This window comes from Candidatus Krumholzibacteriia bacterium, from assembly GCA_035268685.1.
Lineage (GTDB): Bacteria > Krumholzibacteriota > Krumholzibacteriia > JAJRXK01 > JAJRXK01 > JAJRXK01.
On sequence record DATFKK010000173.1, the window covers coordinates 1 to 57,671 of the forward strand.

Annotated in this window: 47 protein-coding genes, 3 tRNA genes and 1 pseudogene (1 of these 51 running past the window's edge); 33 read left to right on the top strand and 18 right to left on the bottom strand. The window is 69.6% G+C overall.

Features of this window, described 5'->3' with window-relative positions; genetic code table 11:
* Nucleotides 1–1,392, bottom strand: a 1,392-nt coding sequence (locus VKA86_16535; GenBank protein ID HKK72815.1) for a PilT/PilU family type 4a pilus ATPase, incomplete at its 3' end; no start/stop codon positions are given.
* A 368-nt stretch (nt 1,393–1,760) separates the two neighbouring features.
* On the opposite strand from VKA86_16535, the gene VKA86_16540 reads away from it, so the two are divergent.
* A complete protein-coding gene (locus tag VKA86_16540) occupies nt 1,761–2,453 on the top strand; it encodes a uracil-DNA glycosylase (GenBank protein HKK72816.1) in 693 nt (230 codons plus the stop codon).
* Here VKA86_16540 and VKA86_16545 read toward each other — a convergent pair.
* Complete coding sequence (locus tag VKA86_16545) at nt 2,432–2,848, bottom strand: DUF423 domain-containing protein (GenBank protein ID HKK72817.1); 417 nt, start codon at nt 2,846–2,848, stop codon at nt 2,432–2,434. The genes VKA86_16540 and VKA86_16545 overlap by 22 nt on opposite strands.
* Before the next feature lie 4 nt (nt 2,849–2,852).
* Entirely contained in the window at nt 2,853–3,383 is a 531-nt protein-coding gene (locus VKA86_16550) for a cytochrome c-type biogenesis protein (protein HKK72818.1), read from the bottom strand.
* A gap of 157 nt (nt 3,384–3,540) precedes the next feature.
* On the opposite strand from VKA86_16550, the gene VKA86_16555 reads away from it, so the two are divergent.
* The gene (locus tag VKA86_16555) at nt 3,541–5,139 is read left to right on the top strand and encodes a SpoIIE family protein phosphatase (GenBank protein HKK72819.1); all 1,599 of its coding nucleotides are present in this window, start codon (nt 3,541–3,543) and stop codon (nt 5,137–5,139) included.
* A gap of 6 nt (nt 5,140–5,145) precedes the next feature.
* On the opposite strand, the gene VKA86_16560 is transcribed toward VKA86_16555, so the two are convergent.
* The gene (locus VKA86_16560) at nt 5,146–5,607 is read right to left on the bottom strand and encodes a hypothetical protein (protein HKK72820.1); all 462 of its coding nucleotides are present in this window, start codon (nt 5,605–5,607) and stop codon (nt 5,146–5,148) included.
* Entirely contained in the window at nt 5,604–6,110 is a 507-nt protein-coding gene (locus VKA86_16565) for a thioredoxin family protein (protein ID HKK72821.1), read from the bottom strand. The genes VKA86_16560 and VKA86_16565 overlap by 4 nt, the downstream gene beginning before the upstream one ends.
* A gap of 176 nt (nt 6,111–6,286) precedes the next feature.
* Here VKA86_16565 and VKA86_16570 point away from each other — a divergent pair, with 176 nt between their 5' ends.
* Nucleotides 6,287–6,523, top strand: a complete 237-nt coding sequence (locus tag VKA86_16570; protein ID HKK72822.1) for a ferredoxin — start codon at nt 6,287–6,289, stop codon at nt 6,521–6,523.
* Between the two features lie 30 nt (nt 6,524–6,553).
* Nucleotides 6,554–7,120, top strand: coding sequence for a peptide deformylase (gene def, locus VKA86_16575; protein ID HKK72823.1), 567 nt, complete (start codon nt 6,554–6,556; stop codon nt 7,118–7,120).
* A 62-nt stretch (nt 7,121–7,182) separates the two neighbouring features.
* On the opposite strand, the gene VKA86_16580 is transcribed toward def, so the two are convergent.
* Together VKA86_16580 and VKA86_16585 are read right to left on the bottom strand one after the other, a co-directional pair.
* Nucleotides 7,183–8,733, bottom strand: a complete 1,551-nt coding sequence (locus VKA86_16580) for a glycine betaine ABC transporter substrate-binding protein (GenBank protein ID HKK72824.1) — start codon at nt 8,731–8,733, stop codon at nt 7,183–7,185.
* Nucleotides 8,730–9,470: an ATP-binding cassette domain-containing protein gene (locus VKA86_16585; protein ID HKK72825.1), complete on the bottom strand. Its 741-nt coding sequence runs from the start codon at nt 9,468–9,470 to the stop codon at nt 8,730–8,732. Before VKA86_16585 ends, VKA86_16580 begins: the two co-directional genes overlap by 4 nt.
* Nucleotides 9,471–9,683: 213 nt before the next feature.
* Between VKA86_16585 and VKA86_16590 the strand changes: the two genes are divergently transcribed.
* From VKA86_16590 to VKA86_16620, 7 genes are read left to right on the top strand one after another with little or no spacing between them, the layout of a single operon-like run.
* Nucleotides 9,684–10,223: a MarR family transcriptional regulator gene (locus VKA86_16590; GenBank protein ID HKK72826.1), complete on the top strand. Its 540-nt coding sequence runs from the start codon at nt 9,684–9,686 to the stop codon at nt 10,221–10,223.
* Nucleotides 10,224–10,226: 3 nt separating this feature from the next.
* Nucleotides 10,227–10,736: a hypothetical protein gene (locus tag VKA86_16595; GenBank protein ID HKK72827.1), complete on the top strand. Its 510-nt coding sequence runs from the start codon at nt 10,227–10,229 to the stop codon at nt 10,734–10,736.
* Nucleotides 10,733–12,184, top strand: coding sequence for a sodium:solute symporter family protein (locus VKA86_16600; GenBank protein ID HKK72828.1), 1,452 nt, complete (start codon nt 10,733–10,735; stop codon nt 12,182–12,184). Before VKA86_16595 ends, VKA86_16600 begins: the two co-directional genes overlap by 4 nt.
* Nucleotides 12,181–12,303: a hypothetical protein gene (locus VKA86_16605; protein HKK72829.1), complete on the top strand. Its 123-nt coding sequence runs from the start codon at nt 12,181–12,183 to the stop codon at nt 12,301–12,303. Before VKA86_16600 ends, VKA86_16605 begins: the two co-directional genes overlap by 4 nt.
* Before the next feature lie 2 nt (nt 12,304–12,305).
* Nucleotides 12,306–13,391, top strand: coding sequence for an aspartate carbamoyltransferase (locus tag VKA86_16610; protein HKK72830.1), 1,086 nt, complete (start codon nt 12,306–12,308; stop codon nt 13,389–13,391).
* 18 nt (nt 13,392–13,409) lie between these two features.
* Entirely contained in the window at nt 13,410–15,365 is a 1,956-nt protein-coding gene (gene asnB, locus VKA86_16615; GenBank protein ID HKK72831.1) for an asparagine synthase (glutamine-hydrolyzing), read from the top strand.
* 25 nt (nt 15,366–15,390) lie between these two features.
* Entirely contained in the window at nt 15,391–16,650 is a 1,260-nt protein-coding gene (locus tag VKA86_16620) for a Zn-dependent hydrolase (GenBank protein ID HKK72832.1), read from the top strand.
* Between the two features lie 27 nt (nt 16,651–16,677).
* On the opposite strand, the gene VKA86_16625 is transcribed toward VKA86_16620, so the two are convergent.
* Nucleotides 16,678–17,973, bottom strand: a complete 1,296-nt coding sequence (locus VKA86_16625; GenBank protein ID HKK72833.1) for a S8 family serine peptidase — start codon at nt 17,971–17,973, stop codon at nt 16,678–16,680.
* A 307-nt stretch (nt 17,974–18,280) separates the two neighbouring features.
* Here VKA86_16625 and VKA86_16630 point away from each other — a divergent pair, with 307 nt between their 5' ends.
* The 8 genes from VKA86_16630 (at nt 18,281) to VKA86_16665 (ending at nt 28,812) form a co-directional block, all read left to right on the top strand.
* Nucleotides 18,281–18,853: a sigma-70 family RNA polymerase sigma factor gene (locus tag VKA86_16630; protein ID HKK72834.1), complete on the top strand. Its 573-nt coding sequence runs from the start codon at nt 18,281–18,283 to the stop codon at nt 18,851–18,853.
* Entirely contained in the window at nt 18,850–19,347 is a 498-nt protein-coding gene (locus VKA86_16635; GenBank protein ID HKK72835.1) for a hypothetical protein, read from the top strand. Before VKA86_16630 ends, VKA86_16635 begins: the two co-directional genes overlap by 4 nt.
* Nucleotides 19,348–19,351: 4 nt before the next feature.
* Nucleotides 19,352–22,135, top strand: coding sequence for a CHAT domain-containing protein (locus tag VKA86_16640; GenBank protein ID HKK72836.1), 2,784 nt, complete (start codon nt 19,352–19,354; stop codon nt 22,133–22,135).
* A 119-nt stretch (nt 22,136–22,254) separates the two neighbouring features.
* Nucleotides 22,255–23,427: an aminofutalosine synthase MqnE gene (gene mqnE / locus VKA86_16645; protein HKK72837.1), complete on the top strand. Its 1,173-nt coding sequence runs from the start codon at nt 22,255–22,257 to the stop codon at nt 23,425–23,427.
* Nucleotides 23,424–23,852 (top strand): VanZ family protein, encoded by a 429-nt coding sequence (locus VKA86_16650; protein ID HKK72838.1) that lies wholly within the window; start codon nt 23,424–23,426, stop codon nt 23,850–23,852. The genes mqnE and VKA86_16650 overlap by 4 nt, the downstream gene beginning before the upstream one ends.
* Before the next feature lie 256 nt (nt 23,853–24,108).
* Nucleotides 24,109–25,557 (top strand): M48 family metalloprotease, encoded by a 1,449-nt coding sequence (locus tag VKA86_16655; protein HKK72839.1) that lies wholly within the window; start codon nt 24,109–24,111, stop codon nt 25,555–25,557.
* A gap of 434 nt (nt 25,558–25,991) precedes the next feature.
* Nucleotides 25,992–28,088, top strand: a complete 2,097-nt coding sequence (fusA, locus tag VKA86_16660; GenBank protein ID HKK72840.1) for an elongation factor G — start codon at nt 25,992–25,994, stop codon at nt 28,086–28,088.
* A gap of 19 nt (nt 28,089–28,107) precedes the next feature.
* Nucleotides 28,108–28,812: a hypothetical protein gene (locus VKA86_16665; GenBank protein HKK72841.1), complete on the top strand. Its 705-nt coding sequence runs from the start codon at nt 28,108–28,110 to the stop codon at nt 28,810–28,812.
* Nucleotides 28,813–28,888: 76 nt separating this feature from the next.
* Here the strand turns inward: VKA86_16665 and VKA86_16670 are convergent, their stop codons facing one another.
* From VKA86_16670 to ilvC, 7 genes are all read right to left on the bottom strand, one after another.
* Nucleotides 28,889–30,526 carry a glycosyltransferase family 39 protein gene (locus VKA86_16670; protein HKK72842.1) on the bottom strand — a complete coding sequence of 546 codons (1,638 nt, stop codon included), beginning with the start codon at nt 30,524–30,526 and terminating at the stop codon, nt 28,889–28,891.
* A 163-nt stretch (nt 30,527–30,689) separates the two neighbouring features.
* A tRNA-Glu gene (locus VKA86_16675) sits at nt 30,690–30,765 on the bottom strand.
* A gap of 76 nt (nt 30,766–30,841) precedes the next feature.
* A complete protein-coding gene (locus tag VKA86_16680; GenBank protein HKK72843.1) occupies nt 30,842–32,377 on the bottom strand; it encodes a DUF4301 family protein in 1,536 nt (511 codons plus the stop codon).
* 127 nt (nt 32,378–32,504) lie between these two features.
* Nucleotides 32,505–32,578, bottom strand: a tRNA-Gln gene (locus VKA86_16685).
* A 75-nt stretch (nt 32,579–32,653) separates the two neighbouring features.
* The gene (gltX, locus tag VKA86_16690) at nt 32,654–34,096 is read right to left on the bottom strand and encodes a glutamate--tRNA ligase (GenBank protein HKK72844.1); all 1,443 of its coding nucleotides are present in this window, start codon (nt 34,094–34,096) and stop codon (nt 32,654–32,656) included.
* A 15-nt stretch (nt 34,097–34,111) separates the two neighbouring features.
* Complete coding sequence (locus VKA86_16695) at nt 34,112–35,092, bottom strand: hypothetical protein (GenBank protein ID HKK72845.1); 981 nt, start codon at nt 35,090–35,092, stop codon at nt 34,112–34,114.
* A gap of 29 nt (nt 35,093–35,121) precedes the next feature.
* The gene (gene ilvC, locus VKA86_16700) at nt 35,122–36,147 is read right to left on the bottom strand and encodes a ketol-acid reductoisomerase (GenBank protein HKK72846.1); all 1,026 of its coding nucleotides are present in this window, start codon (nt 36,145–36,147) and stop codon (nt 35,122–35,124) included.
* A gap of 195 nt (nt 36,148–36,342) precedes the next feature.
* Between ilvC and VKA86_16705 the strand changes: the two genes are divergently transcribed.
* From VKA86_16705 to ftsH, 3 genes are all read left to right on the top strand, one after another.
* Nucleotides 36,343–36,419: transfer RNA gene (locus tag VKA86_16705), tRNA-Met, on the top strand.
* A 56-nt stretch (nt 36,420–36,475) separates the two neighbouring features.
* A complete protein-coding gene (gene tilS, locus VKA86_16710; GenBank protein ID HKK72847.1) occupies nt 36,476–37,888 on the top strand; it encodes a tRNA lysidine(34) synthetase TilS in 1,413 nt (470 codons plus the stop codon).
* A gap of 141 nt (nt 37,889–38,029) precedes the next feature.
* Nucleotides 38,030–40,003 (top strand): ATP-dependent zinc metalloprotease FtsH, encoded by a 1,974-nt coding sequence (gene ftsH / locus VKA86_16715; GenBank protein HKK72848.1) that lies wholly within the window; start codon nt 38,030–38,032, stop codon nt 40,001–40,003.
* A 202-nt stretch (nt 40,004–40,205) separates the two neighbouring features.
* Here ftsH and VKA86_16720 read toward each other — a convergent pair.
* Nucleotides 40,206–40,283: pseudogene (locus VKA86_16720) on the bottom strand (hypothetical protein).
* Between the two features lie 275 nt (nt 40,284–40,558).
* Nucleotides 40,559–40,915 (bottom strand): alpha/beta fold hydrolase, encoded by a 357-nt coding sequence (locus tag VKA86_16725; protein HKK72849.1) that lies wholly within the window; start codon nt 40,913–40,915, stop codon nt 40,559–40,561.
* Nucleotides 40,916–41,115: 200 nt separating this feature from the next.
* Between VKA86_16725 and VKA86_16730 the strand changes: the two genes are divergently transcribed.
* The gene (locus VKA86_16730; GenBank protein HKK72850.1) at nt 41,116–42,372 is read left to right on the top strand and encodes an FIST N-terminal domain-containing protein; all 1,257 of its coding nucleotides are present in this window, start codon (nt 41,116–41,118) and stop codon (nt 42,370–42,372) included.
* 13 nt (nt 42,373–42,385) lie between these two features.
* A complete protein-coding gene (locus VKA86_16735) occupies nt 42,386–44,134 on the top strand; it encodes an ATP-binding protein (protein ID HKK72851.1) in 1,749 nt (582 codons plus the stop codon).
* Nucleotide 44,135: 1 nt separating this feature from the next.
* Here VKA86_16735 and VKA86_16740 read toward each other — a convergent pair whose 3' ends face one another.
* Nucleotides 44,136–45,857 carry a hypothetical protein gene (locus VKA86_16740; GenBank protein ID HKK72852.1) on the bottom strand — a complete coding sequence of 574 codons (1,722 nt, stop codon included), beginning with the start codon at nt 45,855–45,857 and terminating at the stop codon, nt 44,136–44,138.
* Between the two features lie 246 nt (nt 45,858–46,103).
* Here VKA86_16740 and VKA86_16745 point away from each other — a divergent pair, with 246 nt between their 5' ends.
* The 9 genes from VKA86_16745 to folP all read left to right on the top strand — a co-directional run.
* Nucleotides 46,104–47,462 (top strand): BamA/TamA family outer membrane protein, encoded by a 1,359-nt coding sequence (locus VKA86_16745; protein ID HKK72853.1) that lies wholly within the window; start codon nt 46,104–46,106, stop codon nt 47,460–47,462.
* A 2-nt stretch (nt 47,463–47,464) separates the two neighbouring features.
* Entirely contained in the window at nt 47,465–48,097 is a 633-nt protein-coding gene (locus VKA86_16750; protein HKK72854.1) for a hypothetical protein, read from the top strand.
* Nucleotides 48,094–49,677, top strand: a complete 1,584-nt coding sequence (locus VKA86_16755) for a HAMP domain-containing sensor histidine kinase (GenBank protein ID HKK72855.1) — start codon at nt 48,094–48,096, stop codon at nt 49,675–49,677. Before VKA86_16750 ends, VKA86_16755 begins: the two co-directional genes overlap by 4 nt.
* Nucleotides 49,674–51,029: a sigma-54 dependent transcriptional regulator gene (locus tag VKA86_16760; protein ID HKK72856.1), complete on the top strand. Its 1,356-nt coding sequence runs from the start codon at nt 49,674–49,676 to the stop codon at nt 51,027–51,029. Before VKA86_16755 ends, VKA86_16760 begins: the two co-directional genes overlap by 4 nt.
* Nucleotides 51,030–51,545: 516 nt before the next feature.
* Entirely contained in the window at nt 51,546–52,892 is a 1,347-nt protein-coding gene (locus VKA86_16765) for a helix-turn-helix transcriptional regulator (GenBank protein HKK72857.1), read from the top strand.
* A 1-nt stretch (nt 52,893) separates the two neighbouring features.
* Nucleotides 52,894–54,225: a helix-turn-helix transcriptional regulator gene (locus VKA86_16770; GenBank protein ID HKK72858.1), complete on the top strand. Its 1,332-nt coding sequence runs from the start codon at nt 52,894–52,896 to the stop codon at nt 54,223–54,225.
* Nucleotides 54,226–54,512: 287 nt separating this feature from the next.
* Complete coding sequence (locus VKA86_16775) at nt 54,513–56,147, top strand: hypothetical protein (protein ID HKK72859.1); 1,635 nt, start codon at nt 54,513–54,515, stop codon at nt 56,145–56,147.
* A 67-nt stretch (nt 56,148–56,214) separates the two neighbouring features.
* Nucleotides 56,215–56,877, top strand: coding sequence for an outer membrane beta-barrel protein (locus VKA86_16780; protein ID HKK72860.1), 663 nt, complete (start codon nt 56,215–56,217; stop codon nt 56,875–56,877).
* A 169-nt stretch (nt 56,878–57,046) separates the two neighbouring features.
* On the top strand, nt 57,047–57,671 hold the 5' portion of the coding sequence (folP, locus tag VKA86_16785) for a dihydropteroate synthase (GenBank protein HKK72861.1). 296 nt of this gene lie beyond the right edge of the window; 625 of the gene's 921 nt are visible here — the first part of the coding sequence; its start codon is at nt 57,047–57,049; the stop codon falls past the right edge of the window.

The window sequence follows — 57,671 nt, forward strand, 5'->3', positions numbered from 1 at the left end:
GCGGATCTGCGCCTGCCGATCGGCGGGGAACTGGTCGATGATCCGGTCGACGGTGCTGCAGGCCGTGGTGGTGTGCAGCGTACCGAAGACCAGGTGACCGGTCTCGGCCGTCTCGATGGCCATCTCCATGGTCTCGAGATCACGGAGCTCGCCCACCAGGATCACGTCGGGATCCTCGCGCAGAGCCGCCCGCAACGCGCTCTTGAAGCTGTCGGTGTGCACGCCGACCTGCCGCTGGTTCACCAGGCACTGCTTGTTCGGGTGCACGAACTCCACGGGATCCTCGATCGTGATGATGTGCTCGCGCCGTTGCTCGTTCACCAGGTCGATCAGCGAGGCGATGGTCGTGGACTTCCCGCTGCCGGTGGGTCCGGTGACCAGCACCAGGCCCTTGTTCAGCAGTGCGAGCTCACGCACTTCCTTCGACAACCCGAGCTCGTCGGCCGGGACGATGTCGTCGGGGATCGCCCGGAACACCGCCGCCGGACCGCGGCGATCGAAGTACAGGTTCGCGCGGAAACGGCTGACGCCCTCGATGGCGTAGGCGAAGTCGGTGTCGTGGTGCTTGAGGAACTGGTCGCGATTGCGCTGCGGCGTGATCGCGAAGAGCATCCGGAACAGTTCGTCGGCCTCGAGCGGCTCGCGCTCGCCGTCGAGCTCCACGTGGCCGTCCACGCGGTAGACCGGCGGCTGTTCGCAGCACAGGTGAAGGTCGCTGGCCTGTTTCTCGACCGTCGCCCGCAGCAGTTCGTCGATCAGAGCGCGGTAGTTCGGCGGCAGATCGTCGGGCACCAGCAGGTCGGTCTGGTGGTCGTCCAGCGACGGGAGCGAGCTCGGGTCGAACCTGGGGACGCCGTTGGTGGACGTCACGGCGTCGGCCACCGCCGTCGCCGCGTCGGCGTCCTCGGCGCTCATCTCGTGCCACGATCCCGATGGGGCCGACGGACCGGATCCACCGCCGTCCGGCTGATACTCGTCGGGAGGCACCGCGGCCACCGCGGCCGAGTCCGCCTCCGGCGGCGGGGTCTCGCGCGCGATCTCCTGGGCCACGTCGGCGAAGGACGCATCGGTGGCATCGCCGGAGCCGTTCTTCGCGGTCTCCCAGATGGTCGCGACCATGGTGCCCTGATCGTCTTCCAGTACACCGGTGTAGGTGAGGGCACCCACCGAGTACACGAAACTCGCCGTCCCGTCCTCGCGGTAGGTGTCGATCACGTTGGGGTCGGCGAGTTCGGTGACCAGGGCCAGGATCTTGTCCGCGTCGAGCATCGCCTTGCTCACGGTCTTGGTGCCCGACAGGAAACGGAAGGCGGGCGCGCGGTCCTGTTCGAGGATCAATGCCTCGGCCTGGTACTCGGAAAGAGCAGAGAGGAAGCGATCGAGTTGGGCCATGACCGCCTTCGGTGGTTCGAGCGTGCACGAGGAAGCAGAGCTGAGGTGTGCCGGGTGACGGCCATGGTGCTCGTCCTCGCTGGTTGCCTCAGTCGAGACCGCCACCCGGCACGGTCGGCCACAGCACAGGGTGTGCCCACGTCCGAGGTACGACATCCCGTGGCACGACCCGGCACACCGAGGTACGTTCCACCACCGGTACCCGCGCGCCGGCCGCGCCGGCCGCTCTCGCACCGGAGCAGGCTGCACGATCGCGTGTGGGTCTTCGCGAGGCGCCCGTCACCACCGGGCTTCGCCGATGTCCGAAGCGGGCCGACGGACGAGGGCGCGTGGTTCCGCGTGACGGCGGAGAGGAAGGGGAACGACCCATGTCGATCCGGAACTTCCGCGCGATCCAGCGTGCGATCGTCGACTGCGACCGCTGTCCGCGTCTGCGCGCGCACTGCGCGAAGGTCGCCGCCGAGCGCAGGAAACAGTTCGCCGATCAGCAGTACTGGGGACGTCCGGTCCCCTCGTTCGGCGATCCACGCGCGCGCATGATGATCGTCGGACTCGCTCCCGCCGCCCACGGCGCCAACCGCACCGGCCGCATGTTCACCGGCGACAGTTCGGGCGACTGGCTGTACGAAGCCCTGCACCGCTACGGTTTCGCCAGCCAGGCCAGGTCGGTCTCGGCCGACGACGGCCTGGAGCTCGACGACTGCCTGGTCTCGGCCGCCGTCCACTGCGCGCCCCCTCAGAACAAGCCCACCCGAGAGGAACAGGACACCTGCCGGCACTGGCTGCACCGCGAGATCGACGAACTCGATCCGGAACTGGTGATCGTGCTCGGCCGCATCGCATGGGACGCATGGCTCCGCCTGCTCGACGAACGCGGTGTCGACCTCCCCTCACCGCGTCCGGAGTTCGCGCACGACCGTTTCGTGGAAATCGACCGAAGCCCGCTCGTGTTGCAGAGCTACCATCCGAGCCGCCAGAACACGAACACGGGTCGCCTGACCCGACGCATGTGGCACGCGGTGTTCCGTCGGGCCCGGCGTCACCTCGACTCGCTGGACTGATCCTCGACGCGCCCGCGACCCACGGCCCAGACCAGCAGCAACCAGGCCGCGATCAGACACACCCCGCCGATCGGAGTGATCGCACCCAGCCACGGCATGTCGAGGAGGACCAGCGCGAACAGGCTGCCACTGAACACCACGGTCCCGGCCACGAAGAACGACCCGGCCCATCGCAGACGAGCCGGGTCGAAGCGATCGTGCAGCACGGACACCAGCAGCATGACGGGAACGTGCGCCATGAGCAGGCGCACGCCGGTGTCGAAGGTGTCCAGACGGCGTGGAGGCACGTGTTCGGCCAGACCATGCGCCCCGAAAGCGCCCGCGGCCACCCCGATCGCACCGAGCACGGCGGCCGTGCGCAACAGCGTGCGATCGGTCGATCGGGGAATGCTCACGATCTCAGCGCGAGCGGGCCGACAGCTCGCGCTCGAGTCGCCGCTCGAGGTCCGGGTCGGAGGTGTAGTCGCTCTCGACCTCACGCGTCGGCACCGAGTCGTGGAGCTTCATCGACTGCTGCCGCTGCAGGAACCACAGGATCACGCCCAGGCCGACGAGCACCGCCAATACGGGAAAGATCCACACGAGCATGTTGAATCCCTCGAACCGTGGCGCCGAGAGGATCGACTCGCCGTAGCGCGAAATCAGCTCGTCGGTGATCTGCTCCTCGGTCCATCCGGCGGCGACCCAGCCCTTGATCTCCTCGCGAAGCACCGCGGCCTTGCCCGAGGTGCAGTCGCGCAGGTTCGAGCCGGGGCAGTAGGGGCTCATGTACTTCATCTGCAGGGACAGCGACATGTCCGCGATCTCCTGCTCGCTGCGCTCGACGGTGCCCGACGGCACACCGGCATCCTGGGCGAAGCCGGGGGCCGCGAGGAACAGACCGAGCACGGCGATCAGGACGAGCGCCGGAAAGCGACCACGCATGGACATGGGATCCTCCGGAGAAGGGCATGGGGGCACCGAATACCGTACCAGATTCACAGCTCGGCGCATCGTCCAACGGTGTGATGCGAGCACGGCGATTGTGCAAGGGCTCGCCGCAGGCTACTCTTCCTGTCCAACGCCACGGTCCCGGAGACGTTCCCACGTGATCGAATTCGAACTCGTCGTCAACGGCCAGTTGACCCCCCTGCAGCTCGTGGACGGGCTGCACCGGGTCGGCCGCGCCCCCGACAACGACATCACCATCTCGGTTCCCAGTGTGAGCAAGCACCACGCGGTTCTGCGCGTGGAGGGCGGGGCCCTGTTCGTTCGCGACCTTGGCAGTACCAATGGTACTGATATAGACGGAAAGCCCATCGGCAACGAGGAGATCGAGGCCGGGAAACACGCGACGGTGCGTTTCGCCGGGGTCCCGCTCTGGCGGGCGGTCCGCCAGGACGACTCCACGGCAACGCTCTCGCGCGACGAGGAAGTCAGCCCCTCGACGATATATCGTCCCGATGAGGACTACAGCGAGTCCGCTCGGGCCCGAATCGTCGACATGTTGTCGAATCTGTTCGAGCTGGTGGCGTCGGAGGCCGACGCCCAGGAACTCGAGCGCCAGGCCTGCGGCTTCGTGTCGCGCTTCGTCGACACCGACCGGGTGATCCTGCTGCAGGACGAGGGCGAGGGCACCGAGCTGAGCGTGAAGGCCCAGTGGCTGTCCCAGGGCAAGGCGTCGACCCAGAGCCAGGAGCGCCTGCGCCTGAGCACGACCCTGGTCGGCCAGGTCCTGAGCGAGCGCTCGTCGGTGCTCGTGGCGAACACGCTGAACGACCCGCGCTTCGCCGATCAGGGCAGCATCCTGCACCTCGACCTGAAGTCGGCCATGGCGGCCCCGCTCTTCGACAACCAGCGCGTGCGCGGGATTCTGTACGTCGACTGCAGTCGACCCCAGGTGCAGTACGACACCGAGGACCTGCAGGTGCTCACCGCCACCGCCAACGCCGTGGCGGTGAAGCTGCGCACGCTGACGCTCGAGAAGGAGATCCGCACCGCGGCGCGGATCCAGATGGCCATGCTCCCCGAGGACCTCCCGGTTCCCGAGGGCTGGTCGCTGGACTGCCACCTGACCATGTGCCGCGAGGTCGGCGGCGACCTCTACCACTGTCTGCCCCGCCCCGACGGACGCACCCTCCTGGTGCTCGGCGACGTGGCCGGCAAGGGCGTGCCCGCGTCGCTGGCCATGGCAGCGACCATCGTGCTGATCCGTTCGCTGAACGACCTGGGCACCAGCCTCGAGGACATGGCTCCGCATCTGAACTCCCAGCTCGGCGAGAGCCTGGCCCCGGAGCAGTTCGTGACCCTGTTCGTGGCCGAGCTCGACCACGAGACGGGACGCCTACGCTACTTCAACGCGGGTCACGAGCCGCCGCGGATCCACCGCAAGGTCTCCGACGCGATCGAGGAGCTGCCGTCGACCGGCCGCCCCACGGCCATGCTCCCGTTCGGTGACTTCGGAGTGTCCGAGTGCACGCTCGAGATCGGCGACACCCTCGCGGTGTTCAGCGACGGAATCCCCGAGGCCACGCGCAGTGGCGACGAGTTCTTCGGTCTCGAGGGAGTCGACGCCGCTCTGCGCACGCACGCGACCGATCACGTGTCGGCGATCCGGCAGTCGATCCTGGCGGCGATCGAGGACTACCTGGAAGCGGAACGCGCGTCGGACGACATCACGCTCATGATCCTGCGACGCTCGGCCTGACCCGGGTCACCGGAACTGGGCCACGAACACCGCGCGGTCCGACCGGCCGGGTCCCGACGACGCCAGCAGCAGCAGCGAGACGGCGTAGAAGATCGCCGTGATGCCCAGATCGACACCCAGGACCGACAGCAGCAGCCCGTAGACCCCGATCCCCTCCATCAGGGCCCACCGCAACACGCAGTACACCACGTAGCTGGCGCGCGAGAGCGCGGCGATCATCTGCCGCAGCAGGAAGACCACGAGCACGTGCAGACCCGAACCCATGGCCAGGAAGATCAGCAGCCAGGTCTCGAGTTCCTGGTCGACGACCTGCGTGCGCGAGGGCACCACGGTTACGGTCAGCACCGCGTAGAGCACGATCGACACCATCATGGCGATCCAGATCCAGGGGAGCTTCGACTCGCCCGGCTGGACCTGCTGTGCGCGCTCGTAAGCGTCGTCGTGGGGCGACGCCGGAGGTCCGTTCACCGTCCGGACGTCTCCTCTTGGGGAAGCTCGCGCAGCCACGACACGATGGTCTCGTAGGCCGGCTGGCCCTCGTCCATGAGTTCGCCGTCGGCCCCGTAGATCTTGAAGTGCGGGATCGAGCGGATGCCGTACTGCTGCAGCACGGGCGAGGTCCAGTCGATGCCTTCCTTGCCCGGGCGGTTCACGTCGACCTTCACCACCTGGATGTCGTCACGCTCCTCGTGCAGACGATCGAGCCAGGGAGCGATCTGCACGCAGGGCGGACAGTAGTCGCTCATGAAGTCGAACACGGTGATCTGGCCCTCGGCCAGGTAGTCGGTGATCTCGGTCCGCTGGCCCTGGGCGATGCGGATGGGCTTGTCCGTGTCCGCCGTCTGCTCCTGCTGCGCCGCGGAGGCCTCCGGCCCCGCCTCGTCGGCATTGCTGCTGTTCGAGGTGCAGGCGATCAGCGTGAGGCTCAGGAAGAGCGCGGCCAAGGTGGTCGGGCGGAGCGGAAGTCGCATGTCGTGTCTCCGTACGGAATGCCCCGGGGGACCGGACTCCCCCGGATGGGTGTGGGGACAAGAATAGCCCCTCTGAGGGCCAACGCACTTGCGGGCCTGTGAAGTTCCCGCTAAACACACCGCGGAACGGCCCGTTCCGGCCTGTTTCCCCCGGTCCCCCGGCCCAGGACCCGGTCATGGCCGATCGCGACGACAAGCTCCCGGGCCAGGCTCCCGGCCCCTACTACGTCGACGGCCAGTGCATCGACTGCGACCTGTGCCGTCAGGCCGCCCCGGCCAACTTCGAGCGCAACGACGCCGAGGGCTTCTCGTACCTGGCCCGCCAGCCCGAGACCGACGAAGAGCACGCCGCGTGCCGCGAGGCCCTCGAAGAGTGCCCCGTCGAGGCGATCGGCGACGACGGCGAGGACTGAATCCCGTCCTGCCCACGAGAGGTGGAACCCGTGAAGCACGTCCTGAAGGTGGCCCGCATGGGCAATCCGGTGCTCCGCCGCAAGGCCGAGCCCGTGGATCCCGCCGCCATTCCCAGCCGCGAGTTCCAGGACTTCGTCGACTCCATGCTGCTGACCATGCACGAGTACTCGGGCATCGGCCTGGCCGCCCCGCAGGTGCACAAGAGCCTGCGCGTGGTGGTGTTCCACGAGGGCGCCGGACTCACCGACGGCGACGGGGAACCCCTGACCGCGCTGATCAACCCCGAGGTCACGCCGCTCACCGAGGACCTGCGCGCGATCTGGGAGGGCTGCCTGAGCGTGCCCGGCCTGCGCGGCCGCGTGTCGCGCCCCGAACGGATCCGCGTCACCGGCCTCGACCGCAAGGGACGCGCGGTCGACCTCGAACTCGAGGACTTCGACGCCGTGGTCACCCAGCACGAGTTCGACCACCTCGACGGCGTGCTCTACACCGACAAGGTCGACGATCCGACCCTGCTCGTGTTCGAGGACGAGTTCGAGCGCTTCTGGGCCGAGAAGGCCGAGGAGGACGGCGACTTCGTCGACGACGAGGGTTGATCTTGGCCGCGGGCCGCCCGCGGTGCCACTTCTTCACCGACTGCAGCGATCCCTGGTAGGACTCAGACCCGCGGCCGCAGCGACCACTCCACCAGCGCCAGCAGTCCGTCCACCAGCAGCGCCAGCACCGCCGCCGGCAGCGCGCCGCTCAGGATGATCGCCGCGTCGTCGAGCTGCAGGCCGGCCACGATCGGCTCGCCCAGTCCACCCGCGCCGATGAACGCGGCCAGCGTGGCCGTTCCCACACAGATCACCGCCGCCGTACGGATCCCGGCCAGGATCACCGGCACCGCCAGCGGCAGCTTCACGTGCACGAGTACCTGCCGCGGTGTCATGCCGAGCGCCGTGGCGCTCTGCGCGGCGGCCGGCCCCGCGTCGCGCACGCCGGTGAAGGTGTTCCGCACGATCGGGTAGAGCCCGTACAGGAACAGCGCCGCGATCGCCGGCGGCGCGCCGACGCCCAGCAGCGGGATCATGAAGGCGAGCAGGGCGATCGAGGGAATGGTCTGCAGGATCCCCACGCCGCGGATCACGGTCTCGGCGCGGCCGGCCTGGCGTTCGAGCACCAGGCCGAGCGGAACGGCCACGAGGATGCTCAGCGACAGCGCCCCGAACACCAGTCCCAGATGTTCCAGCGTGCGCTGCAGCAGCGCGCCTCGCTCGTCGACCAGGACGTCGAAGACGTTTCTCTCACGCCCACCATCGCCCGCGGCCGCCGACGCCGCCGCGGCCTCGGCGCCGGTGACCACGCCGAGCTGTTCGAGGAACTCCGCGGCCACGCGTTCGATCGGTTCGCCGTCGACCTCCACCCGACGGTTGAGGGCGCGCATCGAATCCTCGTCGAGCACGTCCGACAGACGCTGCAGCCGTATGCCCAGCCGCGGGTGGGCGTCGAGCGTGGGGCCGTGCACGAGCGGTGCGGCAGAGTAGGGCGGGAACACGGCGCGCGGATCGTCGAGCACGAGCAGGTCGTGGACGAGGATCAGTCCGTCGGTGGTGTAGACGTCGATGACGTCGACCTCGCCGTCGCCGGCCGCGGCGTACTTCAAGGTCTGTTGCATGCCGACCAGGCGCTGCGGATCGAGGCCGTAGACCGCGCGCAGCCCCACGAGCCCGTCGCGCCGCTGTTGGAACTCGTAGCCGAAGGCGTAGCGCAGGTCGTCGCCCCGCGCGGCGAGGTCGGCAATGGTGCGCAGGTCGCGTTCCTCGGCCACCGCCCGGCGCACGGCGACCTCGTAGGCGTTCTCGAAGCCGAGCGGTGCGAGCCAGCGCAGGTCCCAGCGATCGCGGAAGATCCGGCGCACCTTCGCCAGCACCTCGGACTCGGTCCCCGTGGCCGGTTCGCCGAGCAGAGTGACCAGGCCGGTGCCCGTGTACTCGGGGTAGACGTCGATCGAGCCGTTGCGCAGCGCGCGGAAGCACACCGACGTGCCGGCCAGGTTGAAGCGGCGGTCCACCCGGAACGCGCCGCCGGCCTCGAGCGTCTGCGCGAAGATCTCGGCCAGCAGGCGGCTCTCGGAGAAGTTCTTCGAGCCGACGACCACGGTGGGCGCGTCCTGCGCGGCGACCGGGGCCGCCAGCAGGAGCACCACGAGGACGATCCGGGTGCTCACGCCACGCTCCCCGAAGCCCGCAGCAGCGCGCGCACGTAACCGTTGGCGGGCGCGGCCCGGAGTTCGGCGGCGCTGGCCTGTTGCTGGACCGCGCCGTCGCGCAGGACGACCACGCGATCACCCAGGCGCAGGGCTTCGGCCATGTCGTGCGTCACCAGCAGCGTCGTCTTGTGCAGATCGCGCTGCCAGCGGGCGACCTCGTCCTGCAGTTCGGTCCGCAGGACCGGGTCGAGGGCACCGAAGGGCTCGTCGAGCAGCAGCACCCGTGGGTCGGCGGCGAGCGCGCGGGCGAAGGCGACACGCTGCCGCTGTCCACCCGAAAGGGCACTCGGACGGCGGTCGGCGAAGCTCGCCGGATCGAGACCCACGAGCTCAAGCAGTTCGCGCGATCGGGCGACACGTCGTTCCCGCGGCCAGTCGAGGAGCCACGGCACCAGCTCGATGTTCTCGCGCACGCTCCAGTGTGGCAGCAGGCCTCCGTCCTGCTGCACGTAGCCGATCGAGCGGCGCAGGCCTTCCACCGCGACCGCGTCGACGGACGTGCGGTCGACCTCCACCCGCCCACCGCTCGGCCGGACCATGCGGTTGAAGCACTTGAGCAGGGTGGTCTTGCCGCTGCCGCTCTCGCCCACCAGGGCCACGGTCTCGCCCTCGGACACCCGCAGCGACACGCCCCGCAGGGCCTGCACCCCGCCGGGGTAGGTCACGTGGAGATCGTCGCAGGAGAGCGCGCTCATGGACAGCAGCCTAGGCGATCGAGATCGCGGCGTCTCGGTGCGCCCGCGACGATCGTTCGTGTACGAAGGAGATCTCTGCCGTCAACCTTCGGACTTCCAGCCCTCTGCTGGCATGTTCTTGGGCATGAGAGCCGAATTCTGCCGCAGGTTGAGATCGGGGCGAAATTTTGTACACTAAGTTTCTCGTTCGCCCGATCCCGAGACGAGGGCACCTTGGCCAGCGATCCCGACATCGAGACCCGCATCGTCGCGTCGATCCGGCGGATCATGCGCGCGGTCGATCTGCACTCGCGGCACCTCGTCGACGAGTTCGGACTCACCGGACCACAGCTCGCCGTCCTGCAGGCCGTGACCCGGTGCGAGCCGGCCACGCCCGGCGCGATCGCGCGCTCGGTCCGGATCAGCGCGGCCACGACCACGGGGATCCTCACGCGCCTCCAGAAGCGGGGACTGATCGTCCGCACCCGCGGCGAGAGCGACCGGCGCACGGTGCGGGTCGACCTGACCGACGCCGGGCGGAAGGCCCTGGCCGCCGCGCCCTCGCTGTTGCAGGACCGCTTCCGCGATCAGCTCGTGCACCTCGAGGGATGGGAGCGGAGCATGATCCTCAGCGTGCTCCAGCGCATCGCCACCATGATGGACGCCGAGGACCTCGAAGCCTCGCCAATGCTCGTCACCGACGACTCCACGCTGGTCTTCCGTGGGCCCCCCGGCGAAGACCGCGAAGACCAGGACTTCATCCGGGAGAACTGAACCGTGCGCCCGATCCGTTCCGGCCGGAGCGCGATGCACCTGGCGTGGTGCATCGTCCTCCTCGGCTCCCTTCTCGCACCCGTCGCCGCGGCGCGGGCCGAGGTCCCGACGCCGCCCCGCTGGGACCACGACGCACGCATGTCCAGCAAGGACGGCTACGCCCAGTTGGAATGGATCGTCGAGGACGACACCGTGCACTGGGTCTACCAACTCGAGGAAGGTCGTCTGCCCGGTTTCGAGGACACGATCCTGCGCCACGAGGGGCCGCAGCACAGTTCCTTCGTATCGGGGCTCGAGAACGGGACCAGCTACTTCCGCGTGCGGGCCCGCCACCCCGACCGGCCCGACGGCTGGAGCGAGTGGTCGCAGACCCTCGAGATCGAGGTGCAGCACTACAGCCGTAGCTTCGCGCTCACACTCATGGGGATCGGCGCGGTCGTGTTCCTGGCCACCGCGGTCTTCCTGATCGTCCACCGCAACGATCCCACCCCGCACGCGAGGAGTTCCCGATGAACGAAGCATCGGCACTGCTCGACCCCACCATCGGTTGGATCCTGCTCGCCGCGCTCTCGGTGATCTGGGTGGGTCTGGGTGTGTACTGGGGCCGCAAGGCCTCGAACCTCGAGGGCTTCATGCTGGCCGGACGCAACGTCGGACTGGCCCTGGGCACCGCGACGGCGGTGGCCACGTGGATCACCTCGAACACGACCATGCTCGCCCCGCAGTTCGCCCTGCAGCTCGGCGTGTGGGGCATGCTGGCCTACTGCACGGCCAGCTTCGGTCTGTTCCTGTTCGCGCCCATGGCCGAGCGGATCCGTGCACTCATGCCCAACGGCTACACCAGCGCCGAGTTCGTGCGCCTGCGCTACGGGAACTTCGCGTGGGGAATCTTCCTGGTGATCTCGCTGTTCTACGGCATCACCTGGATGATCAGCATGGGCATGGCCGGCGGCATTCTCATGGAGGCGCTGGCCGGGATCCCCTACGTGTACGGAATGACCACGATCCTGCTCGTGTGCGTGCTCTACACGCTCTTCGGCGGTCTGTTCGCAGTGATCGGCACCGACTTCATCCAGAGCTGGATCATCCTCGTGGGCGTGTGCGTCGTGGCGATCGCGGTGCTGTCGACGGTGTCCATCGACGAGATCTACGCCAACCTGGAACGCAATCGCCCCGCGCTGCTCGACGTGCTCTTCCCCGCCGCGATCATGGCGATCTTCAACAACATGCTGTTCGGCCTGGGCGAGATCTTCCACAGCAACGTGTGGTGGAGCCGCGCCTTCGCCATGCGCGAAGGCGTGGGGCGCAAGGCCTACGGCCTGGCTGGCCTGATCTGGCTTCCGATTCCGATCGTGGCCGGTTTCCTCGGACTCGCCGCCCCCGCCCTGGGCATCAACATCGCGCGGCCCGACATGGTCGGACCGGTCGTGGCGGGCACGGTGCTCGGCACCTTCGGCGCGGTGCTGGTGTTCGTGGTGGTCTTCGCATCGTTGGCGTCGAGCATCGACAGCCTGCTGGCGGCCATGAGCGATCTGGTGTTGAACGACTTCGTCAAGCAGATGTTCGCCCGCGACGCCTCCGACGAACAACTCCGCCGTTGGGGCATGGCCGTGATCATCGGGATCGGCCTGATCACCTGGCTGATCTGCGTACCGCGAGTGGGCACGTTGGCCAGCGTGCTGTTCTTCGCCGGCCCGCTGGTGGGCAGCGCGATCTGGCCGATCATCGCCGGGCTGTACTGGCAACACGCCAATCGCCACGGAGCGGTGGCGGCCATGTTGCTGGGCTCTGCCGGTGGTCTGATCACCTACTTCACCGTGGGCTGGTACGCCGCCTCGCTCATCGGAACCGCCGTCTCAATGGTCGTCGTCGTCGTCACCACGCGCTTCGCGCCGCAGTCCTTCGACTGGGCGCGGCTCGACGCGGGTCCGCACGCGACGACCTCCGAGGAGGTCGCATGAACTTCTCGCTCGGATTCTTCACCGTGGCCGTCTTCGGTGCGATCGCACTCGCACTGATCGCGGCCGTCTTCCTTCCCGTCCTGTTCGTGCGCGACGCACGCAAGAAGAGGCTGTGGTAGCCATGGTACAACCCGTCGGAACCTCGACGACCAACGTGCAGAGCAACTCCGTGGGCGCCATGCTCGATCCACGGAACCTGCTGAACCACTACCGGAACGCGCTCGACTGGGACCTGCTGCGGAAGTTCGAGGGCGTGTCGATCCTCAACACGCGGCAGTTCGTGCGGCGCGAGGTCGTGGAGCTGGCCAAGTTCTCGGCCCTGCTGGAACAGACCGAGATCGCCAGCTCGCATCCACTCGACGGCAAGATCTGCATCACCTCGTTCTTCGAAGCGAGCACGCGGACACGGCTGAGCTTCGAGGCGGCCACCCTGCGCTGCGACGGCCGTGTCCTCAGTGTTCCCGACGGCAAGGTCACGGGAATCGCCAAGGGCGAATCGCTGTCGGACATCGGCGAGATGTTCAACACCTACGGCGACCTCGTGATCATGCGGCATCCCGAGACCACCGCGATCGAGGAGATCCGCCGGAACCTGCGCCTGCCGCTGATCAACGCGGGCAACGGCACCGGCGAACACCCGACGCAGGCCCTGCTCGACTGGTACGCCCTTCTCAAGTGGAGGCCCGACCTCGCGACCGAGGACTTCACGGGAGACGAGTTCCACATCGGGATCGTGGGAACGCCCCGCGACATGCGCGCCGTGAAGAGCTTCATGCGCATGTCCATGCTGTTCGACAACGCCATCGGCAAGATCACCGTGGTCAGCGAACAGAAGCAGCCACTGGGGAGGGAGCTCGCCGAGGACGTCGAGAACTCACCGATCGAGGTGGAGATCCGCAGCGACATGCAGAGCGTGCTGCACGAGTTCGATGTCATCTACATGAACTCGATCGCCCTGCTCGAGGGCAGCTACGAGCTGCTGGGCAAGGAGTTCTCGCTCGACGCGAACAGCAACCTGAAGGAGAACGCGGCGATCCTCCACCCGCTGGCCCGCCGTGACGAGCTCGCCGCCAGTCTCGATCGTACGAAGCACAATCTGTACTTCGCCGAAGCCGCCGGTGCGGTGTTCATGCGCCAGGCGCTCCTGGTGAGCGTGTTGGGGCGCATCGACTCGCTCCCGGACTCCATCATCTACCTCTCGAGCTGACCGGAACGGAGCGACGACATGTGTGGAATCGTGGGGAGCTGGGAGCTCGGACCGTGGTCCGAGGCCCGTCGCGAAGGACTGGAACGCGGAATGCAGCTGTTGCAGCACCGCGGACCGGACGGTCGCGGCCAGTGGATCGACGAAGACGAGGGCCTGGCCATGGGCCACACCCGCCTGTCGATCATCGGACTCGACGCCGGAACCCAGCCCATGGTCGGTCCCGACCAGCAGCAGGTGCTGACCGTCAACGGTGAGTTCTACGACTACAAGTCCATCCGCGCGCGCCTGGCGTGTGAGAACCTGCGCTTCGAGTCGCGCAGCGACAGCGAGGTGGCCCTGCACCTGTACCGCCGGCGCGGTCTGGACTTCGTGCACGACCTGCGCGGCGAGTTCGCCGTGGCCCTGTACGATCGCTCACGCGACCGCATGGTCTTCGTGCGCGATCGCTTCGGCATCAAGCCTTTGTACCTGCACCTCCGCCGCGACCGCGTGGTCTGGGGGTCCGAGGTCAAGGCCCTGCTCGCGCAACCCGGGGTCCCGCGGAAGCTGTCGCCGCAGGCCTCGATGAACCAGCTCATGCACACCATGGTGCCGGGGACCACGGCCTTCGAGGGCATCGAACAGATCCTGCCCGGACACATGGTGATCGTGGAGCGACGCGGCGACCGCTTCGAAGTCACCCGCACGCGCTACTGGGACTTCGAGTTCCCCCGAGCCGACGAGTTCGAGGACGAACTGCCACCCGAGCACTGGATCAGCCGGGTCCGCGAGGAACTGATCGACGCGGTGCGCGTGCGGCTCGAGGCCGACGTGCCGGTGGGTTGCTACCTCAGCGGCGGGATCGACAGCTGTTCGATGCTCGGCCTGGCCACGCCGTTGCAGCAGTCTCCCGTGAAGGCCTACACCATCAGCTTCGACCACGCCGACTTCGACGAGTCGAAGATCGCCCGGGAGATGGCCGAGAGCGTCGGTGCCGACCAGGAGGTCCTGGAGCTGAACGCGGCCAACCTGTACGGCCACAGCTACGTGCGCACCCTGTGGCACGCCGAGCGTACCTTCTACAACACACTGGGCGTGGCCAAGTGGCACATGAGCCGCCGCGTGCGCGAGTCGGGCTACAAGGTCGTGGTCACCGGCGAGGGCAGCGACGAGCTGTTCAGTGGCTATCCATTCCTCAAGCGCGACCACTTCCTGCACGGCGGCGACGACCAGACCCCACGCCAGCTCAGCGACGTGAACCGCGTGTTCCAGGGGTCGATCCTGGCCGAGACCCAGGCCTCGCACCCGGCCTGGGACGAGCTCTGCGGGTTCACGCCGAGTTGGATCCAGCCGTGGATCCTGACCCACGACCATGCCCGCGGCCTCTTCGCCGACCCCGTGCTCGAGCAGCTGCGCGACTACGATCCCGTGGCGGCGATCGCCGCGCGGATCGACCCCTCCATGGTGCAGGGACGTCACCCCCTCGACCGCGCCCAGTACACCTGGAGCAAGACCATGCTCGAGGGGCAGATCCTCACCTGGGGAGGCGATCGCGTCGACATGGGCAACTCCATGGAGTCGCGTCCGGCCTTCCTCGACCACCACGTGGCCGAACTGGCCCGTTGCATTCCGCCGCGCTACCGGATCCACGAGGGAACCGAGAAATGGGTGCTGCGCGAAGCGATGAAGGGCGTCCTGCCCGACGTGCTGTACAAGCGCGAGAAGTTCGCCTTCATGGCCCCGCCGGCACACACCGACCAGCGCAAGCGTAAGGCGGTGGAGGACCTGCTGGCGTCGCACATGACGCCCGACCACGTCCGCGATGCCGGACTCTTCGACGTCGACCGGATCGACGGCTTCCTGCAGTCGTGGCGGACCGAGAGCGACCCGGCCCGGGCAACCCGCAATGACATCCTCGTCAATCACCTCCTGGGGCTGCATCTTCTGCACGAGCTCTTCGTGGCCGGCGACGGCTCGCCGCCACCGTTGCCCTAGACTCGACGCATCTCGGAGGAACCCCATGGGTGTCCGCACGGCCGCCGACCCGACGATCGATCTCGACCGCCTGCAGAAGGACTTGCTCGACCTCGGCCAGATCGGCCGCAGCGACGAGGACCACGGCGTCCACCGCCTGGCCTTCACCGAGGCCGACATGGAAGGCCGCCGCTGGCTGTTGCAGAAGATCGAAGAGGCCGGCGGCGCGGCGCGTCTGGACGAGGTGGGGAACGTGGTCGGGCGCTGGTTCGACGACATCGACGCGCCCGCCGTGGTGCTGGGTTCGCACATCGACTCGGTGCGGGCGGGCGGTCTGTTCGACGGCACCCTCGGCGTGCTCGCCGGTCTGGAGTGCGTCCGCACCCTCCGCGATCGTGGCCTCGAACCGGAGCGGCCCATCGAGCTCGTCGCCTTCGCCGACGAAGAAGGACGTTTCGGGGGTATGCTCGGCGCCCAGGCCTACTGCGGGCAGGTCACACCGGACTGGGTGCACAACGCGATCAGCGTGCAGGGCGTGCGCCTGGTCGACGCCATGCGCGAGGCCGGTCTCGATCCCGAGCAGGCTACGATGGCCACCCGCGACCCCGACACGCTGCACGCCTTCCTCGAGCTGCACATCGAACAGGGGCCGGTGCTCGAGACCGAGGGCCGCCACGTGGGCGTGGTCACCGGGATCAGCGGCGTGTTCAAGTGGCTGGTCCGCCTGATCGGCAAGGCCAACCACGCGGGCACCGCGCCCATGAACATGCGCAGCGACGCCTTCATGGGTCTGGCCGACTTCGCCCACGAGATCGAGCGGATCATCGACGAGGACGGGAGCGACTCGAGCCGGATCACCGTGGGCATGGCGACGCTCAAGCCCGGCTACCCGCACACCGTGCCGGGCGAGGTCGAGTTCTCGATCGTGGGCCGCGACTCCGACGCCGAGGTCATGCACGATCTGGCCAACAGCTGCCGCAAGGTACTGTCGGCGATCGGGCGTCGTCACAAGCTGTACTTCGAGTACGACCAGCTGAGCTGGCTCGATCCGCAGCCCTGCGATGCCGGCGTGATCGAAGCCTTCGAGCGGCAGGCGAAGAAGCTGGGCCACGATCCGCTGCTCATGCCCAGCGGTGCCGGCCACGACACGCAGTTCATGGCCACGACGTGTCCGGCCGGGATGATCTTCGTGCCCAGCGCCGGGGGTGTGAGCCACGCTCCCGACGAATGGACCCAGTGGTCCGACGTCGAGATCGGCGCGAACGTGCTCCTGCACACGGTGATGGAGTTCGCGGGCGTGGAGTGATCCGCGCGGCCCTCGACGGTCGGTGGATCAGTCGTCGTCACCCGACAGGGCCGAGAGCACGGCAGCCGGGAGGTCGATCGACCGTAGCCCGCTGGCCGTGATCCGCCGGGCGGTCTCCTCGACGAAATCGTCCACGTCGTCGGTCTCGCCGAGCAACCCGGCCACGACCGCGAGTGCTCCACTCGCGCTCCCGGTCGCCATCGAGGTTCCGGTGGCCGATGCCCACCGTCCCCCGGGGAACGCGCTCAGCACCCCGACCCCGGGCGCCGCGAGATCGACTTCGCTGGCGGCGCTGAACCCGGCCAGAGCGAATCCGGCGTCGAGGGCCGCGATCGAGACCACCTCGTCGTCGCTCGCCGGATACAGGGCCGCCCCCGGGCGATTCCCCGCCGCACCCACGATGACCATGTCGTCCTCGAGCTCGTCGAGGATCTCCTCGATCACCGCCGCCTCGTCCGACAGCACCAGACTCAGGTTGACGATGTCCGCACCCCACGCGGCGGCGCGGTAGAGTCCGCGCGCCAGGTCGAAGGCCGTGCCGACTCCGTCGGAGTCGAGTACGCGGATGCTCAGGATCTCGGCCCCCGGCGCCACGCTGGCCACGATCCCCGCCACGTGGGTCCCGTGACCGTAGGCCTCGTCGAAGACCCCGTCGCCGTCGGTGTCGACTCCCTGCTCGATCTCGATCGAACCGAGTCCCCACTCGCCTTCCTCGATGAGCTGCACGCGCCCGGCGAGTAGCGGATGCGTCGGATCGACGCCGGTGTCGAGCACGGCGACCTTCACCCCCGCACCCCGCGCACTCGCGTGCACCTCGTCGAGGTTCCACGCCGCGAACGCATCCTGCGCCGGAAGGTCGGAATCGAAGTCGCCTTCGTAGAAGCTCATCGTGAGCTCGACCGGCGAGCTGAACTCCATGGGACCATCGGTCTGGAAGGCCAGCACGCGCGGATCGTCGATCAGGTCGTCGGCGTCGAAGGTCCCGTCGACCAGCACCATCCGCCCGCCGCCGAGCGTCTGCACGAGCTCGAAGTCGTACTCGGTCAGGACCGCGTCGCGCGTCGTGGCGAGGGAGTCGACCAGGAACAGGCTCAGGTCGGCGATGGGCGCCGGATCGGTCGGGTCGTCGGCGGGAGGGTCGTCGGCGGGAGGATCGTCACCCGGAGGGTCGTCGGCGGGAGGGTCGTCGGGTACCTCACCCGGCGGCGGATCCTCGCCCGGTCGGAGGGGGTTCGACGGGTCGTCGGTGGAACAGCCCGCCACGCCCAGCGCGCAGACGAGGGCGAATCCGAGGAGACGCGCACCGATTCCGAAGCGTTTCATGGTGTCCGGGACCTCTCGCCGACCGACCCCGAAGGACCGATCCCGACCGTGGGGTGTGTGTGCCGTCAACACGGCCTGAGGTGCTCCGTCGATCCGTCGTTGATACACCTCACGCATCGAATCCCGGCCCCCGCGTGCAGGGTTCGCTGTGGATTCGTGACCCAAGAGTATCAACCGCGGGTCGAAACGTCACCTGGGTCACGACGAAGGGCGAGGTGGGCGCGGGGGTCGATCGGCTGGCCGCGGGCGACGGCAGACCGTAGAATCCGGCCGGATCCCGCAGACCCGAACGCGAATCGGAGCGACCGTGGCCCGCGCGCCCTCCCGTCCATCGCCGCGAGACCTCGACGACCCCGCGCTGGTGGCACGGTGTCTCGAGGACGACGAACGCGCCTGGAAGACCCTGGTGACGAGGTATCGGGCCTTGGTGTACTCGACCGCGCTGCGGACCGGCATCGACGACGAAACGGCGGGCGACGTCTTCCAGCAGGTGTGGATCGAACTGCACCGCTCGCTCGACCGCGTCCGCGACGCCCAGGCCCTGCCGCAGTGGCTGATCGTCACCACGCGCCGCGTCGCCTACAAGATCGCCACGAAGAACGACCGCCCCGTCGAGGGCGCACTCGACGAGATGGTCGATCCGTCGGCGCTTCCGGGCGACGAGCTGCAGGAGCTGCAGGACCTCCAACGCATCCGCGACCACATCGAGGCACTGGGCGGAACCTGCGCGCGGCTGCTGCCGCTGCTGTTCTTCGACGAGCGCGAGCCCGACTACAAGAAGATCTCCGAGACCGCCGGCGTCGCCGTCGGATCGATCGGCCCTCTCCGCGCCCGCTGCCTGAAGCGGCTGCGCGCCCGCCTCGAGGAGCAACGGCCATGAGTGCACGCCGTCGTTCGGCGCAGGAATGGCTCGACCTGCTCGCGCAGGGCGGAGCACGGTGGAAGGAACCGCCAGAGGACCTGGTCTCGCGCGCTCTCGGCGCACGCAGTGAGAAGCGCATGCCCCGCGCGAAGCGCCGTCGCACGGTCCACTGGGACGCCGCCGACGTGCGCAGCCCCGGCGGTCCTTCGGTGGCCGACGACGCGAAGATCGTCGCCGGATCGTGTCCGGGCGGCGAGGTCAGCGTGCTCGTGCACCCGCCCCTGCAGAACGCCACCTGGAGCTTCGAGGCCCGGATCTGGTTCGCCGAACCCGACGGCACCGCCCGCGCCATCATCGGTCTGGTCCACGACGACCACGTCCTGCAGCGCCACGAAGTGGCCGACGGCGAGATGCTCCGCTTCGAGGAGATCGTACCCGACGGGTGGAGCCTGGAGATCCACCTGCCCGACGGCGACACGGTCGTGCTGGACGACCCCTTCCACGCGGAGTGAGACCTTGGGCGACGGCACGCACTCCTCCGCGGTGGAGACCGCCGACGCCCTGCTCGCCCTCCCTGCCGACGCGGGGCTCCTGCGCGCGTGGTCCGGCGTTCGCTCGTCGACCGAGGCCTTCGGCGTCCTGCAGTCGCTGGTCCTGCAGCTGATCCGCGAGCGGCCCACCCTGGCGAACCACGTGGTGGAGCACGCGCTCGCGTCGGAGTCGATCGACGACGCGGTCGACCGCCTGCGCCTCATCCGGCTGCACGCGCACACGGCCAAGGCCACCGGAGACCTTCCCGCTTCGCTCGAGCGCTACGCACAGGCGTTCGAAGGGCTGCGCAGCATCGACGATCCTGTGGAGGCCGCCCGCACCGTGATCGGCTGGAGTGACGCGCTCGCCCTGGCCGGAGACTCCCGCGCCGCGCAGGAACGGATCCACCAGGCCCGCGCCCTTCTGGGCCGGCGCGACCCCGTGGCGGCCGTACGGCTCGAGGGTTCGGCCGCGACCGTTCACTACCTCGCCGGAGAGTACGATCAGGCCGAAGCCTTGTATCGCCGAGCGCGCGACCGCGCTCGGCGGCGGCACCAACCGGTCGACGCGGCCGTGTGCACCTTCAACCTGGCGAACGTCGACCTGCTGCGTGGGCAGGCGTCGCGGGCCCGGCGCGGCTACCGGCGAGCCCACGACGTGTTCGCGGCCCAGGGGCTCGAACTCGCCGCACTGCAGTGCCGCTACGGCATCGCCGCCTGCGAACTGCACCGCGGATCGTGGCCCGACGCGATCGCCGAACTCGACCGCGTGGCCGAGCAGATCCGCGAACGCGGCGACCGCCGCGGCGCGGCGGCGATCGATCACGAGGCCGCGGAACTGCTCACGAGCCTCGGCGCCGATCCGGTGGCCGAGGTGCACGCCCGCCGGGCCCGTGCCGACTTCACCGCCATGGGACTGGGCCCCGAGCGCGCCCGCGCCGCGGCCCTGCACGGGCGGATCCTCGCCCACATGGGGCGCGGACACGACGCACTCCGGCGGGTCGACGAAGCCGCGACCGCTTTCGAGTCGATGGGACGCGACGACGTCGTGGAACGACTCACGCTCGAGCGGGCCCACGTCGACCTCGGTCGCGGCCGCATCCCCGACGACACCGCCCTCGACACGATCGTGCGCCGGGCGACACGCCGCGGCGATCGGACCACCGCCACCCGCGCCCGCACCCTGCGCGCCGAGACGGCTCTGCGCGGCGGTCGGACGGGTTCCGCCCTGCGGTTGGCGCGGCGCGCTCACGACGACGCGGCGCGACCGCCGCTCACCGGCCTGCGGCCCCGCCTCGCCCTGCTCGTGGCGCGGGCCCACGCCGCGGCCGGTCGCGGCGACGACGCCGTCCGCTGGGCACGGAAGGCCGTCCGGGCCCAGGAGCGTCTGGCCGCGCGCGTCGGAGACCAGGCCGAGAGCCTGGGCGTGGGCCACGCCCGCGACCGGATCGCCGGCGACGCGGTCGACATCGTGCTCGAACACGGCGGATCCGACGCGCCCCGCCAGGCGCTTCGCCTGCTGATGTCGCTGCGCGAGGGGTCGGTCTTCGCCGACCTGCTGCGCGGTCGCCACCACAGCGTGCGCGAGGACCTGCGCGCCGCCCTGGCCCGCGTGCGCGACCGTCTCATGGAATCGGGCGGCACGGCCGACGACGTACGGTCGGTGGCCCTGGGACACGAGGTCCACCGCCTGGAGCGGCGTCTGCGTCTGCAGAAGGACCCGGCACCGCCGTCCGCGGTCTGGACACCGCGCCACGGGACCCCGCGCACGTGGATCGATCGTACCGGTGGCCGGCCCCTGGTCATCTACGACCGGACCGATCAGCGCTGGGGCGCCTTCGTCGTGGAACGCGGTGGACGCACCCGCTACGTCGACCTTCCCGACGCCGGGACGGCGCTCCGCGAGCACTGGATCCCCCTGCGCATGCTCTTCGAGGCGCTGGCGCGGACGCCCGCGCGGGCGAGGGACCGACTGCTGGGCCGCACCGTGGACGAAGCCCGGGCGGGCCTGACCGGAGTCACCGACGCGCTGTGGACGCCGCTCGCCCTCGACGCATCCGAGGTCGTCGTCGTCTCGACCGGCGCGATGAACGGCGTGGGCCTCGAGGCCGCGCTCCTCGAGACCCTGGGCCGCGATGCCCCCGTGCTGGCCCGCGTGCCCCACCCGGAGCTGCTGGTCGTCGGGGACCGGCCGCGGCGTCCCCGCGCCCTGCTGGTCGAAGGCACCGTCCCGGGCGCGCGTCGCGAGATCGAGGAGATCGAGAGCCGGCTGCAGCGTTCGGGATGGAAGGTGGACGTGGCCCGTTCCCGCGCGGAGTTCCTGGCCACGCGCACGACCTACGGTCTGGTCCATCTGGCCACCCACGGCAGCTTCCACCGCCACCGATGGGTGTCGAACGGCCTGCAACTTCCCGACGGATGGCTCGGCTTCGAACAGCTCGACCCGCGCCGCGTGCGCGACGCGTTGCTCGTGTTCGACAGCTGCGAGTCGGGCCTGCAGAACGAGGCGCCCGGCGCCGAGCTCGACGGCTGGGCCAGCGCCGGCTTCGCCGCCGGTGCCCGTGACATCGTGCTGCACCAGTGGAAGATCGACGACGCCTCGGCCACGCGGTTCATGGGTGCGTTCTACGGCGAGGTGCTGGACGCCGCGTCGATCGCCCACGCCGTCCACCGTGCACGCCGGACGGTGCGGGAGGCCACACCCCACCCCTTCGCCTGGGCCAGCACCTTCCTGTCGAGCCGCACGCCCTTCGCCGGCAACGGTTCCTGATCCGCAAATCGCGCTCCTGCATCGCCTTGCCGCTCTCGGGAGCGGCTCCTATACTCCCGTGCGACTCCCCACGGGCCCCCGGTCCGATCCCCCCGGGTCCCCCCTCGACAGGTGACGACATGCCCCGCAAGGCCCGCGAAGACGTTCCCCGCGAACGACCGCCCAAGCGCCCGCAGCGCGACGTCGATCTCACCGAGATCCACGAGAAGGTCGAGGCCGGGCAGCGGCTGGACTTCGACGACGGCGTCAAGCTGTTCGAGAGCGCCGACCTGCTCACCGTGGGACAGCTGGCGAACACGGTGCGCGAGCGCCGGCACGGCGACCGCACCTACTACAACGTCAACCGTCACCTGAACCCCACGAACGTCTGCTTCGTGGGCTGCGAGCTGTGCGCCTACCAGGACAAGGTCACCGCGCCGGGCACCTGGAGTTACTCGCCCGAGCAGTGCGTCGAGATCGCACGCCGCGACTGGACGCCCGACGTGACCGAGTTCCACATCGTCGGTGGCCTGCACCCGCACTGGAAGTTCCACGTGTACGTGGACATCCTGAAGGAGCTGAAGAAGGCCTTCCCGCAGGTGCACCTGAAGGCCTTCACCATGGTCGAGATCGACTGGCTGGCGAAGCTGGCGAAGAAGTCGGTCGACGAGACCCTCGACCTGCTGATCGAGGCCGGCCTCGACTCCTGCCCCGGCGGCGGCGCCGAGGTCTTCGCGCCGCGCGTGCACGAGATCATCGCGCACAACAAGATCACCGGGGATCGCTGGCTCGAGGTGGCGGGCATCTGCCACGAGAAGGGCCTGCGCACCAACGCCACCATGCTGTACGGCCACGTCGAGACCTACGAGGAGCGCGTCGACCACCTGATCCGCCTGCGCGAGCAGCAGGACCGCACGAGTGGCTTCGACTGCTTCATCGCGCTCGCCTTCCACCCCGAGAACACGCCCTTCGAGGGCCACATGGGCGCGACCGACGGTTTCGACGACCTGAAGACGATCGCGGTGAGCCGCCTGATGCTCGACAACTTCGACCACATCAAGGCCTACTGGATCATGCTCACGCAGAAGATCGCCCAGGTCGCGCTGCGCTTCGGCGCCAACGACCTCGACGGCACGGTGATCGACGAGCGGATCACCCACGCGGCCGGCGGCGTGGCCGGCAAGGGCATGACCCGCACCGAGATCGAGGACTTCATCCGCGAGGCCGGGCGCGTGCCGGTGGAGCGCAACACCACCTACACCGAGTTCGAGGAGATCCTCGAGCGCAAGGATTCGGCGGAGGCCGGCGTGTGAACGAAGGCCGCGGAGTGGGACGCCGCGACGTGTGGCGCCGCAATCCCTGGTTCTGGAGGGCGGTCATCTTCATGGCCGCCCTCTTCGCGTTGAGTTCGGTTCCCGACCACGGACCCGAGGCCGAAGGCGTCGGTCAGGTCCTGATGCCACCGCCGGCCTGGCACAACTTCGCGCACGTCCCCGCCTACGCCCTCCTCACGTGGCTTTGCTGGCAGGCGCTCGTCACCGCACAGTGGCGCGGCGCGACCGCGCTGTGGACGGCGGTCGGCATCGCCTTCGCGTACGGCGTCCTCGACGAGGTGCACCAGTACTTCGTGCCGGGTCGCTTCCTGTCGGGAACCGACACCGCCCTGAACGCCGCCGGGTGTCTGCTCGCCGTGGTGATCATCGTCGTCCGGGGACGGATCCGCGGGCGTTCGGCCTGACTCCTTCCCCCGCTCGTCCCAAGGCCGAAACACTCACCGCCACGCGGCGTACGGACCGGACAGCGGCCGGATCATGGCGAGAGAGATCCGCGCCGCCGCCGTTGCCCGCCCGGGCGATGGCTCGGCCCCGGGCAGCTGGCGAGTGTGCCCGGGGCCTTTTTTCGTCCCCGCCCCTCTTGTCGACCTCCGATCACCGGACTAGGGTTCTCGCGCTCCGGGCCACCGTGCGCCCACGTCCACGTTCGGGAGGTCGACCGTGTCACTCGTCCGCATCCGCTCCGTCGCCCTGCTGCTGTCCGTGTCCTGGATCTTCGCCGCCTGCGCGGTGAACCCGGTGACGGGCGAACGCGAGCTCTCGCTGCTGTCGAAGGAACAGGAGATCCAGCTCGGAAACGAGAGCGATCCGGCGATCGTGGCGCAGTACGGCGTGGTCGAAGACGAAGCGATCGTCGACTACGTCCAGGACATCGGCCAGCGCATGGTGCCGGTCAGTCACCGGCCCGACCTGCCGTACACCTTCCGGGTGCTCGACGATCCCGTCGTGAACGCCTTCGCCCTGCCGGGCGGCTACGTCTACATCACGCGCGGGATCCTGGCCTATCTGGACAGCGAGGCCGCGCTGGCCGGCGTGGTGGGTCACGAGATCGGCCACATCACCGCCCGCCACGGCGTGCAACGCTACACGCAGCAGACCCTGCTGGGGGCCGGGCTCGGGCTGGGCTCGGTGTTGAGCGAGACCTTCGCCCAGTACGCCGACATCGCCGGACAGGCGGCGCAGCTGCTCCTGCTGAAGTACGGCCGCGACGACGAGCGCCAGAGCGACCGGCTGGGCGTGGAGTACGCCACCGCGCTCGGCTACGACACCCACGACATGGCCGAGTTCTTCCGGACCCTCGACCGGCTGAGCCCTCCGGACGGCCGTCTGCCGAGCTGGATGAGCACCCACCCCGATCCCGGCGACCGCTGGAACACCGTGAACGACCTGACGCGGCAACAGCAGACGCCCAGCGGTGACTACGTCACCCAGCGCGACCGCTTCCTGCGCACCATCGACGGCCTGGTCTTCGGTCTGGATCCGCGCGAGGGCTACTTCCTCGACGACACCTTCGTCCATCCGCAGCTGCGCTTCCGCTTCCCGACCCCCCGCGGCTGGCAGCGGCAGAACGGCAAGTCACAGGTGGTGATGGTCGAGCCGGACCAGGCGGCCGCGGTGATCTTCCAGGCGGCACAGGGCTCCAGCCCCACCGAGGCGGCGAACGCCTTCGTCGGGCAGCAGGGAACCACCCTCCTCGACCAGTCCACGGTGAGCGTCGCCGGCAATCGCGGCGTGCGCACGCTGGTGCGGATGAGCGGACAGCAGGGAACGCAGGTCGTGCTCTCGACCTTCTTCCCGTACGGCGGTGGCCAGTGGGTCTTCCACGGTCTGACCAGCGAGGCGGGGCTCCAGCAGTGGCGGGCGACCCTGGCCGCGCCGGCCGACGGCTTCGCCGCCCTGAACGATCCCGAACTCCTCGACGTTCGACCGATCCGCGTGAAGGTCGTGCAGGCCGACCGCGACGGGACCTTCCGCGAACTGGCCGTGGCGCATCCGATTCCCGACAACGAATTCATCGCCGACCTCGAGGGTCTGGCCATCCTCAACGGCATGAACGTGGACGACCGCCTCACCCGCGGAACCCTGTTCAAGGTCCTGGCGCGGGAGTGAGCCCCATGTTGAAGATCGGCCTGCTCAGCGGTGACGCCGACGTGGCGATTCCGACCTTCGACACGGCCAGGATCCACGCCGAAGCGGCTGCGGCCCGCGCTCTCGAAGTCGCCTGAGGTCGGACCTTCCGGGGCCCGGTCCGACCGCCGCCGGGCGGGGCCGGAGATGCAACCCCCGCCCTCGAATCCTCGTTTCCGCGCCGGCTCCCGACCGCCCTCGACCCGGCCATCGGGACCCTTCGGTCTCGGGGACCGGCGGTGAAAGCTGCATGAAGAGGCCGGTCCGGGTCTTGCCGATTCCGTGATCCGCCCTACCTTGCGCCGGTTTACGTACTGCGGAGAACCGCGCGGCGCGCCAGGCGCCGCCGCGGGGCTTCCCCAACGGGCCCCGCGCCCCACCCCGTCGCCAACGGCGGGTACTGCAGGAGCACCACCGTGAGCACGAAGGCGATCACGGATCTCTCGAGGATCCGGAACATCGGCATCAGCGCCCACATCGACTCGGGCAAGACCACGCTCACCGAGCGGGTCCTCTTCTACACGAATCGCATCCACGCGATCCACGAGGTCCGCGGCAAGGACGGCGTCGGTGCCACCATGGACTCCATGGAGCTCGAGCGTGAACGTGGGATCACCATCGCGTCGGCGGCGACGCACACGGAATGGAAGAACCACTTCGTCAACATCATCGACACGCCCGGACACGTCGACTTCACGATCGAGGTCGAGCGTTCGCTTCGCGTGCTCGACGGCGCGATCCTCGTCTTGTGCTCGGTGGCCGGAGTGCAGAGCCAGTCGATCACCGTCGACCGGCAGATGCGCCGTTACGGCGTGCCGGGCATCGCGTTCGTCAACAAGTGCGACCGCAGCGGTGCCAATCCGGCACGCGTGACCGAGCAGCTGCGAGACAAGCTGGGCCACAACGCCGTCATGATGCAGATCCCCGTGGGCCTCGAGGCCGACCACGTGGGCGTGGTCGATCTGGTCGAGATGAAGGCCATGTACTTCGACGGCGACGCCGGAGAAAAGCTCCGCGTGGAGGAGATCCCGTCGGAGCTGAAGGCCGAGGCCGAGGCCCGCCGCGAGGTCATGCTCGACGCGGTCTCCATGTTCAGCGAAGTACTCATGGAGGCCATCCTCGAGGACCAGGTGACGCCCGAGCTGATCCACGACGCGGTGCGCACGGGTGTGCTCAACCGTGAGCTGACCCCGGTCTTCATGGGCAGTGCCTACAAGAACAAGGGCGTGCAGCCGCTGCTCGACGCCGTGTTGAACTATCTGCCCGACCCGACCCAGGTCGAGAACCAGGCCACCAGCATCGACACCGGCGAGGACTTCGTGGTCGATCCCGACCCGGAGAAGCCGCTGCTCAGCCTGGCGTTCAAGCTCGAGGTCAGCCCCTACGGACAGCTCACCTACCTGCGGATCTACCAGGGCACCCTGAACAAGGGCGACACCATGGTGAACGTGCGCACGGGACAGAAGCTCAAGCTGGGCCGCCTCGCTCGTATGCACGCCAATCAGATGGAAGACATCGAGCAGGCCGCGGCCGGCGACATCGTCGCCCTGTTCGGCGTCGACTGCGCCAGCGGCGACACCTTCACCGATGGTGCGATCAACGCCAGCATGACGTCGATCCACGTGCCCGAGCCGGTGATCAAGCTGGCCGTGCAGCCGAAGGACAACAAGGCCTCGGCCAACATGAGCAAGGCCCTGCAGCGCTTCACGAAGGAAGACCCGACCTTCCGGACCTACCTCGACGAAGAGACGAACGACACCATCATCGCCGGCATGGGCGAGCTGCACCTCGAGGTCTACGTCGAGCGCATGAAGCGTGAGTTCAACGCCGAGGTCCGGACCGGCCGTCCGCAGGTGGCCTACCGCGAGACCATGAGCATGCCCATCGACTTCGACTACACGCACAAGAAGCAAACGGGTGGCTCGGGTCAGTACGGCAAGGTCCAGGGGCGAATCGAACCCGTCGACGAGGGCGACTTCGTCTTCGAGAACAAGGTCACCGGTGGCAACATCCCCAGCGAGTACATCAGTTCGGTGGAGAAGGGCTTCAAGTCCTGCATGGACAAGGGTGAGTTCATCGGCTACCCGGTCGTGAACCTCAAGTTCGTGCTGAGCGACGGGAACTACCACGCGGTGGACTCGAGCGACAACGCCTTCCAGGCCGCGGCCAAGGGTGCGTTCCGCGAGTTCTACCTCAAGGGCAAGCCCGTGGCCCTCGAGCCGATCATGCTCGTGTCGGTGGAGGGTCCCACCGAGTTCCAGGGCGAGATCCTGGGCACGCTCATGCAGCGTCGCGGCATGGTGGTCGGAACCACCGAGGACGCCGGCTTCGTTCGTATCGACGCCGACGTCCCGTTGAGCGAGATGTTCGGCTACGCCACCGTTCTGCGCTCGGCCACCCAGGGCAAGGCCGAGTTCACCATGGAATTCGCCCGGTACGGAACCGCTCCCGCGGAGGTCGCGGAAGAGCTCCGCGAGAAGTGGCTCGAGAAGAAGGCCGCCGGCAGCAACTAGCCGGACGGAGGAGACCGAGATGTACCAGAAGGAAGTCAACGAGCGCAGCCCCATGCGGGTGTTCGAGCGCTCGATCCACGGGGGCCTGGGCAAGGGCAACGTCGGGCTCGTGATGAGCCGCGCAGGCATCGGCAAGACCGCGTTCCTGGTCGACGTCGCCCTCGACGACCTGATGCGCGACCGTAAGGTCCTGCACATCAACATCGACGATCCCGTCGAGAAGGTCCGCGCCTTCTACGACGAGATCTTCAACGTGCTGGCCGACAGCATGGAGCTCGACAACCGCTACCGGGTGCACCTGAACGTCGAGCGCCACCGGCTGATCCAGACCTACATGGCCGAGAGCTTCAGCCTGGAGAAGCTCAAGGCCGGGATCGTCATGGCCAACGAGCACATGCACTTCGATCCCGAGGTGATCGTCCTCGACGGCTACCCGCGCTTCTCGCAGGCCACCGAGGACGACCTGCTCGAACTCAAGGACATCGCCAAGCGCCACGACTGCGAACTCTGGGTGAGTGGCCGCGCGCGGCGCGAGGACGAGGTCGACGAGCGCGGCGTTCCCACCAAGATCGCCCGCTTCGAGGAGTACCTGTCGGTCATCGTGAAGCTCGAGCCCAGCGGCGACCACGTCCGCCTGCAGCTGATCAAGGACCACGACAGCGAGGACGTCGCGTCGCTGTTCCTCGAGCTCGACCCCCGGTCGCTGCTGCTGAAGTGGAACTGACGGCGATCGACGACGGAAGAACGGAAGGCCCGGCACGGACGTGTCGGGCCTTCGTCGTTCGGGGCGTGCCTTCATCCTACCGCTCGCTCCCACGGCGCGGAGCGGTCCCCCGCGGCACCGCACCGGGCACCCGGGGCGGCAGGGCCGCCCACCCCTCGACCCGCAGGTGCGGGGGCGGATCCCCGAAGCGCTCCACGAGTGCGGCCGGTCCGATCAACCAGGCGGCCTCGGATCGCGCGGGCAGCGGGTCCACTCCGATCGTCACGGGGACGGGCGGGGAAGGAAGGCCGCGCAGGGCGTAGGCGTACAGATCGCTCAGCTCGTCGACTGCGTCGAACAGCGCCACGTAGCGATCGCGCTCCAGACCGCGTTCGTCCACCCGCTCGACCAGCGTGTCGATCGCGGTGCGCCCGAAGGTGTCGCGCAGGGGAAGGAAGGCGTGCACGAGGGCCAGCAGGGCCCAGGCGCGCAGCAGCCATCCGCGCCGCGCGCGCACCGGTGCCCGCCACAGCCACAGCGCACCGAGCGTGACGAACGACCCCACCGCCAGTTGCGGCCACCACGGATCGGCACCGCGCAGCAGACCGAGAGTCTGCGCGCCGATCATGCCCATGATCGCCCGCGTGTTCAGCGCGTCGAACTCGAGCACGTTCGACGGTGACAGCAGCAGCAGCACTCCGCTCGCCAGTGCCACCCAGGGCGGAAACGTGGTCCACGCCAGCCACCGCCCGAGCAGGAGCGCCAACGGCGGCAGCGCCGGCAGGGCGTACCACCCGAGGTCCAGCTGCGCGAGGGCCGGACCCACGACCATGGGCACCGCCCACACCAGCAGGATCCACTCGGCCCGCGGCAGCGCCGGCCCGCGCCCGCGTGGCCACAGCAGCACGAAGGGCAGCAGGTACGACCACGGGAACAAACCGTCCTCGATCACCGAGGGGTAGAACATCCACCGGTGCCCGCGTTCCACGTGCAAGGCGACGCGTCCGGCGACCTCGCGCCCGAAGTAGGTGTCGACGAAGTCGGCCCCGTGCCGCGCGGCCATCACCGCGTGCCACGGAACGAGCACCACCGCGAAGGCGGCGATCGCCAGCGCCCACACCCGGGCCGGGATCGTGCGCCACGTCCCCAGGGCCACGATCGTCACCAGTGCCACGCCGCCGACCGGCACCACGTAGAAGGCGTGCTTGACCATGCCGGCCAGCGCCACGCACGCGAGCGAGGCGATCCACCATCGCGCGTCCTCGCGCGTCTTCACCGCGAAGACCACGGCGAGGATCCACACCAGCAGCAGGGTACTGTCCATCTCGCCGGTGCGGCCGCAGTGGTGGTAGAGGAACTGGGTCGAGGTGAACAGCACGAGGGCGGCCCACCGCGATGCCCACACGCCGTAGAGCAGGCGGCCGAGCCACATCAGCGCCGCCACCGCCCCCAGCGCGGCGGCCGCCGACGGCAGGCGCACCGTCCACTCGTTCACGCCGAAGACCGCGGCCAGCGCCGCACTCGCCCACACCCGCAGCGGCGCCTTGTTGAACCAGGGCTCGCCTCGGATCTCGAAGTCGATCCAGTTGCCCGTCGCGAGCACGTGTTCCTGCACGAGTGCGTAGCGCGCCTCGTCCTGGTCGTGCAGCGAGTTCGAGCCCAGGCCGAAGAACAGCAGCACCGCGGCCAGGCCGAGCAGCCAGAGGTCGAAGGAGTTCAACGCGCCACGGTCCATGCGGCGCAGACTAGCGTGCGGGGGGCGCGGTGGCGATCAGGAAGGTGGGGCCGAGGGACGCTCCGGACGTCGTGGACCGTACGCGTCGGCGGCGGCTCCGGGAGCCGATCCCGGCACACAACGCAGAACGCGCCCCGATCCGCAGGATCGAGGCGCGTTCGAGTGGCAGCCCCTAGGGGAATCGAACCCCTGTTTCCGGACTGAGAACCCGGCGTCCTAGGCCACTAGACGAAGGGGCCACAAGGCCACCCGCGGCGGTCTCCCGCCGCGGGTCGGTCAGTATAGAAAACTCCGGGCTGGTCGCAAGCACTCCGATCAGCCCGGCTGGTGGGCCGGTCGCAGCAGGTCGACCACCGTCTTCACCGGATTGAAGGTCTCGAGCGGCACCTCCACGAACACGGTGTTCCAGTGGGCCATGGCGCCGTTCCACAGGCCCGGGCGCTCCAGCGCCTTCAGGTCGACCCCATCTTTCGACTTCTTTGCGATGAATCCGGTCTCGGGGTCGACGAAGCGGGACAGGTCGTGCGGCCGGCCCTCGGGATCGCGCAGGGCGCAGGCCAGGTCCACCGGGTTGAAGTGGGTCGAGGCCCGGAAGTGCTTCTCCTGCTCGGGATCGTCGTGGTCGACCTGGCTGCTCTCGACGATCTGCAGGCTCAAGCCACCGTCGGCCGCGCGCACGCGGAAGGGCCCGCCGCCGGGCTCGCCCTCGTTGCGGACCATCCCACACACGCGCAGGGGCCTGGCCAGGACGTCGAACAGCCACGCCCGGCGCGAGTCGGGTCCACCCTCGAGCACCGGGTCGGGCGGGGTGCGGTGCAACCAGCTCTGGACGAAGTCCATGGCCTCGTCGAGCACCTCGACCCCGTCGTGGAGCTTGCGCCACAGCTCGTGCGCGCCGGCCTGGCGCTCGAGCAACACGCCGGCGAGCAGGTGCTGGTTCTCGACCACGGCGTCGCGGCGCTCCCGCGGGACCACGTTGTCGATGTTCTTGATCAGCACGACGTCGGCGTGGAGGGCGTCGAGATTGCCGATCAGCGCGCCGTGGCCGCCGGGGCGGAAGACCAGCCGGCCGTCGTCGTCGCGCAGGGGCTGGTCGCGCAGGTCCACCGCGACGGTGTCCGTCGACGGCGACTGCACGCTGAAGCCGACCTCGTGCGGAGTGCGCGCGGCGGCGCAGTGCTGCTCGATCTCGTCGTAGAACTCCGGGGGCACGGTGAAGTGCACGCGGCCCCGGCCGCCGCGATCGGCGACGACCTGCGAGGTCTCGTCGAGCTGCTCCTCGAAGGCCGTGCGTACGCCGTCGGGAGTACGATGGAAGGGGATCAGGCCCTTGGGCCGATCGGCGAAGTCGAGGTCCTCGAGCAGCACGCGCAGGACCACGCGGCGATCGCCGTCGCCGTCGAGCACCTGCTCGGGCTCGTGACCGGCGGCACGCACCGCGTCGCGCACCTGCGCGGCGAAGGCGAAGTCGTCGAAGCGGTCGAAGAAACGCGCCACGAGCGCGTCGTCACTGCTGCCGCCGCGGGCCTCGGCCAGCGCGGCCGGGTCGAGCGGACGCGGATCCTGCAGCCGACCGGCCAGCGCCTTGAACATGCGCGAGGCGGCCCCGCTGGCCGGCACGAACTTCATCAGCCGGCCGGCGGACGAAGCCTCGCGGCCGCGGGCGACGAGTTCGGCGCGGCGGGCGTCGTCGTCGATCACCTCGATGCCATGGTCCGGCGTCGCCGGTCCCACCACTTCGAGCGGCGGGAACCCGCGCCGGAAGCACTCCAGCTGGCGTTCGAACTCCTCGCGGGAGATCCCGCGTTGCTCGAGCTGTCCGAGGTCGGCGTCGGTCAGGTCGTAGGCCATGGCTCCGTGCGACCGCGTGGGAACTGCGAACGCCCCGGTCGGCCGACCGGGGCGTCGAAACGGCGTTGCCGCGGTAGCTCGCAACGTCGTGACGGCGCGTCTGGTCGCGCGCCGCACTCGATGAGGATGGTTGCCCGGGGAGGATTCGAACCCCCACATACGGGACCAGAACCCGCTGTCCTGCCATTAGACGACCGGGCAGTGCCGCTAAGGGTTAATCACCCGGCGGGGGGTTGGCAAGGCCTTTCCCGCCGTGTGCGGCCTCTGCGGGGCCTCTCAGGCCAGTCTGGGCTCGCGCAGACGTCGGACCACCCGCTCGCGCCCGAGCAGCTCCATGGCATCGAACAGGCTCGGGCCACTGGTGCTGCCGCTGATCGCGAAGCGGGCCGGGTGGATGTACGCCCCCGGCTTCTCCTCGGTCTCCTCGGCCAGCGCCCGCAGCGAGGCCTCGGCCGACGCCGCATCGAAGGTCTCGGCCGCCTCGTAGGTGTCGGCCAGGCGCCGCAGCCGGTCGCGGGCGGCGTCGTCGATCTGCGCCGCACCCTCGGCATCGACCGGGTAGTCGTCACTGAAGTAGCTCGACAGGTGCGACACGGTGCGGTCGAAGTGGCGGAAGCGGTTGCCCAACAGTCCGAGCAACCGTCCCAGCGTCTCCAGACCACCGCGGTCGTCGGCGTCGACCACGTCCGCCTCGGCCAGGATCGCCCAGGCCTGCTCGGCCTTGCGCTTCGGATCCATGGCCTTCATGTGCTCGCCGTTCAGATGGCGCGCCTTCTCGTAGTCGAAGACCGCGGCGGTGTGGTTCAGGCGCTTGAGCGAGAACTTCTTGATGATCTGATCGACCGTGAAGAACTCCTGGTCGTTGCCCGGCGACCAGCCGAGCAGGGCCAGGTAGTTGACCACGGCCTCGGGCAGCCAGTGCTGGTCGCGGAACTCCTCCACACTGGCCGCGCCGTGGCGCTTGCTCAGGCGCTTCTTGTCGGGGCCCAGGATCATCGGCATGTGGCCGAACTTCGGCACGCGGCGGCCCATGGCCTTGTACACGTGGATCTGCCGCGGCGTGTTGCTCACGTGGTCGTCGCCGCGCAGCACGTGGCTGATCTCCATGAGCGCGTCGTCGATCACGCAGGCGAAGTTGTAGGTGGGAAAGCCGTCGCTCTTCACCGCGATCCAGTCGTCGAGCACGGCGCAGTCGAACTCCATGTCGCCCTTCACCAGATCGGTCCACTTGATCGATCCCTCATCGGGCATGCGCACGCGGATGGTCGAGGTGCGGCCCTGGGCCTCGAGCTTCGCGCGCTCGTCGTCGGACAGGTCGCGGTAGGGCCAGTCGGCCGGGCCGAGCACGCCCTCGGCCTCGAGCTTCTTCCGCCGGGCTTCGTCCTCCTCGGCCGTGGAGTAGTCGCGGTACAGAACGCCCTCGGCGAGCAGGCGGTCGATCTGCTCGCGGTACAGGTCCATGCGCTCGCTCTGCACGTAGGGTCCGTACTCGCCGCCCTTTCCCGGACCCTCGTCCCAGTCCAGCCCCAGCCACTGCATGGCGCGCAGGATCTGCTGGTGCGACTCCCGGGTGCTGCGCTCCTGGTCGGTGTCCTCGATGCGCAGTACGAAGGTGCCCTTCTGCGCCCGGGCGTACAGCCAGTTGAACAGCGCGGTGCGCGCGCCTCCGACGTGCAGGGTGCCGGTGGGGCTCGGTGCGAAACGGCAGCGGATGCTCATGGATCTCTCCGGGGACTAGTTGGTGTGGCCGGGACGCGTGCGCGTCGGTTCTCCGCGGACGGTCGGGTCGATCGCGGCCAGCCAGGTCTCCGGGTCGACCCCGTAGACCTGTTCGACCGCGTCCTCGAACCGTGCGCCCGCTTCGACGATGTCGAGCAGGTCCTGCACGCGATCCCATCCCCAGGTCTCGGACAGGTGCCACACCATGAGGAAGGCGTTGTAGCGCGCGATGCGTCCCTGGGCGCGATCGACGAGCGGGTAGACGTGCTGCTCGACCTCGGCCGGCGTCATGAGCACGGGCAGGTCACGCGCGCGGAACTCGGCCATGAAGCTCAGGTGCTCGAAGCCTTCTTCGGACAGGTAGCTCGAGATGCCCTCGCGCAACCACATGGGAATGCGGCCGTGGGTCTTCTCGTCGAGCAGGGCCTGGGCGATCGAGGCGTAGGCCACGTGCCCGGCGAGCGTACGCCGGAACATCATGCTGATCGGCTGCACGAAGACGCTGCGACCCACGACGAGATGGGTGACCCAGAACTCGCGCCCCGACAACCGACGCCAGTGGTCGGCGTCGTCGGCACCGAACACCGTGAGCTTCGGCGGCGACTCCATACGCAGCTGCTCGCTCACTTCCACGTACGCGAGATCGCAGATCTCGAGGTAGTGGCCGATCAGCGCCGGCCCGCAACAGGTGCTCTCGTGCACGCGCACCCAGCGCGACTCGAGGTACTCGTCGGTCACGGTGAGGTACGGGTGATCCTGCTGCTGCTGGTTCACGAAGTACGCGCGGGGGCCGTAGGTCACGCCCTCGTCGTCGAACAACACACCCCACTCGAGGCTCGAGAATTCGTGCTTGAAGTCGGGGTAGCCCTCGGCCTCCAGGCGCTCTTCGGTGTAGGCCCAGTAGAGGCCGCGGTCGGGGGCCGGCATGCTGCTGCCACAGCCGGTCGCCAGCAGCGAGGCGACGGCGAGCAGGAAGAGGAGCGACGATCGCACCATGACGTGGGACTCCGGTGTTGCGGGATCGTTCAGTCGGATTCGGCCTCGCTCGACGAATCGAGCCGGCACCGTTGCAGGAACCCGCGCAGGGCCTGGCCGGTTCCCACGAGCGGGTGGGCGGCCTCGCGATCGATCGCCTCGCGCAGCGACGCGCCGCCGTCGCGCTGGTCGTCCTCGAAGGCCCGGGCGAAGCGGCCCGACTCGATGTCGTCGAGCAGGTCCTGCATGGCCTGCCGGCTGGCGTCGCCGATCACGCGGCGCCCGGCGCGGAGGCCGCCGTAGGCCGCCGTGGTCGAGATCTTCTCGCGCATGCCCTCGATCCCGTGCGTGTACAGCAGGTCGACGATGATCTTCACCTCGTGCACGCACTCGAAGTAGGCCGTCTCGGGCGAATGGCCGCGATCGACCAGCGTCTCCCACGCGGCCACGATCAGTTCGACCAGCCCACCGCACAGCACGGCCTGCTCGCCGAACTGGTCGGACACGGCCTCTTCGCGGAACGAAGAGAGGAATCCGCCGCCGGCCAGCGCGCCGCAGGCGTCGGCGTAGGCCAGCGCGAGGGCGAGCGTGTCGTCGGGATCGGGTCCGGCCACGCCGATCAGCGACGGCAGCCCGCCGCCGTTGCGGTAGGCGGTGCGCAAGGCGTGGCCCTGTCCCTTGGGTGCCACCAGGAAGGCCCGCCGGCCCTCGGGCAGGACCACCCGTTCGAAGGCGAGGGCGTAGCCGTGACCGAAGGCGACCACGGCGTCGTCCTTCCACCGGGGAAGAACGTCCTCGGTGAAGACTCGGGCCTGCACCTCGTCGGGAACGAGCAGCATGATCACGTCGGCGACCGCACTCGCCTCGGCGGGAGCGAGGACCTCGAAGCCGTCGCGCGCTGCGTTCGCGGCGCCCGTGCCCCCTGGGCGCGCCCCGACCACGACGTCGACCCCGCTGTCGCGCAGGTTCAGCGCGTGGGCGTGGCCCTGGTTGCCGTACCCGAGCACGGCCACCCGCCGGCCGGACAACAGTTCGGGCCGGGCGTCGGAGCGTTCGAAGCGTCGCGGAGTGGTCATGGCGAGGCGGCACCGGGTTCGGGACGGGCGAATCGACCGCAGGAGAATGGCACGGGCTCGGGTCCGCCGCCACCCGCGACGGCCGCTGCGGGCGTTTGACAACCGCCAGGGGCGTGTCTAACGTTGCTGCTCGCTCGCGAGCAGGTCCGCCTCGACAACAGGCCCCTGCACCACGCTCGCGGGCACCGGCCCGGGGGCGGTGTAGCTCAGTCGGTTAGAGCAGCGGAATCATAATCCGCGTGTCCGGGGTTCGAATCCCTGCGCCGCCACCAATTCCACCCACGCCGGCGAGAGCGGTCGTCCCGGACCGCCGAGGCAGCCCACGCGATTGACCGCCTTCGACCTGATCGCCCACGTCCGGGCGCTCGCGCCCGCCGACGGAGCTCCCGCACCGGGAGACCACGTGGTCGTCGCCGTGTCCGGCGGGGCCGACTCGGTCGCGCTGTTCGACGCGCTGCACACGCTGGCGCCGGAGTGCGGCTGGCGGCTGACCCTCGCCCACCTCGACCACGGCCTGCGCCCGGATTCCGGGCAGGACGTCGCATTCTGCCGGGCGCTGTGCGCGGAGCGCGGCGTCGAACTGGTCACCGAGCGGGTGGACGTGGCGGCGGTGGCCGCCGAAAGCGGCGCCGGGATCGAGGCGGCCGGCCGTCGGGCGCGCCACGATTTCCTCGAACGGGTGCGGGTCGGCCACGGCGCCGACCGGATCGCGACCGCGCACCACCTCGACGACCACGCCGAGAGCGTGCTGCTGGCCCTGGGTCGCGGCACCGGCCTGCGCGGTCTGCGCGGCGTGGCACCCGTCGACGGCCGGCGGATCCGCCCGCTGCGAGCCGTCCGGCGCGAGGCCCTGCGCGCGCACCTGCGCGCCCGCGGCCTCGCCTGGCGCGAGGACCCGACCAACGCCGATACCGAACTCACCCGCAACCGGTTGCGCCACAATGTTTTGCCTGAATTGATCGAGACCTTCGACCCCGGTGTGGTCGAGCGGATCGGCCGTCTGGGCGCCCACGCGGCCGCCGACGTCGCCCTGCTCGACGCCTTGGTCGAAGAGAAACTCGAGTCGCTGCGGCGGACCGGGCCCGACGGAGCCTTGGTCCTCGACCGCGCGGGCTTCCTCGGAGCCGCTCCGGAACTGCGTTCGGCCCTCCTCCGGGCGGCCGCAAGACACCTTTTTCCAACGGGTTCACACCAGAAATGGAACGCCGACCGGGTCTCGGACGTTCTACGGTTCATCGAACGGGCCCACGCCGGCCAGCGCTGGTCGCTGCCCGGGGCGGGTCGTCTGGCGATCGAACGGGATCGCCTCATCCTCATGAAGGTTTCCGACGAACAGTCCGTCACGGGCTCTGGCACCCTCGGGCCCGACCGGGCGAGGCTCCGGACCGAGCTTTTGCCCACCCGAGGCCGAGGGTGTAGTTTTTCAGGGCCTCCCATGACGACGTTCGTCGATGCCACCCGTGTCCGTCCTCCCTTCGAGCTCCGCGCGATCCGGCCCGGAGATCGGCTGAAGCCGCGGGGAAGGGCCGGCCACAGGAAGATCACGACCCTGCTCAGCGAACACGGAATCCCGAGAGAGGATCGTTCGCGGCAACTCGTGGTCTGCGATCGCGAGCGGGTGGTGTGGGCCGTCGGGCTCGACGCCTGCGACGCGGCGGACATCGCAACGACGACCCGTTGGGTCTGGCACTTGCGTGTCGAGGAAGCGGACGATGTCCCGTCCGCGGACCGCGGCACGTAGATCCGGGCACCGGCCGTGGGCCCACGCGCCACGGCCGAACTCGATCGGAAAGGATCGCGTCCCATGAACGGACCGATGCGTGATCGCCGGGGTCAGAAGGGCCCCAACAAGCGCCCCCCGTCGGGGGGACCCCAGCGGCCGATGCCGCCGGGTCGCACCGCCGGCTTCTGGATCGTGGCGATCCTGATGGTGTTCCTCGGGTTGCAGCTGCTGCTGCGTCCGTCCGAGTCGAACTCCGAGATCAGCTACACGACCTTCATGCGGCAGGTCGAGAAGGGCAACATCGCCGAGGCGGTGATCGTCGACAACAAGGCGGTCGAGGGCCGACTGGGCGAGATGCAGACCCTGCCCCTGGTCAGCGGACGCACGCAGGACGTCGAGCAGTTCAAGACGAACCTGCCGATCCCCGATCCCGAACTGATCACGAAGATCCAGGAGACCAATCCCGATGTGAACATCGTCGCGGAGTACAGCGGCGAGAGCATCTGGAACACCATCATCTACCTGTTGCCGTTCCTGTTGATCCTGGGCATCTGGCTGTTCGTGCTGCGGCAGATGCAGTCGGGCGGCAACCGCGCGTTCAGCTTCGGCAAGAGCAAGGCCAAGCTGATCAACGCCGATCGTCCCCAGGTGACCTTCGCCGACGTGGCGGGGGCCGACGAGGCCAAGGTCGACCTGGAGGAGATCATCGAGTTCCTGAAGTCGCCCCGGAAGTTCCAGCGACTCGGCGGACGCATCCCCAAGGGTGGTCTGCTGGTCGGTCCTCCGGGCACCGGCAAGACCCTGCTGGCGAAGGCCGTCGCCGGCGAAGCGGGCGTTCCGTTCTTCGCCATGAGCGGCAGTGACTTCGTCGAGATGTTCGTGGGCGTCGGCGCGAGCCGCGTGCGCGACCTCTTCGAGCAGGGCAAGAAGCACGCACCGTGCTTGATCTTCATCGACGAGATCGACGCGGTCGGGCGACATCGTGGTGCAGGCCTCGGAGGCGGCCACGATGAACGCGAGCAGACGCTGAACCAGCTACTGGTGGAGATGGACGGCTTCGAGACCAACGAGGGTGTCATCATCATCGCGGCTACGAACCGTCCCGACGTACTGGATCCCGCGCTGCTCCGCCCCGGCCGTTTCGATCGTCAGATCACCGTGGACATGCCCGACCTGCTCGGTCGCGAGGGCATCCTGAAGGTCCACATGCGGAAGGTGAACGCCGCGCCCGACGTGGACATCAAGAAGATCGCCCGCGGGACGCCGGGCATGAGTGGTGCCGATCTGGCGAACCTCGTCAACGAGGGCGCCCTGCTCGCGGCCCGGCGCAACCACGAACAGGTCACGATGCTCGACCTCGAGGACGCCAAGGAAAGGGTCATGCTGGGGCCCGAGCGCCGCGCCCGCGTCATGCCGCAGAGCGAACGCGAGCGCACCAGCTACCACGAGTGCGGTCACGCCATCGTGGCGGCCAGCATCGAGGGCTACGACCCGGTGCACAAGGTGTCGATCATCCCGCGCGGTCAGGCACTGGGTCTGACCTTCACGCTGCCGACCGAGGACAGGTACCAGATCACCCGGTCGGACGCCGACAACGCCATCGCGGTGTTCCTGGGCGGACGCGCGGCCGAGGCGCTGATCTACCCGCAGGTGGGCGCCGGCGCGGCCGACGACATCAAGAAGGCCACCGCCTACGCCCGGAACATGGTCACCAGCTGGGGCATGAGCGATCGCCTGGGTCCGATCCAGTTCGGCCAGGGCGACCAGCCCGTGTTCATGGGCCGCGACCTGCACCAGCAGCGCAACTACTCCGAGCAGACCGCGATCGCGATCGACGAAGAGGTCCACCGGATCATCTCGAACGCCTACGAGCGGGCGCGGACCATCCTCGAGGAGAACCACCCCGAGCTCGAGACCATGGCCAAGGCCCTGCTCGAACGCGAGACCCTCGACGGCGAGGACGTGCTGTTGATCCTTCGCGGCGAGGAACTCCCGCCGCTGGGCTCGGCCCCCGAGCCGAAGCGCGCCTCGTCGGGCGTGGACGATGACGCCGAGTCGGCCGACGCCTCCGACGAGGACGAGGGCCCGGCGACGGGCACGGTGGGCGACGACCCGTCGCCCCAGCCCAACTAGGGTTCGCGGCTCGCGTCCGCGTGGCAGTTCGCTCCTTCCGGAGCAACACGAAGCCCCTCGCCGGTGTCGGTGGGGGGTTTCGTGGTGGTGCGTTGCGTCGGCCGTCGGAGAGAAAACTGCGGATCTCGTCGAGGAGCAACTCCGGCTCCTCCTCGATCACCAGGCGCCCCGCATCGACCACCGTTGCCAACCGCGATCCGGGAATCCGCGCCTGCAGCTCTCGAGCCTTCGTCACCGGGATCCACGTATCCTGCTCGCCCCACAGGATCAGGGTGGGCACGTCGATCTCACCGTACCGTGACTCGACCTCGTCGGTCGCCGACTGGTCGGCCTGGGCGATCTGCCGGTAGAAGGCAGGCTGTCCCAGCTCCCCACGCCATGGCCTGCAGATCCCCTCGAGTGCCTCGGCCGACAACGGCCGGTGCGCGGCAGTGCGGGCATAGGCTTCGACGACCGCTTCGTGGATGAACGGCGGAAGTCCGCGGAAGGCCTCTTCGTGCCGGCGGACGTGTCGGAAGAAGGGCGATCCCCACGGCGCCAGGGCGACGGCGTCGATCAGGACCAGGCGACGGTACGTTCATTCAGCAGCAGGGTACGCAGCGCCGTCGCACCGCCGAAGTCGTGGCCGACCACGGACGGCCGGTCCAGACCCCAATGATCGAGCAAGGCCGCGAAGACACCGTTCTGCACCTCGAGCGACACATCACCCGGCTGCTGGTCCGACTGCCCGTACCCTGGAAGATCGAAGGTGTAGACCTCGTGGTCGGCCGCAAGGCCCCCGATCAGACGGCGGAGGGTGAACGACGACCACGGGGTCCCGTGAAGGAGAACGACCGGGGCACCGCGACCCCAGCAGTCCCAGGCCACCGTCCGCCCGTCGACGTCGAAGTGGTTTCGCAGATTCCAGTCCATGATGGCTCCATCGATCGTCGGTCCCCCATTCGGCCCGGGATCCGCAGGGTACCCGAAGCCACCGCGGAGGTCGCGCCGGGGACAAGATCAGCAAGCCCGAACGATGTCCAACAGATCGTCGCCCGCGGGATTCTTCTCAACCTCCCGACTCACCGGGCCGATACGCACTGCGAACACACGCCCAACCCCAGAGGTTCGCCATGACCACCCGGACGCCGGTCTCGCGTCGAGTGGGCAGAGCCACCGGATTCGCCTGCGCGACGGCCGCGTCCACCGCCGCCGACACCGCACGTGCGGTCGACGAGTGCCTCGCCGCACTGCACGACGAGCAGTCGACGGAGTTCGACTGGTTGCTCGTCTCCTACACCGAGCACCACGACGCAACCCACATCGCCGGGCGCCTGCACGCCGCGAGCAACGCGCCCGGGGCGATCCACGGCGCTTCGTCCTGTCGCGCGGTCATGACCGAGAACGGCGTGCACGACGATGTACCGAGTTCGCTCGCCGTCTTCGCCGTCCACGACCCCGAAGGCGCCTACGGCGTCGGCAGCGCCGTGATCGGCGACGACCCGCGTGCCGCCGCGGCCCGCGCCGTCGACGCGGCCCTCGAACGGGCCGGGCGCCACGGCGAACCGCCCGCGCTGATCTGGATGAGCGCCGCCCCGGGCCACGAAGAGGAACTGCTGCGCGGCATCGCCGACCTCGTGGGCGCGAACGTTCCCGTGGCGGGAGGCAGCGCGGCCGACGACACCGTCGCCGGAGGCTGGAGCCAGCTCGACGGAGCGGGCGGTCACGACGACGCCGTCGTCGTCAGCGTCCTGTTCCCGTCGGTCGAGTTGTCCTTCGCCTTCCACAGCGGCTACGACGCCACGACGACCCGCGGCACCGTCACGCGCGCCCACGACCGGACGATCGAGCAGATCGACGGCGAGCCCGCCGCGCACGTCTACGACCGGTGGACGGAGGGATCGATCTCCGAGGTCCTCGAGGCCGGCGGCAACGTCCTCGGCCTGACCTCGCTCGCGCCGCTCGGCCGGGTCGTCGACGACGAATCCGGCCTGGAGCTCTACACCCTGTCGCATCCATGCTCGGTCGAAGCGGACGGAAGCCTGACGCTCTTCACCGAAGCCCCCGTCGGCAGCGAACTCGTGCTGATGACCGGATCCGAGGAGAACCTCGTGCAGCGCGCCGGCCGCGTCGCCCGCTCGGCGCGCGAGTCCGGCGATGCGGACGGAGCGGACGTCCTCGGCGGCCTGGTGATCTACTGCGCGGGCTGCATGCTCACCATCACCGACCGCATGCCCCGCGTCGTCGGCGAACTGAACGAAGCGCTCGACCATGCTCCCTACGTCGGCTCGTTCACCTTCGGCGAGCAGGGCTGTCACGTGGGCAACCAGAACGCCCACGGCAACCTCATGATCTCCGTCGTGCTGTTCCGCGACGAGGAAGCGCTGTAGGGGAGCGACCATCGTGGCCGAACACCTGCGCGAGCAGATCGTCGAGCTGCAACGACGCCTCGAGCGCGAGCACGCGACGCGTGTGGAGTCGGACACCGTCATCGAATGTCTGGCCCGCGTGCGAACGGCCGACGACGCCGAGGGCGCCTTCGGGGGAATCCTTCGGATCCTGGTCGACTTCGTCGGCGACGCCGAGGGCGTGTGCCTGCGCATGGACTCCGGACAGGCGCCCACGGTGCTCGCCACCACCGACCCCGATCTGACCACGGTCGACTGGGCGCAGGACACGTTTCCCGCCCGTCTGGAGCACGGCCGCCCCGTCCGCCAGTTCGACCTGTCCCGCGGCGATGCCTTCGCGCCCCTCGTCGAACGCCGGAACTTCGCGTCGGCCCTGTGCCTGGCGATCGGCAGTGACGAGGCGGGAGCGCTGGTGGCTCTCTTCAGCCACCGTCGCGCTCGCTTCGACCGCAGCCACGCACGCGTGTTGAAGCGTCTGGTTCCCGTCCTCGAACCGGCCTGTCATCTGCTCGAGATGGAGCGGCTGCGCCAGGCCACCGACGTGGCCGACCGCCGGGCGCGCGACGCCGACGCGGCGAATCGCGCCAAGAGCGACTTCGTGGCGAACATGAGCCACGAGCTGCGCACGCCGTTGAACGGGATCCTCGGCAACCTGGAACTGGCCGTCCTGGAAGACCCGTCGACGACCCTGAGGGAGTACGTCGACGGCGCGCGCGACTCCGCCGACACGCTGCTGCACCTGGTGAACGACCTGCTCGACTTCTCGCGCCTCGAGTCGGGAACGTTCCATCTCGAGGCGACGACCTTCGGCGTCCGCGATCTGTTCGAACGTTCCCTCGCGTCGGTCGACGCGATCGCCCGCGACAAGGGACTGGACCTGAGCCTGCACGTGGACCCGAGCGTTCCGGCCGCGCTGGTCGGCGACCCCCACCGGATCCGTCAGGTGTTGCTGAACCTGGTGGGCAACGCGCTGAAGTTCACGAACTCCGGCCGCGTTCGCGTCGACTGCGAGCGCACGTCGCGCGGCGACGACCGCATGTGGCTGCGCGTCTCGGTCACCGACACCGGCATCGGTATCCCGCGCGATGCCCTGGCGCGGATCTTCCGTCGCTTCGAACAGCAGGACAACAGCATCACCCGGGAGTTCGGGGGCACCGGCCTCGGGCTCGCGATCTCCTCGCACCTCGTGGCCTGCATGGGCGGACACGTCGAGGTCGAGAGCGAAGTCGGCGAGGGCAGCCGCTTCCGGTTCGAGATCCCGCTCGAAGCGTGTGATCCACTGCCGAAGGAGAACCAGTCCGTCGACGTCGAGCCGACGGACTCCTCGGCGGCCGCACCGCGGCACGTGCTCGTGGTCGAGGACAACCCCATGAACCTGAAGATCGCCGTGCGCATGCTCGAGCGGATGGGACACGTCGTATCGACGGCCGAGCACGGCCGCATCGCCCTCGACCTGCTGTCCCGCGAGACCTTCGACCTGGTCCTGCTCGACATGCAGATGCCCGTGCTCGACGGCATCGCGACCGCGCAGGCCATCCGGGCGAGCGCGGAGCCGTGGTCGGAGGTTCCGATCGTCGCGATGACCGCGAACGCCATGCGCCGGGATCGCGACCGCTGCCTCGAAGCGGGGATGGACGGCTTCCTCTCGAAACCGTTCCGTCTCGAGGTGCTGCGGGAGACGGTGGAGAACCACGTCGCTTCGGCGGCGACGTCGGACGGCGTGGGATCGCGTCAGCCGGTGTAGGTCAGGAGCGACCGCTCCCGCCGTGTTCCCGCAACAACGCCCGCGCTTCCGGTAGCCGCGGATCGTCACTTCCTGCCCGCTGCATCCGATCAGTCACCGCCGCGAGCACCTGCATCGCCCGCCGCAGACCCGGCCGCTGCCCGAGCACGTCGAGCAGCACCTCGAGCGCCGCCCGGTCGTCGCCCACGGTGTAGAGCGCCACGGCGCGTTCGAGGCGCAGCATCACTTCGGCGTCGGGCTTCTCGGCGTAGCTGGCGTCGATGGCCCGTCCGTCGCCGAAGCGCGCCGGTTCGTTCATGATGGCATCCATCACCAGCAGCCACTCCCGCGCGAGCCGTTCGTTGCCGTGCGTCGCCTCGATCGACGCGTAGCGCGCCGCCGACATGGCGTGGCGGTAGGTCTCGTGCACGGGAAACAGGAGCGTTCCCGCGCGCAGCAGCAGCACCACGAGCAGCGGCGCGAACAGCGGCCGCAGGCGACGTTGCACGTAGGCCACCACGAGTTGGTGGATTCCACTGCCGGCGAACACCAGCAGCGCCGGCCACACGGCCAGGCGCAGACGACCGTTCACGAAGAACACCACGCCCACCGCGAAGGCCATCAGCACGAGCACGACCAGCGGCCATCGGGGCCGCCGCATGCGCACGAGCGGTTGCCACGCACCGAGCACGGCCAGGCCCAGCACCACACCGAAGCCGAAGGGCGCCCACGCGAGCACGCGCGACTCGCGGGCCGCCAACGCGGCGTCCTCCATCTGCGGCATCGAGAACGGATGGACGAACAACACGGCCCGCGTCAGCGCGAGCTGCACGGCCCGGCCGGGATCGGACACCAGGAACTCCACCGCGCGCTCGCGCCAGAAGGCCTCGACCTCGGCACTGTTCAGCGTGCGCCCCCGCGCGCGCTGGGCGGCCTCCTGTCCGGTGGGATCGCCGGGATGGACCTCCTGCACGTTCGTGTACGTGCCCTCGGCCGCGGGATTGTTGCCCACGTACAGGTTCAGGCCGCCGTTGTAGGAGCGCGGTTGCCAGAGTCCCTCGGCGGCCAGGTTGTGGGCCGACAGCAGGACCATGGCCACGAGTCCGGGCGCGAGCAGGGCCAGCGCCGAATGCAGCGCCAGGCGGCGATCGGTGCGCAGCGACCACACCACGCCCAGACCGAGCAGCAGCCACAGCAGCAGCAGGTTGGAACGCAGCGCGATGCCGACGCCCAGCGCCATGCCCGCCATCCACAGCGCGCGTCGGCCCCAGGGTTCGCGCAGAATCACGCCGGCCACGGCGATCGCGGTGCAGGCCGCGGCCGGGCCGTCGGGCAGCAGCGAGGTGTCGTACAGGATCAAGGGCGGCGTGGCGGCGCCGAGCAGCAGCGTTGCCGCGCCGGTCACCGGTCCCGCCAGTTCCCGCGCGGCGCGGGCGAGCACGAGCAGGGCGGCCACACCGAGCACGCTCTGTCCGACGATCACCGCGCCCGGTCCCAGGGGCCGCTCCACGAGGGCCAGCACGTACGGATAGAGCGGGCTCATGAAGAAGGCGCGATCGAGCACGAAGCCGCCGTCGACCAGGGCGTCGGCCATGGCGCGGTAGAGCTGCGTGTCGAGCATGGCGGTGAGCGTGGCACGGCCGCTGCGCTCGAGCCACGCCACCACGCGCAGGAGCAGGGCGAGGACGACGAGCGCCGTCCACAGACGCCGATCGTCGGCGATCCTCTCGACGCGGCTGGACATGATCGGCGGTCCGGGTGCGGGACGACGGGCAGAGGACCTGCGAGTCTAGCCGCGGGGTGCGAGGCGTCGCAACTGCGGGTCGTCCCGCGTGTCCGTGCTCGACACTGCACGAGCCCATCGGGCACAGTGTGCCGATCCGGCACACCCGTCTCGTCGAGGTGACACTCGCAGGCCGCCTGTTCCGAGGGGTTTACGGGTGTCACCGGGCGAGGACGAACGGGCACGGTCCTTGGATCCGGGACGGACATGCGAAGATCCCGACGGCATTCCCCGGTTTCCGACACCCGCGCATGGACCGCCCTGCTGGTGTGCCTCGGGGTGGTGTGCACGCTCGTGGGCGCCGTTCTCCCCGCCGCCGCGCAACCCGACCGCGCCCTACGCCTCGAGGCGATCGAGTCGATGCCCGACCGGCCCGGCCTCGCCCCCGCCCTGGGCGACCTGGTCGGTCTGTGGCCGGGGCAGGCGATCGACGCCGCCGACCTGCGCGCCGCGCGCCGCACGATCGCCCGCTCGGGCTGGTACGAACGCGTGGAGGTCTACACCCGCCCGGGATCGGAACCCGGCACGCTGGTCCTGCGCGTCGAGGGCGAGCTCGACGACGGCGTGCGCCTCGAGACCGGCTTCGGCCACGACCCGCTCGACGACTGGTACCTGAACCTGGTCGGTCTGCGCGCCCACCACCTGATCGGTCCGGCCAGCACGGCGCGGCTGAACTTCCAGTTCGGTCGACGCCGCAGTGCATTGCGGCTCGAGATCGAAGCGCGCCGGGTGGGCGGAAGCGGCGTGGGTCTCCTGCTGGACGCCTCGGGCGGTGCCGAGCAGTGGAACGTGTTCGACGACGACCGCTTCTACACGCAGGAGATCGGACGTCGTCATGTGCACATCGGTGCAAGAGTGCACCCGACCCGTTCCACCGCGTTGACACTGTGGCTCGGACGCTCGGCGGCCGATCCCCAGGACCTGACCCAGGAGGAGGGCGAGCGCCGCGATCCGGCGCCCGGACTGGTGGGACCCTTCGGGCGCCAGGAGGAGTTCTCCGACCTCCGCCTCGACCTCACGCTCGACCGCCGCGATCACGCCCAGCCCTGGCGCCGCGGTCTGTGGACGCTGCTCCGCGCGACCGTCTCCGAACCCGACTCCGGCACGACCTTCGTCCGCACGCGCGCCGCGCTGCGCGCCGCCGTCCCGCTGCCCGCCCAGCAGGCCCTGGCCTTCCGCGGGGACCTGGCGTGGACCGATCCCGGGACGCCCTATCACCTGCGGCCGATCTTCGGCGGACAGGGCAGCGTGCGCGGCTTCCGCGACGCCAGCCTGAGCGGCGGCCGCGGCGCCCGCGCGATCGCGGCAGCGTCCATGGAATGGCGCACCCCACTGCTGCCGCGCGGCGCTCCCGACGCGCGCGTGCACGGCGTCCTGTTCGTCGACACCGGCCGCTTCGTCGACGCCGGCGGCGACACCGGTCCGTGGTCGACCTCGGTGGGATGGGGCCTGCGCGTGCGCCTGCCCTGGGTCGAACGCGTGGCGCTCGACGCCGCGATTCCCCTCACGCCCACGGAGACCGGCGACCCCTTCTGGGTCCACGGCAGCCTGGGCTTCGGGTTCTGATCGTGCGGCCGACCCTGCGCACCGCCCTCGCCCTGACGGTGTGGCTGCTCGCGGCCACGCCCGTCACGGCCGGCCGCGTGGTCGAGGTCGAACCCTACCGCGCCGACGGCTGGCTGTACGTCGACGTGCACACGGCCGACCTGCTCGATCCGCGCACGCGCAGCACCGTCGAGAGCGGCCTGCCCGGTCACTGCCGCCTGCGCCTGGAACTGCGCGATGCGCGCGACGAGGTCGCCGTGCGCCGCGTGGTCGAACGCGTGCTCGAGTTCGATCTGTGGGAAGGCATCGCGCGCGTGCGGCAGGGAGCGTCCGAGCGTGCCTTCCGTTCGATCGACGCCGCCGACTCGGCGTGGTCGCACTTCGCCGGTCTGCGGCTGTTGCCGTGGGAACGCGTGGACCTCGACGGCCGGTACCGTCTGCACGTGCAGGTCCGGGTGGAGCCCTTCGGTCCCGAGGAACGCGAACGCGTGTCGGAGTACGTGAGCGAGAGCGAACGCGGAGACCGGCGCGAACTCGCCTTCGATCTGGGCGGCCTGGTGGGCCGCCTCGTCGGCCGCGGCGGCACCGACGACGACGCGCCGGTGTGGACCAGTCCTCCGTTTCGTCCCGCATCGCTGCCGGAGCGTGCACCGTGAGTCTGCGCGCTCGGTTGGTCCTGCTCTTCGCCGTGCTCACGTTGCTGCCGGCGTTGCCCGCGGCGTGGGTCACCCACGATCTGTTGCAGCGCACCGTCGACATCGCGCTGCGCGACGAGATCGACCAGGCGCTCGAGGCCGGCGTGCGGCAGACACGCGCGGCGTTGCAGGTGCAGCGCGATGCACTGGGTGCACTGGGATCGCGATGGACGGCCGCCTTGGCCGAGGCCGGTGACCCCGTCGCGGTCGACCCGTCGTTCTCCGATCCGGCCGTGCGCGTGGAGGTCGTCGACGGACCGGTGCTCGTGGAGGGCCGGCTCGGCGAAGTTCCGGAGACCCGCGAACGCGGTGCTCCTCCGGTCGTGCTGCGTGAACGGGTCGACGTGGGGGGCACCCGGCTTCGCCTCACCGCACCCGTCGATCCGCAGTGGCGCGCCGACGCCCTGCGCACCAGCGAGTCGTTGCAGATGCTGCGGCTGCTGCGCGCCGAACGGTCGTCGATCGAACGCGCCTTCCTCGTACCCTTCGTAGTGATCGTCGCGATCGCGTTGGTGGTCGCCGTCGGCGCCGCGTGGTGGTTGGCACGCGGCTTCACGCGACGTGTCGAACGTCTGGTCGCCGCCACCGATCGCGTGGCCACCGGCGACTGGTCGGTGCGGACCGCGTTCGACGGCGACGACGAACTCGCACGCCTCGGCCGCGGCTTCGATTCGATGGTCGCCTCGCTCGACGCCCAGTCGCGACGGCTGGTCGATCTGGAGACCATGGCCGGCTGGCGCGAGATGGCCCGCGCGCTGGCGCACGAGGTCAAGAACCCGCTCACGCCGATCCAGTTGACGGTCGAGGAGATGCGCGAGCGCTACCCCGGCGACGACACCGAGTACCGCGCCCTGCTCGACGAGTGCAGCCGCATCGTGATCGAAGAAGTGGAATCGCTGCGTAGCGTCGTCGGCCGCTTCCGCGACTTCGCGCGGCCGGTGGAACTCGATCGTCGTGCCTTCGATCCCAACCGCCTGCTGCACGACATCGGCGCGCTGCAACGCGACCTGCGCGTGGACTTCGATCTCTCCGACGAACTTCCCGCCGTGCACGGGGACGAGGACCGCCTGCGGCAGATCCTCATGAACCTGGCGTCGAACGCGCGCGAGGCCGGGGCGACGTCGCTGCGGTTGGCGTCGGCACCGCACGCCGAGGGGGTGGCCCTGGTGTTCGAGGACGACGGCCCCGGCATTCCCGCAGCCGAGCGCGCGCAGGTGTTCGAGCCGTACCGCACGGGCAAGGCCGGCGGGCTCGGGCTGGGTCTGGCGCTGGTGAAGGGGATCGTGCTCGCCCACGACGGATCGATCGAGGTGGACGAGGGCAGGCTCGGCGGGGCACGGTTCACGGTAGTGCTGCCGTCGGGCCAGGCTTCGGCAGCGGCAATCCATGCTTCCGCGGCAGCAGTCCCCACTTCCGCGGTGGAAGTCGATGCTTCTGCACCGGACGTCCGCGCTTCCGCTGCGGAAGTCCCGACTTCCGGCGCGGAACATCCCCAGCGTGGGGACGGAACAGCCGACGACGACCCGGAGGATCCGCGATGACCACCAAGCCGCGCCTGCTCGTGGTCGACGACGAACAGAACATCCGACGCTCGCTGGGCATGATCCTCGGCGGCGCCGGCTTCGAGGTCTTCGACGCGGCCACGGGGGAGGACGCGCTGGCGTCGCTGGGCGAGCGCGCCGTCGACGCCGTGTTCCTCGACGTCATGCTGCCCGGCATCGACGGCATCGAAACGCTGCGCCGTCTGCGCGTCGATCATCCCGACCTTCCGGTGGTGATGATCAGCGGCCACGCCACGATCGAACGCGCCGTCGAGGCCACGCGACTCGGCGCCTTCGACTTCGTCGAGAAACCCTTCTCGCGCGAGCGCATCCTGACCCTCGCCCGCAACGCGTGCCGCACCGCTGACGCCGCGTCCGATGCATCGGCCGACGACATGATCGGCCGCAGCGAGGTCATGCAGCGACTGCGCGAACAGATCGACCGCGTGGCGCGGACCGACGCGCGCGTCCTGTTGCGCGGTGAGAGCGGCACGGGCAAGGAACTCGTGGCCAAGCGTCTGCACGACCGCAGCGCACGCGCCGGCAAGCCCTTCGTGAAGGTGAACTGCGCGGCGATCCCCGAGGAGCTGATCGAAGGCGAACTCTTCGGTGCCGTGAAGGGTGCCTACACGGGTGCCGACGCCGACCGCGAGGGCCGCTTCGCCGCCGCCGACGGCGGCACACTGTTGCTCGACGAGATCGGCGACATGAGTCCGCGCGCACAGGTGAAGGTGCTGCGTGTGCTGCAGGAAGGGGAGTTCGAACCCGTCGGCTCGACGACGACGCGATCGGTCGACGTCCGCGTGGTCGCCGCCACGCACCAGCACCTCGAGGACCTCGTACAGCAGGGGCGCTTTCGTGAAGACCTGTACTTCCGTCTGAACGTCATTCCGTTGCACGTTCCTGCGCTGCGCGAGCGTCCAGGCGATGTCGAGGAGCTGGTCGGACACTTCCTCCACGAGGAGTCCTCACGCTACGACGTCACCCCGCCGCGGATCACCGAGCCGGCGATGGCCCGACTCGCGCGCCACGCGTGGCCCGGCAACATCCGCGAGCTGCGCAACGTGGTCGAGCGGCTGGTCGTGCTGCACGCCGGGGGGACGATTGGTGTCGATGCACTACCCTTCGAACTGAACGAAGCCACGCCGAGCACGTCCGCGGCGGAAGTGGACACCGACTACACCGGACTTCCGCTGAAGCAGGCCAAGGAACGGTTCGAACGCGAGCTGATCGAGGCCGCGCTCGCCCGCCACGACGGAAACGTCACCCACGCGGCCCGTGATCTGGGGCTGGAGCGCACACATCTGCACAAGCGGATCCGGGCCCTCGGAATTGGCCAAGACGGCGCCTAGGGGCGCCGTTCTGTCTCTTCCAGGCCGGAATCCCGAGGTGACCCAGGCCGGAAACGCCTGGAAACGGACCCCGTTTCAGTTCGTTTCCGCTGATCCCGTGCAGGAGAATGCGTAGGGTTCTCCTCGAGAAGGCCGGCGGCCACCGCACCCCACGTTCGGGAGCCTGTGGGGCACGGAGCCGCCGGCCGCGCTCTACCCACTGCACAGAGCCTTCCACGCGACGCTCCGATCGGCTATCCTCTCAGTGTTCCCTGCGGATGGCTCCCAACCACCCGAAGCCGACCGAAGCAGTTCCGCATCTGCTGGACCCCGGTCCCCGTCGGTCGACAGACTGGCCCTGCTGGCTCCCGATGCCGCGTTCGATGAACGTCGACATCTGCAGTGGCGTGCGTCCATGCCCGCTCGCCGACCCGCGCCGCTCCGGCGGTTCCTCGCGGACCGTGGACGTCAGCGTGTGCCCGGTCGAGGCCGGCCGGCGCGACTCCCTTCGCGCCCGCCCGCGAGGGAATCCGTGACATGGCCCGACGTCAGAACCTCGACATCTCCGACGGATACACCGCAGGGCGCCTGGCCGAGCTCCGGCAGGCCCGCGGTCTGACCAAGACCGAACTCGCCGAGGCGGCGGGCGTGACGTACCGCACGGTGCACGACCTCGAGAGCGGCCGTCGTCCACGCGCGCAGGAGAAGACGCTGATCCTGCTGGCCGAAGTCCTCGGGGCGTCGTTGCAGGATCTTCTTCCACCACCCCCGACGGAGGCGGACGACGCGTCCCCCACGCCCACCGCCACGCCCTGGTATCGCCGCCGACGCACCCGGCACGCCCCCCTGGTCCTCGGTGCCATCCTCCTCGCGATCGTCTTCGGTTTCGAGACCACGAAGTCGCACCTGGTGCCGGTGTACACTCCGCTCGACACCGTGATCCGCGCCGAGGTCCCCGGCCTCGGCCTCGCCGCATGGTCCCGCGAGTACGACTCACGCATCATCTTCCTCGAACCGTCGCCGTGGACCGACGATCTCTGGCTCGCCGGTTTCGGCAGCCGCGCGGAGGACGGAAGCCGTCTCCGGGCCCTCGACCGCCGCACGGGAGAGATGCGGTGGGAAGTCTTCCCCGAGATGTCGGAGCTGCGCGCGGCCTACGGCGACTCGATCGTGGACGACGCCTACTTCAGCGTGGGCGACATGGTCGCGGCCGATCTCGACGGGGATGGGACGTCGGAAGTGGTCCTGCGCATCCACCAGGACATGTGGTTCCCCACGGCCATCGTCGTCATCGACGACCAAGGCACCGTCCTCGGTCAGTACGAGCACCCCGGCCATCTCCTGCACTTCACCGCGGGCGACGTCGACGACGACGGCCGCGACGAGATCTTCCTCACGGGATCCATGAACTGCGATGCACACGAGGGCGCGGCGGCGGTCCTGCTCGATCTCGAGGGATTGTCCGGCGGCGTTCCCTCCCACGCCGACCGCACGCCTGCCGTCATCGAGACCGACGGTGCGCCCGCGCGCCTGATCCTGCGCAACTACCCACCCGCGATCATGAACCAGTTCGACAGGGCGAAGCGCCTCGGAGCGCACTCGCCACGGATCGTTCGCGGCACGGACGGGCGCGCCTCCCTGACCTTGCGCGTCGGCTCCCATGCGAGACCCGGCACCGGCACCGACGTGTTCTTCCGCCTCACCCCCGACCTCCGCGTGGTCCGCGTGGACATCGAGGACGCCTTCCGACACACGATCCTGTCCAGCTGGCCCGACTCCCTGCAGCCGGGCCCCACCGACCCCGCGTGGCTCCGCGAATGGACCCGGACCTACATCCGCTACGAACGCGGTCGACGCGTGGACGACGCCGCGGAGAGCCGCTGACATGCCGCGCAGCGCGAACGTCGACGTCTCCGACGGCCGCGTGGCGCAACGTCTCACCCAGTTGCGCCTGCGCGAAGGCCTGACCAAGGCCGAGCTGGCCGCGTCCGCCGGGCTGACCTACCGCACCGTGCACGACCTCGAGAGTGGCCGTCGTCCTCGCGTGCAGGAGAAGACGCTGATCCTGCTGGTCGAAGCGCTCGGGGCGTCGTTGCAGGACGTGTTGCCGCCGCCCACGGATACAGAGGACGCACCGTCCGCACCCGCGCGCGCGCCCTGGTACCGGCGCCGGCACGCACCCCTCGCGGTCGGAGCCCTCCTGGTGGCGGTGTTCGTCGGCTTCGAGACGACGAAGTCGCACCTGGTGCCGAACTACATGCCCCGCGGACGCGAGATCCGCGCCGAGGTCCCCTTCCTGGGCCTGGCCGCTTGGACACGGGAGTACGATTCGCGGGTCAGCTTCTACCGACTGTCTCCATGGACCGACGACCTCTTGCTGGTGGGACTCGGCAGCGACGCCGCCGACGGCGGCCGTCTCCTCGCGCTCGACCGGAGGAGCGGTGAGATCCAGTGGGAGGTCGGCCCAGACGTGTCCCAACTGCGCGCTGCGTTCGGCGATTCGATCGTCGATGATGCCTACTTCAACGTCGCCGGCATGACCCCGGCCGACATGGACGGCGACGGCACGCCCGAACTCGCCCTGCGCATCAACCACGGCAAGTGGTTCCCGATGGCGATCACCGTCGTCGACCGGGAGGGGACGCGTCTCGGTCAGTACGAACACCCCGGGCACGTCCGCGACTTCGTGGCGGGCGATCTCGACGACGACGGGCGCGACGAACTCTTCCTGACCGGCACCGTGAACTGCGATGCGCACGAAGGGGCGACGGCGATCGTGCTGGACCTCGAGGGGCTCTCCGGCGGCGCCCCTCCCCACGACGAACGGACGCCCGGCACCATACCCACCGACGACGCGCCGACCCGTCTGATCCTCTGCAACTACCCGCCCGCGATGATGAACCAGTTCGAGACGATGCGCCTGGCCGCACACTCGCCGAAGATCGTTCGCGGTGACGACGGGCGCGTCGCCCTGACCCTGTCCGTCGGCCCTCGGCCCCACCCCGACTCGAGCTCCGACGCCTTCTTCCGCCTCACCCCCGACCTCCGCGTGGCCAGCGTCGGTATCACGGACGCATTCCACCTGACGATCCTCGCGAGCTGGCCCGACTCCCTGCAGCCGGGCCCCACCGACCCCGCGTGGCTCCGCGAGTGGACCCGGTCCTTCATCCGCTACGAGCGCGGGCGACGCGTGGACGACGTCGCAGAGAGCCGCTGACGTGCCGCGCAGCGCGAACGACGACGTCTCCGACGACCGCGCCGAGTGGGTTCCGCCACACGATCCCCCACCGGATCCGCACACCCCGACCGTCACACCGTGACGGATCGGCACACCGGTCGCGCGCGTCCGGCCGTCCGCAGCGGACTTCCCAAGTCGAATCCGTGAAACGAGTTACGGCCGCACACGGCGGACCCTCCCCGGCTGGCCCCACCCTTGATGGCTCTCCGGACAGCGCCCGGGGGACCCGTCCCCGGTTCCTCGCACCCCGCACCGGAGACGAAACCATGAAGCACCTGCTGTGGACTCTCGCCGTGATCAGTGCCGTGGCCCTGACCGGCTGCACCAACGACCTGACCGAGCCCCAGGACTCCGAGGTCTCGTCCGAGGCCCGCACCACCGCCGCGACCCGGACCGACGAGGTCCTCCGGGCCGAGGCGATGATGCAGACCGCCGACACCGTCGACGACCTGACCGGCGGCTTCGCCGTGGGCCTGGCCGACGAGACCAGCGGCCTCGACATGGAGCTCGGCGAGGGCTTCGAGATCCCCGACACCGGCGCGCGCGACCTGAGCGCCGGCGCGACCCTGGTCCGCGCCCAGCGCGCGAAGGCCGCCACGCAACGCATCCCCGCGATGGACACGCTCGCCCGCCGCGCGCCCGGCGACCTGATCGTCGAGTTCACCGAGGAGAACGCCGACGGTTCGGTCACCGTGGTCCGGATCTACGAGGGCGACACCGAGGACGTCGTGCGCGTGACCCGCAGCACGACCTGGCCCGACGGCAATCTGCTGCTCGCGGCGATCGACGACGAGATCCTGGTCGACGTCGGAGCCGACCCCGTGGACGAGTCCGACGACGTGTGGCTCTTCCTGCAGAGCACGATCTCCTTCGTCGGCGGCCAGTCGTTGAGCCGCACGATCGACCTGCAGGACCAGGGCGGTCTGCAGGACGACGCCGTGGTCGACATCGTCAGCACCTTCGAACCGCGTCCGGAGCACCCGCGCCTGGTCGACATCGTCAGCACGCTCACCGTCGACGTCGGGCTGCTCGCCGACGAGGGCGACGACCGCTTCGTGCGCGTGGAGCGCGTGACGCGCCTGTCCGGCACCGCCCACGACGGCGACAGCCCGCGCGTGGTCGAGTCGCTGGTGCCCGAGGTTCCCGTGGCCGAGGGCGAGGAGCCCTGCGGCGGCACGCTCGAGCGCGACAGCTTCTTCCGGCAGGACCGCGCGCTGAAGCGCTGGACCGACCGCGCGAGCTGGAGCTGCGACGGCGGTGGTCAGCTGAGCCGCGCGCTGGTCTACGCCGACGACACCGAGGACTCCGTCACCATCACCGAGGACGCCCAGGGCGTGGTCACGCTCGAAGCGCTCGAGCGCGACGGCACCGAGACCGACGGCTCGTACGATCCCGCCACGCGCGGCTTCGAGTTCACCACGGTGTACCCGGCCGGCAGCGATCCCGTGCAGCGCGCCGTGCAGGGCTCGACCAACGCCGACGAGACCGAGTTCACGCTCGCCGAACAGGTCACCTACCTCGACGGCTTCGTCGAGAGCAACGAGTTGTCCGGCGTCGAGTCGGCCGACGGGCGCACGCTCTCCGGCTCGCACGACGGCCGCGACGAGAGCCTGGACTTCGAGCTGTCCAGCAACGTCGACGAGACCCGCCTCGAGGGCTGGATCGAGAACGACCAGCAGCAGCGCGTGGAGTTCGCGGCCGAAGAACTGCCCGACGGCTCCCGCCTGCTCGACTTCACCGCCACCGAGCCGGGCGTGACCGTGGTCGGTCACCTCGAGGCCGGCCCCGACGGCTGCGGCACCGGCACGCTCGAGATCACCGAGGACGGCACCACCGTCACCATCGAGTTCGAGTTCTGCGACGACGACCTCGACGAGTCCGCGATCCTGGCCGCCGGTTGATTTCCACCCGATCGTAGGGCCGGGTCCGCGGTGGGCCCGGCCGCTCCATCCTTCCGGAGACGCCGCCATGAACACCCGAGTGATCGTTCCCACGCTGCTGCTGATCCTGCTCCCCGCCGCGGCCGCCGCGCAGACCGCCCCGGTCGAGCACGCCTTCACCGAGCCGACCGAGCGCCCCGGCAGCGCCCGGCCCGGGCCCTACGTCACCCTCGGACTCGGCGGCTTCGGGTTCGATCTCGACGACGAGGTCGCCGATCGCTTCGCCGACCTGGACATCGACCTCGGTGAGACCGCCAACGGCGGGAGCCTGGCCGTCGGCTGGTCGTGGTCGAACGAGTTCGCCCTGGAACTGCGCGCCGGCGGCGGCGAGGTCGAGACGGCCAATCCCGACGTCGAGTCGATCTTCGGACAGCTGGCCCTGGCCGCCCGCGCGCCACTGGCTCCGCGCGCCCGGGTCGCGCCCTACCTCGAGGCCGCGCTGGGCTTCTCGGTGCTCGGCTTCACCGGCGACGGAATCGAGGATCGCGCGCTCTCCGGCGGCCACACCGGCCTCGGCGGCGGCGTCGAGATCCACCTGCACCGGCGCTGGGCCGTGGACTTCGGCTACCAGTTCTCGCTGATCGACTTCGAGCAGGAGACGCTGTCGACGACCAGCGGGGATCGGGAGATCGAACTCGACGGGAGCGGTCGCGCCCACCGCTTCGAGGTCCGCACCGTGTTTTCCTTCTGATGTGCCTCGAAGATTGTGCACACCGCGAGCGGGGGTCCGAAGGGCCCCCGTTTTCACGCTCCGTCACCGACTTCGTCACCCCGCGGTGACACTCGATGTCCCGGTTCCGGGACGTCCAGGGGCGCCACGGCCGAGTGCACAATCTCCGAGCCACACTATTCTGATCCCCATGGACCTTCTGCGCCCGGACACCTGGCCCGCCCGCCCCCTCGTCATGGGGATCGTCAACGTCACCCCCGACAGCTTCAGCGACGGCGGGCAGCACCGTCGGTGGGACAAGGCCGTCGAGCACGCCCTGCAACTGGTCCGCGACGGGGCCGACGTGCTCGACGTCGGCGGCGAGTCCACCCGGCCCGGCTCCGATCCGGTCGGCGACGACGAGGAGCTCGACCGGGTGCTGCCGGTGATCCGCGTGCTCGCGGGCGAGACCGACACCCCGATCAGCATCGACACCCGCAAGCCGGCGGTGGCCGAGGCCGCGCTCGAGGCCGGAGCCGTGCTGGTGAACGACGTGAACGGGCTGCGCGAGCCGGGCATGATCGAGACGATCGCCGGCGCCGGAGTGGGGGCCTGCATCATGCACATGCAGGGCACGCCACGGACGATGCAGCAGGAGCCGCACTACGACGACGTGGTCGGCGAGGTGCTGGACTTCCTGCGCGATCAGGCACACCGCGCGATCGCGGCCGGGGTGGACCGCGAACGGATCTGGGTCGATCCGGGGATCGGCTTCGGCAAGACCCTCGAGCACAATCTCGCGCTGCTCGCCGCCCTCGACCGGTTCGCGGAGCTGG

Coding starts and splice junctions, on each gene's coding strand:
- VKA86_16540 (HKK72816.1), top strand. CDS start 1,761: ATGTCGATCCGGAACTTCCGCGCGATCCAGCGTGCGATCGTCGACTGC.
- VKA86_16550 (HKK72818.1), bottom strand. CDS start 3,383: ATGTCCATGCGTGGTCGCTTTCCGGCGCTCGTCCTGATCGCCGTGCTC.
- VKA86_16565 (HKK72821.1), bottom strand. CDS start 6,110: ATGCGACTTCCGCTCCGCCCGACCACCTTGGCCGCGCTCTTCCTGAGC.
- VKA86_16570 (HKK72822.1), top strand. CDS start 6,287: ATGGCCGATCGCGACGACAAGCTCCCGGGCCAGGCTCCCGGCCCCTAC.
- VKA86_16585 (HKK72825.1), bottom strand. CDS start 9,470: ATGAGCGCGCTCTCCTGCGACGATCTCCACGTGACCTACCCCGGCGGG.
- VKA86_16600 (HKK72828.1), top strand. CDS start 10,733: ATGAACGAAGCATCGGCACTGCTCGACCCCACCATCGGTTGGATCCTG.
- VKA86_16605 (HKK72829.1), top strand. CDS start 12,181: ATGAACTTCTCGCTCGGATTCTTCACCGTGGCCGTCTTCGGTGCGATC.
- VKA86_16610 (HKK72830.1), top strand. CDS start 12,306: ATGGTACAACCCGTCGGAACCTCGACGACCAACGTGCAGAGCAACTCC.
- asnB (HKK72831.1), top strand. CDS start 13,410: ATGTGTGGAATCGTGGGGAGCTGGGAGCTCGGACCGTGGTCCGAGGCC.
- VKA86_16620 (HKK72832.1), top strand. CDS start 15,391: ATGGGTGTCCGCACGGCCGCCGACCCGACGATCGATCTCGACCGCCTG.
- VKA86_16625 (HKK72833.1), bottom strand. CDS start 17,973: ATGAAACGCTTCGGAATCGGTGCGCGTCTCCTCGGATTCGCCCTCGTC.
- VKA86_16635 (HKK72835.1), top strand. CDS start 18,850: ATGAGTGCACGCCGTCGTTCGGCGCAGGAATGGCTCGACCTGCTCGCG.
- mqnE (HKK72837.1), top strand. CDS start 22,255: ATGCCCCGCAAGGCCCGCGAAGACGTTCCCCGCGAACGACCGCCCAAG.
- VKA86_16665 (HKK72841.1), top strand. CDS start 28,108: ATGTACCAGAAGGAAGTCAACGAGCGCAGCCCCATGCGGGTGTTCGAG.
- VKA86_16670 (HKK72842.1), bottom strand. CDS start 30,526: ATGGACCGTGGCGCGTTGAACTCCTTCGACCTCTGGCTGCTCGGCCTG.
- VKA86_16680 (HKK72843.1), bottom strand. CDS start 32,377: ATGGCCTACGACCTGACCGACGCCGACCTCGGACAGCTCGAGCAACGC.
- gltX (HKK72844.1), bottom strand. CDS start 34,096: ATGAGCATCCGCTGCCGTTTCGCACCGAGCCCCACCGGCACCCTGCAC.
- VKA86_16695 (HKK72845.1), bottom strand. CDS start 35,092: ATGGTGCGATCGTCGCTCCTCTTCCTGCTCGCCGTCGCCTCGCTGCTG.
- ilvC (HKK72846.1), bottom strand. CDS start 36,147: ATGACCACTCCGCGACGCTTCGAACGCTCCGACGCCCGGCCCGAACTG.
- ftsH (HKK72848.1), top strand. CDS start 38,030: ATGCCGCCGGGTCGCACCGCCGGCTTCTGGATCGTGGCGATCCTGATG.
- VKA86_16725 (HKK72849.1), bottom strand. CDS start 40,915: ATGGACTGGAATCTGCGAAACCACTTCGACGTCGACGGGCGGACGGTG.
- VKA86_16730 (HKK72850.1), top strand. CDS start 41,116: ATGACCACCCGGACGCCGGTCTCGCGTCGAGTGGGCAGAGCCACCGGA.
- VKA86_16740 (HKK72852.1), bottom strand. CDS start 45,857: ATGTCCAGCCGCGTCGAGAGGATCGCCGACGATCGGCGTCTGTGGACG.
- VKA86_16745 (HKK72853.1), top strand. CDS start 46,104: ATGCGAAGATCCCGACGGCATTCCCCGGTTTCCGACACCCGCGCATGG.
- VKA86_16760 (HKK72856.1), top strand. CDS start 49,674: ATGACCACCAAGCCGCGCCTGCTCGTGGTCGACGACGAACAGAACATC.
- VKA86_16765 (HKK72857.1), top strand. CDS start 51,546: ATGGCCCGACGTCAGAACCTCGACATCTCCGACGGATACACCGCAGGG.
- VKA86_16770 (HKK72858.1), top strand. CDS start 52,894: ATGCCGCGCAGCGCGAACGTCGACGTCTCCGACGGCCGCGTGGCGCAA.
- VKA86_16775 (HKK72859.1), top strand. CDS start 54,513: ATGAAGCACCTGCTGTGGACTCTCGCCGTGATCAGTGCCGTGGCCCTG.
- VKA86_16780 (HKK72860.1), top strand. CDS start 56,215: ATGAACACCCGAGTGATCGTTCCCACGCTGCTGCTGATCCTGCTCCCC.